Source organism: Amycolatopsis iheyensis (assembly GCF_024703995.1).
GTDB lineage: Bacteria > Actinomycetota > Actinomycetes > Mycobacteriales > Pseudonocardiaceae > Amycolatopsis > Amycolatopsis iheyensis.
Genome location: NZ_JAMXQV010000004.1, coordinates 1 through 53,823, shown reverse-complemented (window position 1 = coordinate 53,823; position 53,823 = coordinate 1). Strand labels below are relative to the sequence as shown.

63 protein-coding genes and 1 tRNA gene (1 of these 64 only partly in view) are annotated in these 53,823 nt (G+C 72.5%); 32 read left to right on the top strand and 32 right to left on the bottom strand.

All coding sequences use genetic code 11. From position 1 onward, the window contains the following. Positions 1 to 1,463 carry the 5' portion of a sensor histidine kinase gene (locus tag M8542_RS10080; RefSeq protein WP_257919793.1) on the bottom strand. 967 nt of this gene lie to the left of the window's left edge, so 1,463 of the gene's 2,430 nt are visible here — the first part of the coding sequence; it begins with the start codon at positions 1,461 to 1,463; the stop codon falls past the left edge of the window. A 453-nt stretch (positions 1,464 to 1,916) separates the two neighbouring features. Between M8542_RS10080 and M8542_RS10075 the strand changes: the two genes are divergently transcribed. The 5 genes from M8542_RS10075 (at position 1,917) to M8542_RS10050 (ending at position 5,786) form a co-directional block, all read left to right on the top strand. Next, complete coding sequence (locus M8542_RS10075) at positions 1,917 to 2,282, top strand: hypothetical protein (protein ID WP_257919792.1); 366 nt, start codon at positions 1,917 to 1,919, stop codon at positions 2,280 to 2,282. A gap of 136 nt (positions 2,283 to 2,418) precedes the next feature. Next, positions 2,419 to 3,819, top strand: a complete 1,401-nt coding sequence (locus tag M8542_RS10070) for a fatty acid desaturase (protein WP_276586259.1) — start codon at positions 2,419 to 2,421, stop codon at positions 3,817 to 3,819. Continuing rightward, the gene (locus tag M8542_RS10060) at positions 3,819 to 4,007 is read left to right on the top strand and encodes a ferredoxin (protein WP_257919791.1); all 189 of its coding nucleotides are present in this window, start codon (positions 3,819 to 3,821) and stop codon (positions 4,005 to 4,007) included. Before M8542_RS10070 ends, M8542_RS10060 begins: the two co-directional genes overlap by 1 nt. Next, positions 4,004 to 5,158 (top strand): NAD(P)/FAD-dependent oxidoreductase, encoded by a 1,155-nt coding sequence (locus M8542_RS10055; protein ID WP_257919790.1) that lies wholly within the window; start codon positions 4,004 to 4,006, stop codon positions 5,156 to 5,158. The genes M8542_RS10060 and M8542_RS10055 overlap by 4 nt, the downstream gene beginning before the upstream one ends. A 1-nt stretch (position 5,159) precedes the next feature. Further along, positions 5,160 to 5,786 (top strand): TetR/AcrR family transcriptional regulator, encoded by a 627-nt coding sequence (locus M8542_RS10050; protein WP_257919789.1) that lies wholly within the window; start codon positions 5,160 to 5,162, stop codon positions 5,784 to 5,786. A 141-nt stretch (positions 5,787 to 5,927) separates the two neighbouring features. Here M8542_RS10050 and M8542_RS10045 read toward each other — a convergent pair whose 3' ends face one another. From M8542_RS10045 to M8542_RS10030, 4 genes are all read right to left on the bottom strand, one after another. Beyond that, complete coding sequence (locus M8542_RS10045; protein WP_257919788.1) at positions 5,928 to 6,755, bottom strand: haloalkane dehalogenase; 828 nt, start codon at positions 6,753 to 6,755, stop codon at positions 5,928 to 5,930. A gap of 11 nt (positions 6,756 to 6,766) precedes the next feature. Next, entirely contained in the window at positions 6,767 to 7,204 is a 438-nt protein-coding gene (locus M8542_RS10040; RefSeq protein WP_257919787.1) for a MarR family winged helix-turn-helix transcriptional regulator, read from the bottom strand. Between the two features lie 98 nt (positions 7,205 to 7,302). Further along, positions 7,303 to 8,508, bottom strand: a complete 1,206-nt coding sequence (locus tag M8542_RS10035; protein ID WP_257920181.1) for a kynureninase — start codon at positions 8,506 to 8,508, stop codon at positions 7,303 to 7,305. Next, positions 8,505 to 8,876, bottom strand: coding sequence for a DUF5997 family protein (locus tag M8542_RS10030; protein ID WP_257920180.1), 372 nt, complete (start codon positions 8,874 to 8,876; stop codon positions 8,505 to 8,507). The genes M8542_RS10035 and M8542_RS10030 overlap by 4 nt, the downstream gene beginning before the upstream one ends. A 42-nt stretch (positions 8,877 to 8,918) precedes the next feature. Between M8542_RS10030 and M8542_RS10025 the strand changes: the two genes are divergently transcribed. After that, on the top strand, positions 8,919 to 9,611 hold the full coding sequence (locus tag M8542_RS10025; RefSeq protein WP_257919786.1) for a LysR substrate-binding domain-containing protein: 693 nt from the start codon (positions 8,919 to 8,921) through the stop codon (positions 9,609 to 9,611). 4 nt (positions 9,612 to 9,615) lie between these two features. Here M8542_RS10025 and M8542_RS10020 read toward each other — a convergent pair whose 3' ends face one another. Beyond that, positions 9,616 to 9,897: an early set domain-containing protein gene (locus tag M8542_RS10020; protein WP_257919785.1), complete on the bottom strand. Its 282-nt coding sequence runs from the start codon at positions 9,895 to 9,897 to the stop codon at positions 9,616 to 9,618. A gap of 208 nt (positions 9,898 to 10,105) precedes the next feature. Here M8542_RS10020 and M8542_RS10015 point away from each other — a divergent pair, with 208 nt between their 5' ends. Continuing rightward, positions 10,106 to 10,621, top strand: coding sequence for a hypothetical protein (locus M8542_RS10015; protein ID WP_257919784.1), 516 nt, complete (start codon positions 10,106 to 10,108; stop codon positions 10,619 to 10,621). 215 nt (positions 10,622 to 10,836) lie between these two features. Here M8542_RS10015 and M8542_RS10010 read toward each other — a convergent pair whose 3' ends face one another. Continuing rightward, positions 10,837 to 11,811: a hypothetical protein gene (locus M8542_RS10010; RefSeq protein WP_257919783.1), complete on the bottom strand. Its 975-nt coding sequence runs from the start codon at positions 11,809 to 11,811 to the stop codon at positions 10,837 to 10,839. Positions 11,812 to 11,989: 178 nt separating this feature from the next. Between M8542_RS10010 and M8542_RS10005 the strand changes: the two genes are divergently transcribed. From M8542_RS10005 to M8542_RS09995, 3 genes are read left to right on the top strand one after another with little or no spacing between them, the layout of a single operon-like run. After that, entirely contained in the window at positions 11,990 to 12,958 is a 969-nt protein-coding gene (locus M8542_RS10005; RefSeq protein ID WP_257919782.1) for a hypothetical protein, read from the top strand. A 32-nt stretch (positions 12,959 to 12,990) separates the two neighbouring features. Further along, positions 12,991 to 13,785 (top strand): metalloregulator ArsR/SmtB family transcription factor, encoded by a 795-nt coding sequence (locus M8542_RS10000; RefSeq protein ID WP_257919781.1) that lies wholly within the window; start codon positions 12,991 to 12,993, stop codon positions 13,783 to 13,785. A gap of 1 nt (position 13,786) precedes the next feature. Continuing rightward, positions 13,787 to 14,377 (top strand): dihydrofolate reductase family protein, encoded by a 591-nt coding sequence (locus M8542_RS09995; protein WP_257919780.1) that lies wholly within the window; start codon positions 13,787 to 13,789, stop codon positions 14,375 to 14,377. 14 nt (positions 14,378 to 14,391) lie between these two features. On the opposite strand, the gene M8542_RS09990 is transcribed toward M8542_RS09995, so the two are convergent. Continuing rightward, a tRNA-Ile gene (locus tag M8542_RS09990) sits at positions 14,392 to 14,465 on the bottom strand. Positions 14,466 to 14,650: 185 nt separating this feature from the next. Between M8542_RS09990 and M8542_RS09985 the strand changes: the two genes are divergently transcribed. Next, the gene (locus M8542_RS09985; RefSeq protein WP_257919779.1) at positions 14,651 to 14,929 is read left to right on the top strand and encodes a hypothetical protein; all 279 of its coding nucleotides are present in this window, start codon (positions 14,651 to 14,653) and stop codon (positions 14,927 to 14,929) included. Between the two features lie 41 nt (positions 14,930 to 14,970). Here M8542_RS09985 and M8542_RS09980 read toward each other — a convergent pair whose 3' ends face one another. The 3 genes from M8542_RS09980 to M8542_RS09970 all read right to left on the bottom strand — a co-directional run bounded on the left by M8542_RS09980 (position 14,971) and on the right by M8542_RS09970 (position 17,112). After that, positions 14,971 to 15,465 (bottom strand): hypothetical protein, encoded by a 495-nt coding sequence (locus M8542_RS09980; RefSeq protein WP_257919778.1) that lies wholly within the window; start codon positions 15,463 to 15,465, stop codon positions 14,971 to 14,973. Positions 15,466 to 15,550: 85 nt separating this feature from the next. After that, positions 15,551 to 16,072, bottom strand: coding sequence for a dihydrofolate reductase family protein (locus tag M8542_RS09975; RefSeq protein ID WP_257919777.1), 522 nt, complete (start codon positions 16,070 to 16,072; stop codon positions 15,551 to 15,553). A gap of 62 nt (positions 16,073 to 16,134) precedes the next feature. Further along, on the bottom strand, positions 16,135 to 17,112 hold the full coding sequence (locus tag M8542_RS09970; protein ID WP_257919776.1) for a bile acid:sodium symporter family protein: 978 nt from the start codon (positions 17,110 to 17,112) through the stop codon (positions 16,135 to 16,137). A gap of 97 nt (positions 17,113 to 17,209) precedes the next feature. On the opposite strand from M8542_RS09970, the gene M8542_RS09965 reads away from it, so the two are divergent. Next, on the top strand, positions 17,210 to 18,043 hold the full coding sequence (locus M8542_RS09965; RefSeq protein WP_257920179.1) for a LysR family transcriptional regulator: 834 nt from the start codon (positions 17,210 to 17,212) through the stop codon (positions 18,041 to 18,043). Here M8542_RS09965 and shbA read toward each other — a convergent pair. After that, complete coding sequence (shbA, locus tag M8542_RS09960) at positions 18,040 to 18,636, bottom strand: RNA polymerase sigma factor ShbA (protein ID WP_257920178.1); 597 nt, start codon at positions 18,634 to 18,636, stop codon at positions 18,040 to 18,042. The two genes, M8542_RS09965 and shbA, sit on opposite strands and share 4 nt — an antisense overlap. Before the next feature lie 146 nt (positions 18,637 to 18,782). After that, positions 18,783 to 19,271, bottom strand: coding sequence for an RNA polymerase sigma factor (locus tag M8542_RS50315; RefSeq protein ID WP_257919775.1), 489 nt, complete (start codon positions 19,269 to 19,271; stop codon positions 18,783 to 18,785). A gap of 170 nt (positions 19,272 to 19,441) precedes the next feature. Between M8542_RS50315 and M8542_RS09950 the strand changes: the two genes are divergently transcribed. Both M8542_RS09950 and M8542_RS09945 read left to right on the top strand, forming a co-directional pair. Next, complete coding sequence (locus M8542_RS09950) at positions 19,442 to 20,074, top strand: endonuclease (RefSeq protein ID WP_257919774.1); 633 nt, start codon at positions 19,442 to 19,444, stop codon at positions 20,072 to 20,074. A gap of 191 nt (positions 20,075 to 20,265) precedes the next feature. Further along, positions 20,266 to 20,529, top strand: a complete 264-nt coding sequence (locus M8542_RS09945; protein WP_257919773.1) for a WhiB family transcriptional regulator — start codon at positions 20,266 to 20,268, stop codon at positions 20,527 to 20,529. A gap of 346 nt (positions 20,530 to 20,875) precedes the next feature. Here the strand turns inward: M8542_RS09945 and M8542_RS09940 are convergent, their stop codons facing one another. From M8542_RS09940 to M8542_RS09930, 3 genes are read right to left on the bottom strand one after another with little or no spacing between them, the layout of a single operon-like run. Then, positions 20,876 to 21,841 (bottom strand): RNA polymerase subunit sigma-70, encoded by a 966-nt coding sequence (locus M8542_RS09940; protein ID WP_257919772.1) that lies wholly within the window; start codon positions 21,839 to 21,841, stop codon positions 20,876 to 20,878. 9 nt (positions 21,842 to 21,850) lie between these two features. Then, positions 21,851 to 23,416, bottom strand: coding sequence for an MDR family MFS transporter (locus M8542_RS09935; protein WP_257919771.1), 1,566 nt, complete (start codon positions 23,414 to 23,416; stop codon positions 21,851 to 21,853). A gap of 32 nt (positions 23,417 to 23,448) precedes the next feature. Continuing rightward, positions 23,449 to 24,066: a TetR/AcrR family transcriptional regulator gene (locus tag M8542_RS09930; RefSeq protein ID WP_257919770.1), complete on the bottom strand. Its 618-nt coding sequence runs from the start codon at positions 24,064 to 24,066 to the stop codon at positions 23,449 to 23,451. Positions 24,067 to 24,165: 99 nt separating this feature from the next. Between M8542_RS09930 and dprE2 the strand changes: the two genes are divergently transcribed. Both dprE2 and M8542_RS09920 read left to right on the top strand, forming a co-directional pair. Further along, a complete protein-coding gene (dprE2, locus tag M8542_RS09925) occupies positions 24,166 to 24,903 on the top strand; it encodes a decaprenylphospho-beta-D-erythro-pentofuranosid-2-ulose 2-reductase (RefSeq protein ID WP_257919769.1) in 738 nt (245 codons plus the stop codon). Positions 24,904 to 25,112: 209 nt separating this feature from the next. Then, on the top strand, positions 25,113 to 26,315 hold the full coding sequence (locus M8542_RS09920) for an LCP family protein (protein ID WP_257919768.1): 1,203 nt from the start codon (positions 25,113 to 25,115) through the stop codon (positions 26,313 to 26,315). Between the two features lie 4 nt (positions 26,316 to 26,319). Here the strand turns inward: M8542_RS09920 and M8542_RS09915 are convergent, their stop codons facing one another. The 12 genes from M8542_RS09915 to M8542_RS09860 all read right to left on the bottom strand — a co-directional run bounded on the left by M8542_RS09915 (position 26,320) and on the right by M8542_RS09860 (position 37,341). Further along, on the bottom strand, positions 26,320 to 27,510 hold the full coding sequence (locus M8542_RS09915; protein WP_257919767.1) for an acyl-CoA dehydrogenase family protein: 1,191 nt from the start codon (positions 27,508 to 27,510) through the stop codon (positions 26,320 to 26,322). 1 nt (position 27,511) lies between these two features. Then, positions 27,512 to 28,417, bottom strand: coding sequence for a 3-hydroxyacyl-CoA dehydrogenase NAD-binding domain-containing protein (locus M8542_RS09910; protein ID WP_257919766.1), 906 nt, complete (start codon positions 28,415 to 28,417; stop codon positions 27,512 to 27,514). Then, positions 28,414 to 29,160, bottom strand: coding sequence for an acetoacetate decarboxylase (locus tag M8542_RS09905; protein ID WP_257919765.1), 747 nt, complete (start codon positions 29,158 to 29,160; stop codon positions 28,414 to 28,416). Before M8542_RS09905 ends, M8542_RS09910 begins: the two co-directional genes overlap by 4 nt. Beyond that, the gene (locus M8542_RS09900) at positions 29,157 to 29,900 is read right to left on the bottom strand and encodes a crotonase/enoyl-CoA hydratase family protein (protein WP_257919764.1); all 744 of its coding nucleotides are present in this window, start codon (positions 29,898 to 29,900) and stop codon (positions 29,157 to 29,159) included. Before M8542_RS09900 ends, M8542_RS09905 begins: the two co-directional genes overlap by 4 nt. 48 nt (positions 29,901 to 29,948) lie before the next feature. Beyond that, entirely contained in the window at positions 29,949 to 31,097 is a 1,149-nt protein-coding gene (locus tag M8542_RS09895) for a CaiB/BaiF CoA transferase family protein (protein WP_257919763.1), read from the bottom strand. A 96-nt stretch (positions 31,098 to 31,193) separates the two neighbouring features. Then, positions 31,194 to 32,099 (bottom strand): LysR family transcriptional regulator, encoded by a 906-nt coding sequence (locus tag M8542_RS09890; protein WP_257919762.1) that lies wholly within the window; start codon positions 32,097 to 32,099, stop codon positions 31,194 to 31,196. Between the two features lie 244 nt (positions 32,100 to 32,343). After that, a complete protein-coding gene (locus M8542_RS09885; RefSeq protein WP_257919761.1) occupies positions 32,344 to 33,699 on the bottom strand; it encodes a sensor histidine kinase in 1,356 nt (451 codons plus the stop codon). Further along, positions 33,696 to 34,382 carry a response regulator transcription factor gene (locus M8542_RS09880; RefSeq protein ID WP_257919760.1) on the bottom strand — a complete coding sequence of 229 codons (687 nt, stop codon included), beginning with the start codon at positions 34,380 to 34,382 and terminating at the stop codon, positions 33,696 to 33,698. The genes M8542_RS09885 and M8542_RS09880 overlap by 4 nt, the downstream gene beginning before the upstream one ends. Positions 34,383 to 34,427: 45 nt before the next feature. Further along, positions 34,428 to 34,616 (bottom strand): hypothetical protein, encoded by a 189-nt coding sequence (locus M8542_RS09875; protein ID WP_257919759.1) that lies wholly within the window; start codon positions 34,614 to 34,616, stop codon positions 34,428 to 34,430. Continuing rightward, a complete protein-coding gene (locus M8542_RS09870) occupies positions 34,613 to 35,017 on the bottom strand; it encodes a hypothetical protein (RefSeq protein WP_257919758.1) in 405 nt (134 codons plus the stop codon). The genes M8542_RS09875 and M8542_RS09870 overlap by 4 nt, the downstream gene beginning before the upstream one ends. Positions 35,018 to 35,081: 64 nt before the next feature. Next, positions 35,082 to 36,803 carry a CocE/NonD family hydrolase gene (locus M8542_RS09865; RefSeq protein ID WP_257919757.1) on the bottom strand — a complete coding sequence of 574 codons (1,722 nt, stop codon included), beginning with the start codon at positions 36,801 to 36,803 and terminating at the stop codon, positions 35,082 to 35,084. Positions 36,804 to 36,813: 10 nt separating this feature from the next. Next, complete coding sequence (locus M8542_RS09860) at positions 36,814 to 37,341, bottom strand: TetR/AcrR family transcriptional regulator (RefSeq protein ID WP_257919756.1); 528 nt, start codon at positions 37,339 to 37,341, stop codon at positions 36,814 to 36,816. Positions 37,342 to 37,364: 23 nt separating this feature from the next. Here M8542_RS09860 and M8542_RS09855 point away from each other — a divergent pair, with 23 nt between their 5' ends. The 5 genes from M8542_RS09855 (at position 37,365) to M8542_RS09835 (ending at position 40,026) form a co-directional block, all read left to right on the top strand. Then, positions 37,365 to 37,805, top strand: coding sequence for an SRPBCC family protein (locus M8542_RS09855; protein ID WP_257919755.1), 441 nt, complete (start codon positions 37,365 to 37,367; stop codon positions 37,803 to 37,805). 67 nt (positions 37,806 to 37,872) lie between these two features. Beyond that, positions 37,873 to 38,448 carry a TetR/AcrR family transcriptional regulator gene (locus tag M8542_RS09850; protein ID WP_308210257.1) on the top strand — a complete coding sequence of 192 codons (576 nt, stop codon included), beginning with the start codon at positions 37,873 to 37,875 and terminating at the stop codon, positions 38,446 to 38,448. Between the two features lie 38 nt (positions 38,449 to 38,486). Further along, positions 38,487 to 38,858, top strand: a complete 372-nt coding sequence (locus M8542_RS09845; protein ID WP_257919753.1) for a winged helix-turn-helix transcriptional regulator — start codon at positions 38,487 to 38,489, stop codon at positions 38,856 to 38,858. Positions 38,859 to 38,927: 69 nt separating this feature from the next. Beyond that, a complete protein-coding gene (locus M8542_RS09840) occupies positions 38,928 to 39,635 on the top strand; it encodes a M50 family metallopeptidase (RefSeq protein WP_257919752.1) in 708 nt (235 codons plus the stop codon). Between the two features lie 37 nt (positions 39,636 to 39,672). Then, entirely contained in the window at positions 39,673 to 40,026 is a 354-nt protein-coding gene (locus M8542_RS09835) for a hypothetical protein (protein ID WP_257919751.1), read from the top strand. Here M8542_RS09835 and M8542_RS09830 read toward each other — a convergent pair. Both M8542_RS09830 and M8542_RS09825 read right to left on the bottom strand, forming a co-directional pair. Next, on the bottom strand, positions 39,989 to 40,663 hold the full coding sequence (locus M8542_RS09830; protein ID WP_257919750.1) for a response regulator: 675 nt from the start codon (positions 40,661 to 40,663) through the stop codon (positions 39,989 to 39,991). The two genes, M8542_RS09835 and M8542_RS09830, sit on opposite strands and share 38 nt — an antisense overlap. Further along, positions 40,638 to 41,873 carry a sensor histidine kinase gene (locus M8542_RS09825; RefSeq protein ID WP_257919749.1) on the bottom strand — a complete coding sequence of 412 codons (1,236 nt, stop codon included), beginning with the start codon at positions 41,871 to 41,873 and terminating at the stop codon, positions 40,638 to 40,640. The genes M8542_RS09830 and M8542_RS09825 overlap by 26 nt, the downstream gene beginning before the upstream one ends. A 169-nt stretch (positions 41,874 to 42,042) precedes the next feature. Between M8542_RS09825 and M8542_RS09820 the strand changes: the two genes are divergently transcribed. Further along, positions 42,043 to 43,485, top strand: a complete 1,443-nt coding sequence (locus M8542_RS09820; protein ID WP_257919748.1) for an ArnT family glycosyltransferase — start codon at positions 42,043 to 42,045, stop codon at positions 43,483 to 43,485. 11 nt (positions 43,486 to 43,496) lie between these two features. After that, positions 43,497 to 44,144, top strand: coding sequence for a GOLPH3/VPS74 family protein (locus M8542_RS09815; protein WP_257919747.1), 648 nt, complete (start codon positions 43,497 to 43,499; stop codon positions 44,142 to 44,144). Between the two features lie 144 nt (positions 44,145 to 44,288). Here the strand turns inward: M8542_RS09815 and M8542_RS09810 are convergent, their stop codons facing one another. Then, positions 44,289 to 44,885, bottom strand: coding sequence for a TetR/AcrR family transcriptional regulator (locus tag M8542_RS09810; RefSeq protein WP_257919746.1), 597 nt, complete (start codon positions 44,883 to 44,885; stop codon positions 44,289 to 44,291). Between the two features lie 91 nt (positions 44,886 to 44,976). Between M8542_RS09810 and M8542_RS09805 the strand changes: the two genes are divergently transcribed. The 5 genes from M8542_RS09805 (at position 44,977) to M8542_RS09785 (ending at position 49,696) form a co-directional block, all read left to right on the top strand. After that, entirely contained in the window at positions 44,977 to 45,474 is a 498-nt protein-coding gene (locus M8542_RS09805) for a PH domain-containing protein (RefSeq protein WP_257919745.1), read from the top strand. Continuing rightward, the gene (locus tag M8542_RS09800) at positions 45,471 to 46,931 is read left to right on the top strand and encodes a PH domain-containing protein (RefSeq protein ID WP_257919744.1); all 1,461 of its coding nucleotides are present in this window, start codon (positions 45,471 to 45,473) and stop codon (positions 46,929 to 46,931) included. Before M8542_RS09805 ends, M8542_RS09800 begins: the two co-directional genes overlap by 4 nt. 178 nt (positions 46,932 to 47,109) lie before the next feature. Beyond that, the gene (locus M8542_RS09795) at positions 47,110 to 47,874 is read left to right on the top strand and encodes an isocitrate lyase/PEP mutase family protein (RefSeq protein WP_257919743.1); all 765 of its coding nucleotides are present in this window, start codon (positions 47,110 to 47,112) and stop codon (positions 47,872 to 47,874) included. Between the two features lie 31 nt (positions 47,875 to 47,905). Further along, positions 47,906 to 48,919, top strand: coding sequence for an aminotransferase class V-fold PLP-dependent enzyme (locus M8542_RS09790; protein WP_257919742.1), 1,014 nt, complete (start codon positions 47,906 to 47,908; stop codon positions 48,917 to 48,919). A 180-nt stretch (positions 48,920 to 49,099) separates the two neighbouring features. Next, the gene (locus tag M8542_RS09785; RefSeq protein ID WP_257920177.1) at positions 49,100 to 49,696 is read left to right on the top strand and encodes a hypothetical protein; all 597 of its coding nucleotides are present in this window, start codon (positions 49,100 to 49,102) and stop codon (positions 49,694 to 49,696) included. Positions 49,697 to 49,804: 108 nt separating this feature from the next. Here the strand turns inward: M8542_RS09785 and M8542_RS09780 are convergent, their stop codons facing one another. Next, positions 49,805 to 50,740 (bottom strand): ferritin-like domain-containing protein, encoded by a 936-nt coding sequence (locus M8542_RS09780; protein WP_257919741.1) that lies wholly within the window; start codon positions 50,738 to 50,740, stop codon positions 49,805 to 49,807. Positions 50,741 to 50,848: 108 nt separating this feature from the next. On the opposite strand from M8542_RS09780, the gene rimP reads away from it, so the two are divergent. The 4 genes from rimP to M8542_RS09760 form a co-directional block, all read left to right on the top strand. After that, complete coding sequence (rimP, locus tag M8542_RS09775; protein WP_257919740.1) at positions 50,849 to 51,391, top strand: ribosome maturation factor RimP; 543 nt, start codon at positions 50,849 to 50,851, stop codon at positions 51,389 to 51,391. Continuing rightward, positions 51,388 to 52,434 (top strand): transcription termination factor NusA, encoded by a 1,047-nt coding sequence (nusA, locus tag M8542_RS09770; protein WP_257919739.1) that lies wholly within the window; start codon positions 51,388 to 51,390, stop codon positions 52,432 to 52,434. Before rimP ends, nusA begins: the two co-directional genes overlap by 4 nt. Before the next feature lie 77 nt (positions 52,435 to 52,511). After that, the gene (locus M8542_RS09765) at positions 52,512 to 52,829 is read left to right on the top strand and encodes a YlxR family protein (RefSeq protein WP_257919738.1); all 318 of its coding nucleotides are present in this window, start codon (positions 52,512 to 52,514) and stop codon (positions 52,827 to 52,829) included. 77 nt (positions 52,830 to 52,906) lie between these two features. After that, a partial coding sequence (locus M8542_RS09760; protein WP_257920176.1) for a translation initiation factor IF-2 N-terminal domain-containing protein occupies positions 52,907 to 53,823 on the top strand: 917 nt, incomplete at its 3' end.

Sequence of the window (53,823 nt, the reverse complement as noted above, 5' to 3'; positions counted from 1 at the left end):
AGGATGATCAGGTTCTCGGTGGTGCGGCGGGCGCGGGCGGCGAGGTGGTCGAGCTGGAACAGCGAAGCCAGCTGGGTCGAGTTGTCCTCGCGGGCTTCCATCTCGTCGAGGATCTGCAGCTGCTGGTGCACCAGGACCTGGTTGCGGTGCGCGATGCCGAGGAACACGTTGTGCACGCCGCTGCGGGCCTTGGCCTCGCTCGCCGCGGCGTTGACGGCGGTCAGCTGCGCGGTGTTGAAGGCCTCGGCCACCTGGCCGATCTCGTCGCGGCCGTGGTCGAGCTGCGGCAGCTCTTCCTTCAGGTCCACCGGTTCGCCGTTCTTCAGCCGCTCCACGATGTCCGGCAGCCGGTTGCGGGCGAGGTCGAGGGAGTCGTTGCGCAGCCGGGCCAGGCGCGTCATCAGCGCGCGGTCGACGAGCGAGCGGGAGACCCGGACCGCGACGATGATCGCCGCCAGGGACGCCAGCAGCGCCAGGATGCTGCCGATGATCACGTTGCGCAGCTGGGCGTCACCGGAGTCGATGGCCGCCGCGGAAACCTTGTCCGCCTGGGTGATCGCGAGGTCGTTGAGGCCCTGGGAGACCAGGTTGGTCGCGTTCTGCCAGTCCGTTCCGGACACCGGCACGGTGTTCTGCTCGCTCGGCGACCACGGTCCGTGCTTGACGATCGCCTCTTCGGCGGTGCCCAGCTGCCGCCAGGCGGTGCTGGTGGTCAGCGTCTGGTACTTGTCGCGGACGCCCGGGTCGAGGAACGGCGCGATGTTCGCCAGCTGCGTCCGGTAGGACCCGGACAGCTGCGCGAACTCGGCGAAGTCGTCGGGCGCGAACGTGCCGGCCGAGAACGCCGTGGACACCAGCGACGTTTCGCGCGACATCGCGTCACCGGCGCGGAAGACCGAGGTGGCGGTGATGCCACCGGTCGCCGCTTCGGCGTCGGGCACGACGCGCGCCTGGGTGTCGAACAGGTTGGACGCGGTGTCCATCACGCCGTTGTAGTAGCCGTTGACCTGCGCGCGGTCGATGCTGCGGAAGCTGATCTGCGAGCGCAGCACGGGCAGCTGGTCGAACTGGGCCTTCAGCGCGTTGACCTTGGTCGCGATCTCGTCGGGCGCGTTGGAGATCGTCGCGGCGAAGGCGTCCTTCAGCGCGCCGAGCTTTTCGTCGGTGGCCTTCTGCTGCTCCTGCAGCCGGGCCGGGCCGAGCGCCGGGTCGTCCAGGTACTGCAACGCGGTCTGGCGTTCCTTCTGGAACTCACCGAGCGCGCCGGCGGCGGGGATCGACACCTCGCGCACCGACGCCGCGACCAGCCGGACGTAAACGCCGTTGAAGAGGAAGTAGGAGGAGACCGCGATCCACAGCACCAGCAGGGTCACGCTGGGAATGAGAACGGTCCTGGTCAGCCTTTTGCGGATCGACTTGTCGTACGGCTTGTCCGACTCGTCCTTGGCGTCTTTGGTCAGCACGGCGGTTCACGAACTCCTGAGTGACGATCGGCGAAAACGGGGACCCGGACGAGCAGGATCGATCAGGGTCCGTTTTTTACCACGAACCACGGGGGCGCGGTCGTGCTGGCCCGGCTGCCGGACGACTGTCCGCCGGGTGGCGAACGGTGTTTACCGAGTGCGTTCGGGTGATTACCGGCATTTCCTCTGGTAACGGGCCCGGGCGCATTTCCGGACGCTTGCACACTGGGCTGAACGGGTGAAAGTGAATTCGTCCGCTCCGGCGAGCCGCCCGGGTCGTGCTAAGGGAAAGAACGGGCAGGGCGATTGCCCTGGTGTCCCGTCCCGTCGAGGGCCGCAGCGAAGATGATCTTCGCCACAACTCGCTGCTCGGGCGTGTCGAGGGCGCGGAATTCCTTGTGCCGCCGGGAAAATCGGGAGTTCGAGGGCCGCCGGGCCGGTATCGTGCGGTCCATGTGCCGGTACGGCGAGATCACCTACAAGGTCCACTACGTGTGCGTGCCGTGCCGTCGCAGTGGCAAGCACGCCCGGGACGGCGCCGAGCACCGGTGTCCCGAGTGCCGTGTGCCGATGGTCTTCGCCGGTCACGACTTCGCCGCGCCGCCGCGTCGCGACCGGTCGGGCTGGGCTGCGGTCGCCGCGGTGCTGGCGGCGGGGTTGAAGTACGACGGCTTCGAGTCGTGCGGCTGCGGCCGCGAACCGGAGTTCCGCCCGCGGACCGCGGCGCAGGTGCGAGCGAGGCGGCGGGTCGCCCGCCGTGAAGGTGTGCCGGAGGCGACGGCGCTCGCGGCGCGCGACCCGCACGACCTCGTCGGCTGAGGTAACGCGAGCGGCTCCGAATCATCTTGCGCGCTCTGATCAGCATGTCGTGCCAACTTTACATTGAACTGGCTATTGTCAATCGCGCTGTACGTCGTCTACCCTTCTGTCAACCCAGCCAACGGAGGAGGGTGTGATGAGCGAAGTCACCGGGACCGTGCCCGCCGGTTCGACCGAGCTGTGGCACGACCGCAAGCGCTACCTGTGGCTGATCGGCCTGGTGGTGCCGTCCCTGGCGTTCCTCGCCATCGGGCTGCACGCGGCCACCGGGTGGGGCGTCTGGTTCTGGATCGGCCCGATCGTCATCCTCGTGGTCGTCCCGCTCATCGACCTGCTCGCCGGCCTGGACCGGAGCAACCCGCCTGACGACGTCCTCGAACGGCTCGAAAACGACCGCTACTACCGCTGGATCACCTTCGCCTTCCTGCCCATCCAGTACGTCGGGTTCGTGGCGGCGTTCTGGCTCGTCGCGCGGGGCGACCTCACCGTCGTGGACAAGGTCGGGCTGGCGATCTCCATCGGCTGCATCGGCGGGATCGGCATCAACACCGCGCACGAGCTGGGGCACAAGAAGGAGAGCCACGAGCGCTGGCTGTCGAAGATCGCGCTGGCGCAAAGCTTCTACGGGCACTTCTACATCGAGCACAACCGCGGCCACCACGTCCGCGTCGCCACGCCGGAGGACCCGGCGAGCAGCCGCGTCGGCGAGAGCTTCTACCGCTTCTGGCCGCGCACGGTCTTCGGTTCGCTGAAGTCGGCGTGGCGCCTGGAGCGCAAGCGTTACGCCCGCCGCGACAAGCACCCCTACCGGCTCGGCAACGACGTCCTCAACGCCTGGCTGATGTCGGCGGTGCTCTGGGCGGCGATGATCGCGTGGCTCGGCGTGGAAATCCTGCCGTACCTGGTGATCCAGGCCGTCATCGGGTTCTCGCTGCTGGAGGTCGTCAACTACATGGAGCACTACGGCATGCTGCGGCAGCGGGTCGGCGCGGCAGGCAAGCGCCGGTACGAGCGCGTGGATCCCAGCCACAGCTGGAACTCCAACAACATCGCCACCAACGTCCTGCTCTACCACCTGCAGCGGCACAGCGACCACCACGCCAACCCGACGCGGCGCTACCAGACGCTGCGCGACTTCGCCGAGTCGCCGGTGCTGCCCACCGGGTACGCCGGGATGATCGTGCTCGCGCTGGTCCCGCCGGTGTGGCGCCGGGTGATGGACCCGCGGGTGCTCGCCCACTTCGACGGCGACCTCTCGCGCGCCAACCTGCAGCCGTCTAAACGCGAGAAGATCCTTGCGCGGCAAGGAACCCGGGTCACCGCCGCGGTGGCGGAGCACGCCGACACCCACGGCGACGCGGCCGAGGGCGGCATGTGCCCCGGTTGTGGGTACGTCTACGACGAGACGCTCGGCGACCCGCGGGAAGGCTTCCCGGCCGGCACGCCGTGGTCGGCGATCCCGGACGCCTGGTGCTGCCCCGACTGCGGGGTCCGCGAGAAGGTCGACTTCGTCGCGCCGGGCCGGGTGGGTGCGTGATGCGGATCGAAGCGGACCGCGGGAAGTGCGACGGCCTCGGCATGTGCGAGGCGATGGCGCCCGACTTCTTCGAGGTGGGCGAAGACGGCACCGTCGTGGTGCTCGACGAGCGGCCCGGCGAGGAGCACCGCCAGGACGTCGCCGCGGCCGTCGACTCCTGTCCCGTGCTGGCGTTGAAGCTGTCATGACGCTCGTGGTCGTCGGCGCGTCACTGGCGGGACTGCGTGCCGTGGAAGCCGCCCGCCGCACCGGGTACCGGGGCCGGATCGTGCTCGTCGGCGCCGAAGCCCGCCTGCCCTACGACCGGCCGCCGCTGTCGAAGGCGTTCCTCGACCCCGGCGGCCCGGGCGAGGTGCCGCCGTTCCACGCGGAAACCGTGCTGCGGGACGAACTCGGTGTCGAGCTGATGCTCGGCGCCCCGGCCGAACACCTCGACACCGACGTGCGCGAGGTGACCGTCGCGGGGGCGGCGATGCGGTACGACGCCCTCGTGATCGCCACCGGCGCCACGGCCCGGCGCCTGCCGGGCGCCCGCACGCTGCGGACGGCCGAAGACGCCGTCGCGGTGCGTGCCGCGCTGGACGCCGGCGCGCGGACGGTCGTGGTCGGCGCCGGGTTCATCGGCTCGGAAGTCGCTTCGGCGGCACGGAAACGGGGCCTGCCGGTGACGATCGTGGAGGCGTCGGCCACGCCGCTGCACCGCGCGGTCGGCGCGGCGGCCGGGGCGGAGCTCACCGCGCTGCACCACGCGGCCGGTACCGAGCTGCGGCTCGGCGCCGAAGTCACCGGCGTGTCCGCCGAAGGCGTGGCACTGGCGGGTGGCGAAGTCCTGCCGGCGGACCTCGTGGTGGCCGGCATCGGCGCGGTCCCGGCCACCGGCTGGCTCGAGGGCAGCGGGCTGACGCTGCACGAGCGCGACGGCGGGATCGTCTGCGACGAGACGTTGTCGGCCGGGCCACCGGGCGTCTACGCGGCGGGCGACGTCGCGTACGTGCCGAACCCGCTCTTCGACGGCATGAGCATGCGGCTCGAGCACTGGACGAACGCGGCCGAGCAGGGCGGCGCCGCCGCGCGGCACGCGCTCGACCCGGCATCGGCCCGCCCGCTCGGCGCCGTGCCGTACTTCTGGTCCGACTGGTACGGCCACCGGATCCAGTTCGTCGGCACCCCGGAGGCGGACGAGGTGGTGCGCACCGGCGGCGCGACGCTCTACCGGCGCGGCGACCGGGTGGTCGGCGCGCTGACGATCGACCGGCCGCGGGAGATCATGAAGCACCGCAGGCGGATCGCCGCGCGGGCGCCGTGGTCCGAAGCGCTGGCCGTCGCGGGCGCGGCCTAGAATGCCGACCATGAGCGCGGCACTTCCGGCGACGTCCGAGGGTGGCCAGCACCGGCGGCCGATCATCACCGCGGCGATCGAGCTGACCGCGCGATCGGGCTGGTCGGCGGTCACGATGGCCCGGCTGGCCGAGCTGGTCGGGGTCAGCCGCCAGACGGTGTACAACGAGATCGGCTCCAAGAACGCGCTGGCCGAGGCGATGGTCGCGCACGAGCTCGACCGGTTCCTGTCGGTGGTCGGCGCGGCGTTCGACCGCCACGAGGACGACCTGGTGGAGGCGATGTACGAGGCGGTCCGCTCGGTCCTCGAACTGGCCGACGACAACACGCTGCTGCGCGCCATCGCCTCGGCGACGCACGGCACGGCGCCGGAGCTCCTCCCACTGCTGACGACGCAGGCGGGCACGCTGCTCACGCAGGCGAAGACGATGCTGGTGGCGCGCGTCGAGGCGTACCGCCCGGCGCTCACCGAAGCGCAGATCGCGGTGGTGATCGACCTGGTCGTCCGCACGGTCCTCAGCCACGTGATGCAGCCCTCGGACACCCCGGCCCGCACGGCGGACGCCCTGGCGTGGGTCGCGGCGCGGGTGCTCGGGGTGGACGTGGCGCCGCCGTTGCGGCACGCCTGAGGTTCAGCGCAGCCCGGTCCGGTCCAGGCCGCGATCTCCGGCAGCTGCGTTGGCGGGTCGAGGGCGCGACGCCGACGGCTGCGGCCAGGGCTTGGGTGTCGGGGAACCGGGCGCGGCAGTCATCGATTTCGGCGGGCAGGGTCAGCGCAGCCCGGTGCGGTCCAGCCACGCCGCGATCTCGGCGGCGATCTCCTTCGGCCGGTCCTCCTGTGCGTGGTGCCCGGCTTCGCCGCAGGCCACGATCTCGAGCGACGCGACGTTGTCCGCGCACCACCGCGCCATCTCCTTGCCGATGAGCAGCGTCGGCGAGCCTTCGAACGTCATCAGCAGCTTCGGGATCCCCGTGCTCGTCTTCAGCCACGCGTCGTAGGCCTCGATGCGCGGGAGCAGCCCCGCCGGCTCGCCGCCGACCGGCAGCTGGCGGGCCCACGCCAGCAACGGGCGGCGGCTCTCCGGGGTCGGGAACGGCGCCAGGTACGGCTCGAGGTCCGCCACCGGGGTGCGCACCCCGCCCGTGAATGCCTGCCGCACGGCCAGGTTGTGCTCCAGCACCATCTCCTCGCCGACGCCTGGCGTGCGGATCTTCCGCGTGCGCTCGGCCGCCTGCGGGGTCAGGTCCTCCCACGCCAGCGGCTTCACGATCGTCTCGAAGAACGCCAGCCCGCGGACGCGGCCGTGGTGGCGGGCGGCCCAGTCGAACGCGAGTGCGCCACCCCAGTCGTGGCCGACCAGGACCACGTCGTCCAGGCCGAGCGCGTCGAACCACGCGTCGAGGTAGCGCGCGTGGTCGGCGAAGGAGTAGTCGATGGCCGGCTTCGCGGACCGGCCCATGCCGATGAGGTCGGGGGCGAGCAGCCGGCCGGCGCCGACGTGGGGGAGGACGTGGCGCCAGCCGTGCGACGAGCCGGGGTTGCCGTGCAGGAAGACGATCGGGGTGCCGGTGCCGGATTCTTCGTGGTGGAGGTCCATGGCTTGTCCCTTCAGGGTTCGAGTGGGGTGTCGAGGAGGACGGTGAGCTCGCGCGCCAGTGCCGCCGTGCGTTCGCCGCCGCGGCCGCCGAGGGGCGCCAGGAGCCGGTCGAGCAGCCCGGCCACGGTCGCGATCGCCGGCTCGACGACCTCGCGCCCTTTTCCGGTGAGCCTCAGCCGGATGGTGCGGGTGTCGGCGGGGTCGCGGGTGCGCTCGACGAGCCCGTCGGCGTCGAGGGCGCGCGCGAGCTTGGAGACGTAGAGCGCTTCCAGCCCGGTGTGGTCGGCCAGCTCCCGCTGGCTCGGGTTCGCCCCGGCGCGTTCCAGTCCGGACAGCGAGGACAGGAAGACGTACTGGGCGTGCGTCAGCCCCATCGGCGCGAGTGCGCGATCGACCGCCACTCGCCACTTCATGGAGAGTCGCCAGACCAGGTGCCCGGGAGTGCTCATGCCAGATACAGTACATGGCTACTAAGTACATGGCTACTATCCGGGACGAAGCGAACGACTCCTGCAGGTCGTCCGGCGACCTGCAGGAGTCATTCACTTCACGCGGCGAGCTCCCGGATCCGGGCCATGGCCGCCCGCACCTCGGTGAACCCGGTGGTGAGCGGGCTCAACCCGATGCGGATGCCGTCGGGACGGCGGAAGTCGATCAGCACGCCGTGCTCGATCAGCACGCGGGAAAGCCGCTCGGCGTCCGGGTGCCGCACGGTGACGTGCCCGCCGCGGCGGGCGTCTTCGCGCGGCGAAGCCACCGTGAAGCCGAGCGGGACCAGCCAGGCGTCCGCGAGGTCGAGCACCCACCGGCCCAGCGCGACGGCCTTCGCGCGCACCCGCTCGATCCCGGCTTCGGCCAGCAGCGCGACGCCCTCCTGGACGCCCACCATGCCGAGCACCGGCGGCGTGCCCGAGAGCGCGCGGCGGATGCCGGGCGCCGGGACGTACCGCGCGGCCATGCCGAACGTGTCCGCCGCGCCCATCCAGCCGGTGATCGGCTGGGCGAACTCCTCGTGGTGGCGAGCGTTGACGTAGAGGAACGCGGGCGCGCCCGGCCCGGCGTTGAGGAACTTGTAGGTGCAGCCGACGGCGAAGTCGGCACCCGCCGCGTCCAGCTCGACCGGGATCGAACCCGCGCTGTGGCAGAGGTCCCACACGGTGAGCGCGCCGCGGTCGTGCACCAGCCGCGTGATGCCGGCCAGGTCGGCGATCGCCGCCGAGCGGTAGTCCACATGGGACAGCACGACCGCCGCGGTGCGCGGCCCGGTGACCGCCGCGACGTCCTCGGCGCGGACGTCGTCGGCGTCGATCCAGCGGACCGTGTGGCCGGCTTCGGCGGCGACGCTTTCGGCGAGGAACCGGTCGGTGGGGAAGTTGCCGGTGTCGATGACGAGCTCGTCGCGGCCCGGCCGGAGCGCGACGGCCGCCCGCAGCGTCTTGTACAGGCACACCGACGTCGAGTCGGCGACGATCGTCTGGCCGGGGGCGGCGCCGAGCGCGACGCGGCCGAGCTCGTCCCCGATCCGTCCGGGCAGCTCGAGCCAGCCCTCGTCCCACGACCGGATCAGCCGCGCGCCCCACTCGTGGGTGACGAGCTCCTGCAGCCGCTGTCCGGTGGAGAGCAGGGGACGGCCCAGCGAGTTGCCGTCGAGGTAGGCGACGACACCGGGATCGGTGATCGGGACGAACCGGTCGGCGAAGGCGGCGAGCTCGTCTTCGGCGTCGAGGCGCGCGGCCTCTTCGAGCGTGGTCAGCGGTCCTTCTCCTTGACCCGGAGGGTTTCCTTGCGCACCTCGGCCTGGGTGGCGCGTTCGCGCACCAGCCAGTCGGGGTTCGCCGCCTTCAGCGCGTCGATCTCGTCGGTGGTGAGCGGGTCGGTGATGCCGCCGCGGGCGAGGCCGCCGATCGAGACGCCCAGCTTCGCCGCGACGACCTGCCGCGGGTGCGGGCCGGTGCGGCGCAGCTCGCGCAGCCACTCGGGCGGGTCGGTCTGCAGCGCGTTCAGCTCGTCGCGCGAGACGACGCCGTCCTGGAACCGGGCGGGCGTGGCTTCGAGGTACACGCCCAGCTTCTTCGCCGCCGTCGCCGGCTTCATCGTCTGGGCGGTCTTGTGCGACGTCATGCCGTCCAGGGTAGCCAGCGTCACGCCCGGTAACCTGACCCGGTGACCTCTTTCCGGCTCGCGTACGTCCCCGGGGCGACGCCCGCCAAGTGGGTGCGGACCTGGGGCGAGCGGGAGCCCGAGGTCCCGCTGACCCTCGTGGCCGTGCCCGCGGCGGAAGCCACGACGCTGATCCGCGAGCGCGGCGCGGACGTGGCACTGCTGCGCTCGCCGATCGACCGCGAAGGCCTGCACGCGATCCCGCTCTACACCGAGACGACGGTGGTGGTGATCCCGAAGGACCACCTGATCGCGGCGGCGGACGAAGTGTCCACGGTGGACTTGGCCGACGAGGTCGTGCTGAACCCCCTCGACGACACGATCGAGTGGGAGACCCGCCCGGGCCGCCCGGCGGTATCCCGCCCCGAGACGACGGCGGACGCGGTGGAGCTGGTGGCGGCGGGCGTCGGCGTACTGGTGGTCCCGCAGTCGCTGGCCCGCCTGCACCACCGCCGCGACCTGACCTACCGCCCGGTGACGGACGCACCGCAGTCGACGGTGGCGTTGTCCTGGCTGGAGGACGAGACGACGGACCTGGTGGAGCAGTTCATCGGGATCGTGCGCGGCCGCACGGTCAACAGCACGCGCGGCCGTCCGCAGCCTGTGGTGGAGAAGAAGAAGCGTCCTGAGCGCAAGCCGGTTGCGCAGCCCGCTCGCCGGGGCGCCGGCGGGCCGAAGCGGCGGCGCCGGGGCTGAGCGCTCAGTTCGTCGTGCAGACGCAGTTGCCGTCGACGCGGTCGGCCAGGTCGGGGTCGTCGAACCAGTAACCGTCCTCGCCGAGGTAGCGGAACTGGAGCACCGTGCCCGGATCCACCTCCACCGAGGCCGAGCGGCGGCCGTTGGACCGCGGGGTCAGGTGGTGGCGGCCGGGCGTCCAGTCGTTGAACGACCCGACGACGCTGACCCGTCCCGGGGGCGCGCCGACGGGGAGGCTGAAGGTGACGCGCTGGGTGCCCGCACGGTTCTTGCTGATCTTGATCACTCGGTGTCGGCCTTTCGGAGAAGGAAAAACGAGGGGGCGCGCTCGGCACTGAGCGCCGACATGATGACACAGTTGTCACGGTTCGGTCACCCGCAGTGCCCGAAGGAAGGACGACGCCGCTCAACGGTTCGCCACCGACCGGGTGGTCCTGCCGCGAACCATGATCATCTTGCTGCTTGCCGAGGTTTCCGGTGCGAGACTGGCTGCCGTGACCGTCGCCGCTGATCGTCAAGTCAAGGACCCGTGTGCCTGGCTCAGCGCCGTCACCCACGAGCTCGCCGCCGCGCACCCCGCCGACACGCGAGCAGTGCTCTTGACGGTCTGGGACGGGCTGGTCGCCGCCCGGCTGGCCGGACTCCACGCCGCCGAAGCCTCGCCCCGCTGGCGAGCCCGGCAGCGCCACGCCGAGGCAGTCGAATTCGACCTGGCCGTGCTGTTGTCCCGCAACTGCACCGTCGCCACCGGCCTGGCCATCCCGGCCCGGCTCCCGGGCGCCGCCGTCGCCTGGCCGACCGAACGCGCGGACGCGGCGGTGGCCGCGATCATCGCGTTCTGCGCGACGGCGGAGGAGGTCCTCCGCCGGGCGGGCGAGCTGACGCCGGTGTGGGAGGACAGCCTCCTCGGCCCGGTGGCGCTGACCAGCTGGCTGGCCGACTGCTGGACGGGCCGGTACAGCGGCCGCCCGCTGATGCTCCCGGTGCCGCCGCCTCCTTGGTGGCACTGAAGCCGCGTCAGTGCCCGGCAAGACCGCCGTCCGTCAGGGACCGCTGGGCCCGGCTACCCCGCACCGGGCGCAAGGAGGCCGGCGTGACGCTCCCCGAAACCACCCGCACCGCCGTCCGCGCGGTGCTGCTCGCCGAGCTTGCTGCAGCCGAACGGCGCGCGCGGGCCGCCGGCTGGCCGGCCGGGCTGCCGCTCCGGGTGCTCGAAGCGCGGTGCTCAGCGGTCCAGGACGGCCAGGACCGTCGCCACGATCTCCTCGAGCCGGGACTCGTCGGCGAGGGCCGTGGCCAGCCAGTCGTCCAGGGTTGATCCGTGGTGCGGCGAGCCGGTGCCGAACACGCAGCGGACCACCGCCGTGACCGCCGCCGCCGGGTCGTGGCCGCGGTCCAGACGGGCTTCGATCGCCGTCAGGGCTTGCTCGGCCAGTCTGGTGAGGCGGTCGTCGTCGGCCTCTTCCGGCGCGACCAGCTGCAGCGCCGTCAGCTCGGCCGGGCCGTCCGCGGGCATCGGCGCGACCGGCGCCCGCTTGTGCCCGAGCGGGCGTTCGACGTGCTCGGCGTACCACTTCGGCCGCGTCCGCATCGCGGCGAGCACCTGCCGGACCTCGCGGTCGAGCGTGTCGCGGCCGGCCGGCTCCCCGGTGACCTCCGCGCGCCGCTCGGCCCAGCCCGCCAACGGCCACAGCTCGCCGCCCGCGGTCGCCGGCACGCCCGCCCAGATCAGCACCTGCAGCGCGAGCTCGCCGAGCCACGGGTCGCCGCCGAGGGCCTCGGCCAGCCAGCCCGGGAGCCGGGGCCGTTGCAGGGCCCCGATTTCGCCGCGCCGCCGCCGGTGCGCGTCGACCGTCGCCGGGCTCAGCCGGGTCGCCAGCCAGCCGTCGAAGTTCTCGATCGGGCCGGTCGCCCGCCGCAGCGCGTGGTCCACGACGGCCTCGACGTCGTCGTGGAACCGGTCCAGGCAGTCCGGTCGCAACGATTCGAGCCCGCGCGCGCAGTCCGGGTGGTGACGCCGGCGCTCCAGCGGCTTGGTGATCCGCGCGAACACCAGGGGCCAGGCCACGGTGTAGACCGCGCCGCGCAACCGGGCGAGGTCGCCGGGCGGGGCGTGCGCGGCCGAGCCGGCGAGCCGGCCCGCGCGGGCCAGCTGCCGGACGTCGGAAGGCGCGAACGACGGGTACGTGCTGCCGGACAACGTTCCTCCCCGGAGTCGTCGACGGGGAAATGGTCGGTCAGCCGCCGAGTCGGCAACGGCCCGTCGCGGGCCGAATCGCGGCGGAACTGGCCAACGACTGGCCACCCGGGGAATCACCTGATCGGCTCAGCCGCTGCCGCCGATCGCGCGGAAGCCCGCGTGCCACAATCGAATTCCCATGGCACACGAGGACGGGCTGGTCCGGGAGCTCACCACCCTGCGGCGGGGCTGGGGGCTGGAAGCCGAACGGCTGCGCGGCCGGCTCGGGCCGCTCGTCGCGGCCTGGTGCGAAATCCACCGGACGACGAGCGAGCGCGAAGCCCGGCGCGTCCTGCGCGAAGCGATTTCCGCCGCCATCGCGGACTTCCCGGCCGACGACAGGCTGGCGGTGAACGTCGCGCTGGGCATCGCCCCCGGCTCGCAGCACGCCCTGCTCAGCGACCGCGTCGGGATCCTGGCGCAGCGGCTGCGGGTCTCCGACCGCACGGCGCGGCGGCGCATCGACCGCGCGTTCGCCCGGCTCGCCGCCGAGATCGAGGCCGGCGCGCGGCCCGGCGAAGGCGTCCCGGACCCCGACGAGGGCTGGTTCGTCAAGCGGCTCAAGGTCCTCGTGCGCCTCGACACCGAAGAGCCGGAGCTGATCGAGGAACGCCTGATCGTCGCGACCCGCGACGGCCTGAGCCGGATCTCCGCGCAGTTCACCGTGCCCCGCGTCGAGGACGGCTCGGATGGCGAGCGGGACGTCACCGCCGACGCCCAGCACGGCGTCCGGATCACCGGGGAGAGCCGCGAGGGCCAACGGCACTTCCGCTGGCTGCTCGACTTGCCGCGGCCGCTCGCGCGCGGCGACACCCACACGTATTCCCTGGTGTTCCGGATCCGCGACGGCCGCCCGATCCGGCCGTCGTACGCGTTCGTGCCGCTGGTGATGTGCGAGTCGGTCACCGTGCGGGTCCGCTTCGACCCCGAGCGGCCGCCGCGGGCGGTGTGGCGGCTGGACCGGGTGCCGTATTCGGTGCTGTCCGATCCGGCCCAGCCGGGGGAGACGCTGCCGCTCGACGGCGCCTACGAGGTGGCGCAGGACTTCACCGCCCCACAGCTGGGGTACGTCTACGGGGTGCGCTGGCTGGGCCAAGATATTCCTTGACCTGAATATTCTCGGTAGTGAATACTTCCGGCATGGACCGGATCGCCGCAGCTCTCGGGGACGCCGCTCGCTGGCGCATCGTGGCTCTGCTCGCCGAGCGGCCGCGCTCGGTCGGCGAGCTGGCGGAGCTGACCGGGTTGCGTCAGCCGCAAACCACGAAGCACCTCCAGAACCTCGCGCGCGCCGGGCTCGTCACCGTCTTCCCGCTCGGTCAGCGTCGGGTGTACGCCCTCGAAGCCGGGCCGCTGGCCGCGTTCGCGGACCGGCTGCGGGAGCTGGCCGCGGAAACCGAGGCGCACGAAGGAGAACGGGACGTCGTCGCGCGGTACCAGGCGGCCATCGAGGCGGAGACGGCGGTCGCGGACCGGGACCGGTGGGCGGACGGGCGCGTGTTCGCGTTCGAACGCCTGCTGCCCGCGGCGCCGGACGTCGTCTGGCGGCACTGGGCCGAGCCCGGTCTGCTGGCCTCCTGGTGGGCGCCGCCTTCGCTGACGATCACGGACTGCGTGCTCGAGCCGCGGCCGGGCGGGCGAGCCGTGCTCGCCTACCGCGACGCCGACGGCGAACACCGCGCCGAAGGCCGGGTCCGCGTCGCCGACGAGCCCGGGCGGCTCGTGTTCGACCTCGCGGTGCGGGGGCGGGCGTCCTTCACCGGCCACTACGACTTGGGGCTCACCGAAAACCCGGCCGGCACCCGGCTGCGGCTGGGCCTGCGGATCACCGCGACGACGGTCGAGGCCGTCCCCGCCATCGCCGGCATCGAAGCCGGCTGGGACCAGGTGCTCGACCAGCTCACCGAAGTGCTCGCCACCGAAAGGACCGACTGACATGGCCGACCGCAGAGTCACCGCGAACCTCAGCCTGACGCTCGACGGGCGCTACAGCGGCCCGGGCGGGCCCGCCGACATGGGGGCGATCCTCCCGTACGCGACCACCGAAGTCGCGCGGGGCCACCTGACGCGCATCTGGGAAGACGCGACGACGGCCGTCCTCGGCCGCCGCAACGCCGAAGGCTTCCTGGGCTTCTGGCCCACGGTCGCCGCCGACGAGAACGCCGACCCGCGTGACCGCGGGTACGCGAAGTGGCTGGTGGACACGGAAAAGGTGGTGTTCTCGACGACCCTGACCGACGCGCCGTGGGAGCGCACCCGGGTCGTGAACGCCCCGGCCGCCGACGTCATCACCGAGCTGAAGGCGACGGGCTCGGGTGACATCCTGGTCAACAGCAGCGCGAGCGTCATCAAGGCGTTGCTGGAAGCGGACCTGCTGGACCGGCTGTACCTGATGATCTGCCCGGAGATCGCCGGCGGCGGCGCCCGCCTGTTCGAAGACGGCCTGCCGGCGTCGAAGTGGCGTCTCGCGCACCACGAGACGGGCGAGCTCGGCGAGACGGCCGTGGTGTACGACCGGCTGCGGTGAGGTCGGAGATCGGGTGGGGCGGGCGGGGCTCGAACCCGCGGCCAAGGGATTATGAGTCCCCTGCTCTAACCAACTGAGCTACCGCCCCCTGGCCTCGGCGCGCAGGCGGCACGAGGTTTGCATCCGCAAAGAAGACTCAGTTCGCTTCAAGTTATCACAGCGGCCATCCGGGCAGATCCGGTAGGCCAAACAGGTTGAAACACCCACCGACCGGGGCACGCTCGTCTACCTTGCAAGGGCGTCACCGCTGAACGAGACGGCGGGAGGTGGGCGATGGCCGCGACACCGGGGGTCTCGCTGACCGGGGACCGGGCGATCCGGCTGGCGCTGCTGGACGCACTCACCGCCGGGGCGGGCCTGGGCTACCTGGCGCACCAGTACCGGGAGGCGCTCGTGGCGAACTCCACGGCCATCGGCCTCGGTCTGCTGTGCGCACTGGCATTGGCCGGCCTGATCCGCGTGATGGCCCGCGCCCTGCGGCGCGCGAACTCCCGGGTCGAGACGATCTTCGCGGAAGAACTGCGGAAGAAGCCTTCGCCTCGCCGGCGGTGACGGAAGTCGTTGCCAGGCAAGGCGAAGGCCGCGGAATCCGCTCAGGTGCCGCCGCCGGTCGGCGTTGTGGTCGGGTCGGGCGTGGTGGCCGGCGGCGGAGTCGTCGTGGTCGGCGGCTTGAGTGTCGTGGTCGGCGGCGGCGGAGTTGTCGGCGTGGTCACCGTGGTCGGCGGCGCCGACGGCGAACCGTAAGCGGCGTAGCTGAACCAGATCTGGCCGAACGTCTTCGGCGCGGTCTGCGTGAACATCGCCCGCACCTGGAACGTCGTCGCGGTGTAGGAGCCGAACACCGTGTTGAGCGTGAACGCGTTGAACGGGCTCGGCGTGTTCGGCGACACGACGACCGCCTCCGGCACCTTGCCGAGACCGTGCGTGACCGTGCAGATCCCGTTGCCGTCGGTGAAGCAGCTCGCTTGCGCCGCCTGGACGATCGGCGCCGGTGCCGGCCCGACCGCCGCCGACGTGCTCGCGAAGACCACCGCGCCCGCGGCGACCACCACCGCGCCGCCCAGTGCGGCGAGTACCCGGGTTCCCATGGCGTTCCTCCCCTTCGAAGTCGCCCCCGGAGTCGCTCCGCCGCCGCCCGGTGTTACCCCGCCGCCGGTCTGTGCACAGTGGACCTCACGCCACCCGGTACCAGCAGTTCCCGATCGGCCCGCTGCTGCTCAGCTCCAGCGGCTCCAGCCGCACCCGCGTTCCACCCGGGTGCGAGAACAGCCGGACGCCGTCGCCCAGCAGCACGGGCGCCACGTGTACCAGCACCTCGTCCAGCAAGCCCGCCTCGAGACACCGCCGCGCGGTCGTCGCGCCGAGCACCGCCACGTATCCGTCGCCCGCCGCCGCGGACGCCGCCTTCACGGCGTCGCCGAGGTCTTCCACCAGCGTGAACCCCGGCGTGGGCGTCGCGGAGCGGGTCACCACGAAGATCGGGCCCGACCAGCGGCCGCCGTACACCTGGCCCTCCGCCGTCGTCGCCGGGGCGTAGGTGTGGTGGCCCATCACCACCGCGCCGATCTCGCCGAGCACCCGCTCGACCACCGGGTTCGGTCCGGCGTGCAGGCCGGAGAGCCACGTCATGTCGTCGGCCGGGCCGGCGACGAAACCGTCGAGGGACATCGTGATGTGGTACAGGACCTTGGCCACGGGAGCCGCCTTTCGGTAGAGGGTCACCACTACCGACGGGCCCGGCCCGGGAAACTCATCGGTCAGGCCGGAACGAGCTCCTCGACCGGGGCGGAAGCCGCGTACCGGCGGGCGAGCGTCGCGCACACGATCAGCTGGATCTGGTGGAACAGCATCAGCGGCAGCACGATCAGCCCCACCCGCGCGGGCCCGAACAGCACGGTCGCCATCGGGAGGCCACTGGCCAGGCTCTTCTTCGACCCGCAGAACACGATCGTGATCGCGTCCGCGCGGGCGAAGCCGAGCAGCCGCGCGCCCCAGCCGGTCGCGGTCAGCACCGCCGCCAGCAGGACGCAGCACACCGCCACGAGCACCGCCAGGTGGCCGACGTCGAGCCGGTGCCAGATGCCCTCGGTCATGCCCGCGCTGAACGCCGTGTACACCACCAGCAGGATGGAGCCGCGGTCGAACACCTTGAGCGGCGCCGAGTTCCGGGTGAGCCAGCCGCCGATCCAGCGCCGCGCCAGCTGACCCGCGACGAACGGCGCCAGCAGCTGCAGCACGATCCCGAGCACCGCCGAGCCGTCGACGCCCGCGCCGTCGCCGGAAAGCAGCAGCGCCACCAGCAGCGGCGTCAGCACGATCCCGGCGAGGTTGGACAGCGACGCGCTGCAGATCGCGGCCGCGACGTTGCCGCGGGCGATCGAAGTGAACGCGATCGACGACTGCACGGTCGAGGGCAGCACGGCGAGGAACAGCACCCCGGCCGCGAGCTCGGCGGGCAGCACCGACGACGGCAGCAGGGACAGGGCCAGGCCGAGCAGCGGGAACAGGACGAACGTCGCGGCGAGCACGACCGAGTGCAGCTTCCAGTGCCGCAGCCCGTCGAGCGCCTCCGCCGTGGACAACCGCGCGCCGTAGAGGAAGAACAGCAGGCCGACGGCGATCGTCGTGGCCGTGCTGAACCCACTGGCGACAGCGCCCGAAGCGGGCAGGAGCGTGGCGACGCCGACGGTGGCGAGAATCGCGAGAACGAACGGGTCGAGCCGAAACCGGGACATGGATCTCCTTCCGCGGCAATTCTCGGCGCTCGGACGCTCATTGTGAACCCCGATGACCGGACTGACTGTCATCGCGGATCGCGATAAGCTCACCACCGTGCTCGACCCGCGCCTGTGCCGTTCGTTCCTCGCCGTCGCCGAGACGCGCAGCTTCACCGCGGCCGCGCGGCGCCTGGGCGTCGGCCAGCCGACCGTCAGCCAGCACGTCCGGCGCCTCGAAGCCGACGCCGGCGGGCTGCTCTTCGCGCGCGACACCCACACCGTCGAGCTCACCGCGCGCGGGCAGGCGATGCTGGGGTTCGCGCAGACGATCATGGACACCGAGGAACGCGCGGAGCGGCACTTCCGCGGCGCCGAACTGCGCGGCCGCGTGCGCTTCGGCGTCTCCGAGGACTTCGCGCTCGGCGAGCTGCCGGAGATCCTGCACCGGCTGCGCCGCAGCCACCCGCTGGTGGACGTCGAGCTGACCGTCGAGCTGTCCGACGTCCTGGCGCAGCGGCTGCGGGCCGGGCAGCTGGACCTGGTGCTGGGCAAGCGCCGCCCGGGCACGCACCACGGCCGGCTCCTGTGGCGCGAGCCGCTGGTCTGGATCGGCTCGGCGGCGACGGTGCTCGAACCGGGCCAGCCGGTGCCGCTGGTGCAGTACCCGATGCCGTCGATCACCCGGCAGCTCGCGGTGGAGTGCCTGGAACGCGCCGGGCTCGAGTGGCGGGCGGCGTGCCAGACGTCGAGCCTCACCGGGCTGCGGGCCGCCGCGGCCGCCGGCCTCGGCGTCACCCTGCACGCGCGCAGCCTGGTCCCGGACGACCTCGTCGAGCTCGGCGGCCTGCCCGAGCCCGGCGAAATCGAGTTCATGCTGCTGGCACGGGAGTCGATGGAGGGACCGGCCGCGGCGCTGGCGGAGTTCGTGCTGGACCGCGTGCGGCGCTAGTCCTCTTCGCCCGTCAGAAGTCTTCGAAGCCGCGCCAGCGCGCGGTGCTGGGCGACGCGCACGGCGCCGGGCGTCGAGCCCACCGCCGCGGCCGTCTCCTCCGCCGACAACCCGACCACCACCCGCAGCACGACGATCTCGCGCTGCTTGGCCGGCAGCACCTCCAGCAGCCGGGCCAGCCGTTCGTTGAGCTCGAACCGCAGGGCGCGCTGCTCCGGCCCGTCGGCCTCGGAGACGCCGTCGGGGATCTCGGGCACGGGGTCGGTGCGGTTGCGGGCCGCCGCGCGGTGGGCGTCGGCCACCTTGTGCTGGGCGATGCCGTAGACGAACGCCAGGAACGGACGGCCCTGGTCGCGGTAGGACGGCAGCGCCGTGAGCACGGCGAGGCACACTTCCTGCGCGACGTCGTCGGCGGAGGCGAACGACCGCTCGTGCCGGCCCACCCGCGCCCGGCAGTAGCGCACGACCAGCGGCCGGATGGTGGCGAGCAGGCGCCCGGTCGCCGCGTCGTCGCCCGCGATCGCGTCGGCGACCGGCTCGTCGTGGCGCCGCCAGTGCGCGGGGAACGCCTCGGGTGGCTTGGCCGAGGCGATCTCCCGGACGAGGGCCCGGCTGCGCACCCGCAGCAGCGTGCCCTCGACGTCGAGGCCGACGCGCAGTGAGTCGTGCAGTGCGGCGTTCGACTCCCGCAGCAGCTCGGTCATCGCCCGATCGCCGTACTCGGTTGCCGGCATTCTGCTCACCTTTCCCTGTCCCGCTGGTCGCCGGGCGAAGCGGCCCGGTGGCGCCGGAGGCGTTCCCGCACGTGGCGCAGGTTGGAGCGGACGGTCGCGGGCGCGACCCGCAGCGCCCGCGCGATCTGGGTCGGCGTGAACCCGTCGAGGGACCACGTCAGGACCATGCGTTGCTGGTCGGGGAGGGCGGCGAGCAGGTCGATGAGGTCCGCGTGTGGCTCGACCAGCACGGCCAGCGCCTCGTCGTCGTGGGGGTCACCCGCCAGAGACCAGTCGGCGCGCGCGTCGCCGCCGTGGCCGAGCAGCCGGCCGGCGACGCGGCGGACCCACGCCCGCGGGTCCTCGGCGGTCGGCCACGCCTCCAGCAGGTGCAGCATCGCCTCGGCGGCGACGTCGCGGGCCGTCTCGACCTCGAACCCGGCCTTGCAGAGGAACGCCACGAGCGGCGGGAAGTCGGCCCGGAAGAAGGCGTCGAAATCCTCGCCAGCGCACACGGTCCCCTCACCACCCCTCGCCTCCACTGGAACAAGTGCGGTGAGCGGGCTCCCACGTGTAACGATTCGATCAAGACTGCTCGGTAGGAGTAATGGCTTGCGCCGAAGTGGTGACCACCGGTGACGAAACGCGGGTGAATGACCGCGGGCCTGCCGGGTACCCGCGCTCGATGACCCATCGAGACAAGATCCAGTGCCTGCTCGCGGAGGCCGGCCCGACGTACGCGGCCGAGGCCGGGATCAAGCTCGCCGACACCCCGGCGCCGCTGTACCGGCTGCTGGTCCTGTCGGTGCTGCTCTCGACCCGGATCAAGGCGGCGATCGCAGTCGACGCGGCCCGCGAGCTCAAGGCCGCGGGACTGGGAACGGCGGTGGCGATGAAGAACGCGACCTGGCAGCAGCGCGTCGACGCCCTCGGCCGCGCGCACTACAAGCGCTACGACGAACAGACGGCGACGGCGCTCGGCGAGGGCGCGCAGGTGGTCCTCGACTCCTACGGCGGCGACCTGAGACGGCTGCGCGAGGCCGCGAACGGCGAATTCCGGACACTGGCGGCCGGGCTGCGGAAGGTGCCCCGGCTCGGTCCGGTGGGGGTGGACATCTTCGCCAGGGAGGTGCAGGCGGTGTGGCCGGAGTTTCGGCCGCACCTGGACGGGAAAGCCTTGCGGGGGGCCGAAAAGCTCGGCCTGCCGACCGAACCGGGCAGACTCGCGAAGCTCGTCGGCGGCGACCGGCTGGCTGCCCTCGCGGCGGCACTGGTGCGGGTCACGCTGGAGCGCGATCTCGCCGATCGAGTGACGTGATCGACATCGAGATCCCAGGAAGAAAGGCGTACTCTCATGTGTTGCAGTCTTGGTTGCCCGGAGGGTGAGCCGGGGACCGAAGCCAAAACCCCCTTGACTCAGGCGGATGCGCTCGCGCGTCCGCGTCCGTCAAGTCGGTTGACGCGCCACGACAATGGGAAACAGAAGCACTAGGGAGGTGAACGAAGGAAATGGAAGCCACGATGACGGGCTGGGCGGAACTCGCGGCCTGCAAGGACGAGGACCCGGAACTGTTCTTCCCGATCTCCGAAGTCGGCCCCGGCGCCCGGCAGACGGCGCAGGCCAAGGCCGTGTGCGCCCGCTGCCCGGTGCGCGCCGAATGCCTCGGCTACGCGCTCGACAACGGCCTGGACCACGGCGTCTTCGGCGGCGCCACCGCGGTCGAACGCCGCGGGCTGGTGCGCACGGCCCCGCAGCGGCACCGAGCGGCCTGATCGCCGCCCGGTGACCTCTTCCCGGCGGCCAAGAAGACGAACACCGAATCCGGAAGAATGAGTTCCGGGAACGCGTGTGCCCGGGCAGGTGATTCGCCATGAATCACCTGCCCGGGTTTTTTCACGCCTTTCGCAGGGGAGTCGCGCCCACGCATTGAGTGCGCCGAGCCCGAAGCGCCCCAATGTGGCCTTCGGTGCGTCAGACGCAACGAAGGGCCCCTTGGGTGCGTTGAGTAAGCACTGCGGCGCGGAGCGCCTCCGTTGAGGGTGGCGGTGGGGGCATCGGTGGAGCAACCAAGGCCACATTGGGGCGCACGCACCAGGCTCGGACCCATGGTGACCGTGCTCAATCGCCCGCCCAGAATTCCGGCAGCCCCCACACCCCGGCCGGCGCCGATTCGAACGCCGCCATCGCCGTGATCAGCCCCTGCTCCACCGTCAGCAGCGACACCCCGAACCACCGATACCGCTCCTCACCCGGCCGCCGCAGCCAGGTGGCCACCGCCGGCTGGCGGTTGGCGCGGGTCGGGAGCATCCGGAACCGGCCGACGCAGTGCGGGGACGCCGGGTCCATCGACAGCGACAGCGCCGCGATGATCGCGTCGCGGTTGCCGAACCACAGCGTGTACGGCGGCATGATCGCCTGCGCGTCCTCGTGCAGCAACCGGGCCACCGCCGCCGGGTCGCCGTGTTCGTAGGCCTCGATGAACCGCTTGAGCAGTGCGGCTTCCTCGGCCGTCGGGTCGCCGGCCGTCCACTCGGCACGGCGTGCGGGCAGCCGCTCACGCAACGTCGCCCGGGCCCGCTGCAACGCGCTGTTCGCCGACGCCACGCTCGTTTCCAGCGCCGCCGCCGTGTCCTTCGCCGACCAGCCGAGGACGTCGCGCAGGACCAGCGTCGCGCGCTGCCGCGGGGGCAGGTGCTGGAGGGCGGCCAGGTAGGCCAGCTCGATCGTCTCCCGCTCGATCACCACCGCCGCGATGTCGTCCACGCCGAGGAACTCGTCCGGGCACGGCTCGAGCCACGGCAGGTTGGCCGCCTCGATCGGGCCCGCCGGCTCGCCGGACGGCCCGAGCTGGTCGGGCAGCACCCGGCGCGGGCGGCGGGCCAGGACGTCGAGGCAGGCGTTCGTCGCGATCCGGTACAGCCAGGTGCGCACGCTCGCCCGGCCCTCGAACCCGTCTCGGGCCTTCCACGCCCGCAGGAACGTCTCCTGCGCGAGGTCTTCGGCGTCGCCGAGCGAGCCGAGCATCCGGTAGCAGTGCACCTGGATCTCCCGGCGGTGCCGCTCGACGAGCGCTTCGAAGTCCATCCGCGCAAGCTAGCGCACCGCGGGCTCCTCGTCCGCGAGCCGCTCCAGGCCGCTCTGCGTCTTCAGCGGCAGGTGCTTCAGGAACGCCACCGCGACGACCACCAGCAGCGCGATCGGCGCCGCGATCAGGAACAGGTCACTGGTCGCCGTGCCGTAGGCCTCCCGGATCACCGCGGCCACCGGCGCCGGCAGGGTCGCCAGGTCCGGCACCTTGCCCGAACCACCGTCACCGGCGGGCAGCGGGCCGAGCCCTTCGGTGATCAACGCCGTCACGCGGTTCGCCAGCACCGCGCCGAGCGCGCTCACCCCGATCGACCCGCCGAGGCTGCGGAAGAACGACAGCGCCGACGTCGCCGCGCCCAGGTCGTGCGCCGGGACGTCGTTCTGCGCCACCAGCACCAGGTTCTGCATCAGCATGCCGACACCGACGCCGAGCACCAGCATGAACGTCCCGAGCACGACCACGCTCGTGTGCGCGTCGATCGTGCCGAGCAGCCCGAGCCCGGCGGCCATCAGCAGCGCGCCGAGCAGCAGGTGGCTCTTCCAGCGGCCGGTCCGGCTGATCAGCTGCCCGGACACCGTCGAGGAGACCATCAGGCCGAGGATCATCGGCAGGCTCATCAGCCCGGCGACCGTCGGCGACTTGCCCAGGGCCAGCTGGAAGTACTGCGACAGGAACACCGTGCCGCCGAACATCGCGACGCCGACGAGGAAGCTGGCCACCGTCGTCAGGGTCACCGTGCGGTTGCGGAACAGGCCCAGCGGCAGGATCGGCTCCCGCACCCGGGATTCGACGAACACCGCCAGCGCCAGCACGACCAGCCCGGCGGTCACCAGGACAGCGGTCTGCCACGAGCCCCACGCGAACTCCTGCCCGGCCAGCGAAGACCAGATCAGCAGCGTCGACACCCCGGCCATGATCAGGAACGCGCCGAGGTAGTCGACCTTGACGTCGCGTTTGACCGTCGGCAGGTCCAGTGTCCGTTGCAGCAGCAGGATCGCGGTCACCGCGAACGGCACGCCGAGGAAGAAGCACCAGCGCCAGCCGAGCCACGACGTGTCGACCAGGACGCCGCCGATGAGCGGGCCGGCGACGGTGCCGACGGCGAACACGCCGCCGAAGATGCCGGAGAACTTGCCGAGCTCGCGCGGGGAAACGATCGCGGCCATGATCACCTGGGCGAGCGCGGTCAGCCCGCCGCCGCCGATGCCCTGGGCGACCCGGCTCGCGATCAGCACGTCGATGTTGCCCGCGAACCCGGCCACGAGCGAGCCGACCACGAACAGCGCCAGGGAGATCTGGATCAGCAGCTTCTTGTTGTAGAGGTCGGAAAGCTTGCCCCACAACGGGACGGTCGCGGTCATCGCCAGCAGTTCGGTGGTGACGACCCAGGTGTAGGACGCCTGCGAGCCGCCCAGCTCGCTGACGATCCGGGGCAGCGCGTTGGCGACGACGGTCGAGGCGAGGATGGCCACGAAGATGCCCATCATCAGCCCCGACATCGCTTCCAGGACCTGGCGGCGGCTCATCGGGCCGGGGGTGGTCACTTCCGGTGGATCGGCGGTCGTGGACATGGTTTCCCCCTTGCGTTCGGGCGCGGACCGGCTCAGCGGGTCCGCTTCGGGTCGGGCAGGCCCGCGGCGATGCTCGCCACGGCGTCGTCGAACAGGTCGGCGACGGCGCCTTCGCCGTCGCGCTCGTGCCAGCGCATCATCGCCGCGTTGAGCGCGCCGCTGACCACGTTCAGCAGCAGCGACGGGAACAGGTCGGCCGGTGCGCAGCCGGTGCGCCGGGCGATCGCCGTCGTGAGCGGCTCGATCTGCTCGGCGTTCATCGCCAGCGAGCGGTGGACGAGGGTCGGGTGCCGCTTCATCGCGGTCACCCGGTCGAGCCACTCGCGCGGGTTCTCGGCGATGAACGCGAGGTCGTCGCGGATGGCGGTGGTCAGCGCGGCCAGCGCGGACAGCTCGGCGGGCAGCGCGAGGAAGCGTTCGATGGTGCGTTCGGTGCGCTGGAGGTGGTCGGGGACGGCGATCACCACAGCGTCCTCTTTGGACGCGAAGTAGTTGAAGAACGTGCGGACGGAAACGTCGGCTGCGGTCGCGATGTCCTCCACGGTGACCGCGTCGAGCCCGCGTTCGGCGACGAGCCGGACGGCGGCGGTGGCGAGCGCGCGGTGCGTCTCGTACTTCTTGCGCTCGCGCAGGCCGGTGGGTGGGGACACGCCTACCAAGGTAGCCAGAACTTGCACGTCATGCAAAGTTGCATGTCGTGCAGATCACCTGCCCGATCCCGGCTCGGCACGGGCTGGGAGACTGCTGCGGTGAGCGGAACGGTGCTGGTGCTCGGCGGACGCAGTGAAATCGGCCTGGCCGTGGCGAAACGCCTGGTCGAGGACGGCCGGCGGGTCGTGCTGGCCGCGCGGCCGGGCGCGGACCTGACCGCGCCGGTCGCCGAGCTGCGCGAAGCCGGCGCCCTGGTCGAAACGGCCGAGTTCGACGCCGACGACCTCGCCGCGCACGGCCCGTTCCTGGAGCAGGTGGCGGCCGAGCACGGCCCCCTCGACGCCGTGGTGCTGGCGTTCGGCATCCTCGGCGACCAGGCGCGCGCGGAGACGGACGCGGCCCACGCCGCGGCGATCGTCCACACCGACTACGTCGCCCAGGTCGGCGTGCTGACCCACGCGGCGAACCTGCTGCGCGCGCAGGGCCGCGGCAGCCTGGTCGTGTTCTCGTCCGTGGCCGGGGTGCGCGTGCGCCGCGCGAACTACGTGTACGGCTCGGCGAAGGCCGGTCTCGACGGCTTCGCGAGCGGCCTCGCGGACGCCCTGCACGGCTCGGGTGTGCACCTGCTGCTGGTCCGCCCGGGCTTCGTGATCGGGCGGATGACCGAGGGGATGGCCCCGGCGCCGTTCTCGAGCACGCCGGACCAGGTGGCGGACGCGACGGTCGCGGCCCTGCGCCGCGGGCGCGGGGTCGTTTGGGTGCCCGGGGTGCTCCGTCCGGTCTTCTTCGCGATGCGGCTGCTGCCGCGCGCGATCTGGCGCAGGATGCCCCGCTGACGCGATAGTTCCGGCCACTGTGGCCGCGCCCACAGCACGTCCCCGTGCGCGGTTCGACACTTTCCGTCGCGGAAGTCGGCCGATCGGCCGGAATCCGCTCGGCCGATCGGGCAGCGTCACAGGTTTTCGACAACTTTCTCAGCTGATTCCCAGCTAACGCGGTGATCCTCGAAGGAGGGGTTCACCAGAGGGAAGCAAGGGGAAGTGTCGTGCTGTTGTCGTCCCGGGGGCGCCGCGTCGGCGGTCGCGTAGCGGTGGGTGTCGTGTCGACGCTCGTGCTCGCCGCCACCGGTTTCGCGTGGACGCAGCTGAGCAAGCTCGACAACGGCATCGTCACCGCCGACGTCATCCCGCCCTCGGCACAGGTCGACGAGGAAGACGCGCCGCCCGGTGAACCGCTCAAGGTCGCCCAGAACATCCTGCTCGTCGGGATCGACGCGCGCACCGACGCGTACGGCAACCCGTTGCCGCAGAACGTGCTCGACGCGTTGCACGCCGGCAGCGGCGAAGACGGCGGCGACACCACGGACACGATGATCGTCGTGCACATCCCGGCCGGCGGCGCGGCGGCGACCGCGATCTCGATCCCGCGTGACTCCTATGTGGACATCGCCGGCGGCTACGGCAAGCACAAGATCAACTCCGCGTACAGCCGCGGCAAGAACGCCTCGATGTCCGGATTGCGCGCCGAGGGGCTGTCCGGCCCGCAGCTGGAGGTGGCGGCGAACGCGGCCGGCGCCAAGACCGCGATCCAGACCGTCGAGAAGTTCACCGGCCTCACGATCAACCACTACGCGGCGATCAACCTCGCCGGGTTCGACGCGCTTTCGCAGGCCGTCGGCGGCGTCGAGGTCTGCCTCAAGGCGCCGGTGCACGACACCTACTCCGGCGCGGACTTCGCGGCCGGCCCGCAAACGCTTTCCGGGGCGCAGGCGCTGGCGTTCGTCCGGCAGCGCCACGGCCTGCAGAACGGGGACCTCGACCGGATCGCGCGGCAGCAGGCGTTCTTGTCCGGAATGGCCAAGAAGGTACTGAGCGCGGGCACGTTCACCGACGTCTCGAAGCTGAACTCGCTGGTCAGCGCGGTGCAGGGCGCGGTCGTGCTCGACAAGGGCTGGGATGTGCTGAGCTTCGCGCAGCAGCTGCGCGGGATGACGTCGGGTGCGATCGGGTTCGCCACGATCCCGGTGCAGAGCCTGTCGCTGCCGACGCCGTCCGACGGCGACGCGGTGAAGGTCGACCCGGCGCAGGTCCAGCAGTTCGTGCGCACGGCGATCAGCACGCCCGCGGTCCAGGCCTCGGGTGACGACACCACGGGCGGCGTGAAGCCGGTGGCGCAGACGGCCACGCCGCCGTCGTCGTCGAACGCGAAGCAGCCGGCGACCTCGACGGCCGCCGGCTGCGTCAACTGACTCCTCACACGAACGCGGACTGCCCGGTGATCGCCTTACCGACGATCAGCGTGTTCATCTCGCGCGTGCCTTCGAACGAGTAGATCGCCTCGGCGTCGGCGAAGAACCGCGCGACGTCGTACTCGAGCACGATCCCGTTGCCACCGAAGATCTCCCGGCTCCAGGCGACGACCTCGCGCATCCGCGAGGTGACGAACGCCTTCGCCAGCGACGACTGCTCGTCCTTGAAGATCCCCGCGTCCTGCAGCCGGGCGAGCTGCACGAGCATGCCCCACGACGCGGTGATGTTGCCGAGGCTCTTCACGAGCAGGTCCTGCACCAGCTGGAACCGCGCGATCGGCCGGCCGAACTGCGTGCGCTCCTGCGCGTAGGCGAGCGCGGCCTCGTACGCGCCGATCATCACGCCCAGCGCCTGCCAGGCGACACCGCCGCGGGTGGCGCGCAGGATCTCGGCGACGTCGCGGAAGGAGTCGATGCCCTGCAGGCGGTTCGCCTCCGGCACGCGGACGTCGGTCAGGGTGATCTCGGCGTTCTCGACGATCCGGAACGCGGTCTTGCCCTGGATCTTCGCCGGCACGAAGCCCGGCGTGCCCTTCTCGACGACGAACCCCTTGACGTGGTTGTCATCGAGGTCGCGGGCCCACACGACGACGTAGTCGGCGAAGGTCGCGTTGCCGATCCACTTCTTGGCGCCGTTGAGGATCCAGGTGTCGCCGTCCTTCTTGGCCGTGGTCCGCATGCCACCTGCGACGTCCGAGCCACCCAGGGGCTCGGTCATCGCGAACGCGCCGATCTTGTCCATGGCGGCCATTTCGGGGAGCCAGCGGTCGCGCTGCTCCTGGCTCCCTCCACTGTAGATGGAGTACATCGCGAGTCCGTTGTGGACACCGAAGAACGTCGCCACGGACGCGTCGGTGCGGCTCATCTCCATCGCCATCATGCCGGTGAGCAGGTGGCTGACCGCGGGCTTGTGCTCGCCGTAGCCTTCGTACGGCAGCCCGGCGAGGCCGCTTTCGCGGAACATCCCGATGAGTTCCTTCGGGAAGGTGCCGGCTTCCCAGTTTTCGTTGACCAGCGGCTTGACGTCGTTCGTCATGAACTCGCGCGCCTTGACCAGCAGCTTGCGCTCGTCGTCGGGCAGCAGCGCCTCGAAGTCGTAGAAGTCGGCGGTCAGCTTGTCCTTGAGCGGTTCCATCTCAGTTCTCCTCCACTGCGTGCAAAACGGCGAGCTGCTTGCGGTCGCGCGTCTCGGCGAGTTCCGAGTACGTGGAGGAGCCGTAAGCCTGTTCGACGGCTTCGATCAGCCGTTCCTGCTCTTCGGGGCTCTGGGACGGGTTTCCGAGCCCGGCCCACATCTTCTTCATCGACTTGCCGATGTGCTCGGCCATGTGCCGGTAGCCGCCCGGGCCGCCACCGAGGTGCGAGCCGAGGAACGGCCCGACGGTCGCCCAGCGGATCCCGAGCGAGTTCGTGATCACGGCGTCCAGTTCGGACGGTGTCACCACGCCCTGCTCGACGAGGTAGATCGCCTCGCGGCTGAGCGCGTTCTGCAGCCGGTTGCCGACGAACCCGGGGATCTCCTTGCGCTCCACGACCGGCGTCCGGCCGAGGGAGGTGTAGAACTCGACGGCCCTCGCCACTGACTCTTCGCTGGTGTGCTCGCCGGGGACGACCTCGACCAGCGGGATCAGGTGCGGCGGGTTGAACGGGTGTCCGATGAGGACCCGGCTCCCGTCGATCCCGCCGGTGAAGGCGGTCGAGGGGATGGCGCTGGACGAACTCAGCAGCAGCGCGTGCTCCGGAGCCTCCTCGACGAGCTGCTTGAACAGCGCCTTCTTGAACTCGACGTTCTCCGGCCCGTTCTCCTGAACCACATCCGCGGCTTTCACTGATTCAGTGACGCTTTCGGCGATGCTCACCCGGCTCGCCAGCTCGGCGGCGGTGGTGCCCAGGTGCGGCGCGAACGTCTTCAGCGCTTCGGCGACGGCGTCGGCGAGGTCGGGGCGGGGGTCGGTGACCCGGACGGTCAGGCCGTGGTGGGCGAACAGCGCCGTCCAGGACAGGCCGATGGTGCCCGCGCCGATGACTGCGGCGTTCTTCATGATCGGGCTCCTTTCAGGTAGTCGAAGACCGGCTTGACCGGGGCGAGCGTCAGGTCGGTGAGGATGTGGCTGGCGGACACGACCTCCAGCACCGGCAGGTCGGCCAGCGGCGCCAGGACGTGCTGGAACAGCTGCAGCCGCGCGGGGCCGGTGTGGGCCTGCTTGACCACGACGTCGGTGATCTCGGTGCGGACCAGCTCCTGGACGCGCGGGGTGCCGTCGTAGCCGGGGATCGTCTTGAGCATGAACGTCGGGACGGTGATCTGGCGTTCGGCCTCGCGGGTGTCCAGCTCGTGGTGCTTGTAGCCCATCGTCGCGGTCGCGACCCGGAGCGTCCCGTAGTCCAGCGTGCCGACGAGCACGCCGTTGTCGACATAGAGGTTCGGCGACCCGACGGTCTTCGGGTACGCGCTGACCTCGCGCCCGGACGCGGTCGCCGGGAAGTTGTCGAGGTACATGGCGTGCAGGTACTCGCCGCGTTCGCCGTCGAAGCTGACCTCGATGGCCTGACCGGACTCGGTGTACGGGCCGTAGCCGGAGACGTCGCCCATCTTCATGACCTCGAAGCGCACCAACGGTTCTTCGACCTTCAGCGGCTCCGGCACGACGGCGCGCAGGGCGTCGGCGTCGGTGCGGTAGACGATGTTCAGGTACTCGCGGTTCGTGAACCTCGGGACCACCGGCGCGAACGCCGGGGCGGTCAGGGGAGTGGTCACGTGCTGCCGGACTTCGTCGATCTTCATTCGCCTGTCCACTTCGGAGCGCGGCGCTCGGCGAAGGCGGTCATGCCCTCGCGGACGTCTTGGGACTGCATCAGCTTCTTGATTTCTTCGCGCTGTGTTGTCGCGGGATTCGCGGCACGCACGATCTTCTTGACGGCGGCGAGGGCCAGGGGTGCGTTCTCCGCCAGCTTCTCGGCCAGCTGCAGCGCGACGGCGGCGGCGTCGCCCGCCGGGGTCACGCGGTTGACCAGGCCCAGCTCGCCGGCGCGGCGGCCGGTGACGGGCTCGCCGGTGAGGAGGAACTCCATCGCGAGGTGGTGCGGGATCCGCTTCGGCAGCCGGATGACGCCACCACCGGCGGCGATGAGCCCACGCTTCACTTCGGGGAGCCCGAACTTCGCGTCTTCGGCGGCCACGATGAGGTCGCAGCCCAGCGCCAGCTCGAACCCACCGCCCATGGCGAACCCTTCGACGGCGGCGATCAACGGCTTCGACAGCTCGGCTTCGGTGAGGCCGCCGAACCCGCGGCCCGGGATCTCCGGGGACTCGCCCTTGAGCGCGGCCTTGAGGTCCATGCCGGCGCTGAAGGTGTTCTCGGCGCCGGTCAGGACGCCCGCCCGGAGCGCCGGATCGGCTTCCAGCTCGTCGAGGGCGGCGGCCAGCTGCGTCGCGACGGCGGCGTTGACCGCGTTGCGGGCCTGCGGCCGGTCGATCGTGATCAGCAGGGTGCCGCCGATCCGCTCGGTGCGTACTTCACTCATGACTCCCACTTCCCAAAGCGGCACTTTCGTAGGGAAAGTGCCGGTGGTTCAGACCAGTTCGGCGAGGACTTCGGCGGTGTCCTGGCCGGCCAGCGGGGCCAGGCGGCGGATCGAGCCGGGCGTCGCGGAGAACTTCACCGGGATGCCGACCGTGCGGATGGCGCCCTCGCTCGGGTGCTCGACGGTGTCGAGCAGGTGGCCTTCGCGGACGTACGGGTCCTCGTGCGCGCGGTCCAGCTCGAGCACCGGCGCCATCGGGATGCTGTGCTTCGCGCAGACCTCGGCCCACTCGTCGGTGGTCAGCGCCGGGGCGCAGGCGGCGATCTGCTCGGTCAGCCACTCGTTGTCGACGCGGTCGATCGCGTCGCCGTTCACGCGCGGGTCCTCGGCGAGGTCGGGGCGCTCGGCCGCGGCGAAGAAGTCGCGGAAGTTCTTCGGGTTGTAGGGGATGACGCAGGCGAGACCGTCCTTGGTGCGGACCGCGGCGTGGCCCTTCGTCATCGACAGCGCGAACCCGGTGGGGCCCTCGGCCGGTTCGTAGGTGTGCCCGGCGAGGTGTTCGACCAGGTTGAACGCGAGCAGCGTGTCGGTCATCGGGATCTCGATCTGCTGGCCTTCGCCGGTCTTGTCGCGGTGGACCAGCGCGGCGAGCACGCTGTAGGCGATGGTCAGCGACGACACCTTGTCGCCGATGATCGTCGGCAGGTAGACCGGCTCGCCGAGCGCGCGGTTCGCGACGTCGACCAGGCCGGAGGAGGCCTGCACGGTCTCGTCGTAGGCGGCGTTGCCGGCCTGGGCGGAGTCGCCGCGGAAGCCCTGGGCGTGGGCGTAGACCAGGCGCGGGTTGCGCTGGGCGACGTCGGCGTAGTTCAGGCCGAGGCGGCTCAGCGCGCCGGGGCGCATGTTGGTGATCAGCACGTCGGCGGTGTCGATCAGCTTGAGCGCCTGCTCGCGCTCGGTCTCGTCCTTGAGGTTGAGGGCCACGCTGCGCTTGTTGCGGTTGACGTTGAGGTTCAGCGGCGTCATGCCCGGCGTGGTGCGGTAGCTGCCCACCCGCACGGTGTCGGCGGGGGACTCGATCTTGATCACGTCGGCGCCCAGGTCGCCGAGGATCTGGGCCGCGTACGGGCCCATCACCACGGTGGAGAGGTCGATCACGCGCACGCCGTCCAGCGGTCCGGTGCTGTTCGTCATCATTCCGTCCTTTCGCGGTCTTCGTTCTACTTACGAACGTAGGCGCGGGTGCCGCGAAAGGGAATGATCATGATGCGAACAATGGTGTGACCACGGCGGTCATACCATTAATGGCGCGGCGAAGATCTCTTTCGCGGCGTCGACGAGGTCGCGAAGGTCGCCATCGGTGCGGTCGCGGCGCCAGAGCAGGCCGGTGTCCAGCTGGGGACGGAAATCGGTGAAGGGCAGCACGATGACGTTGTCGAGCCGGTAGCCGTGCATCGGGCTCTTGTCGTCGAGCATGGAAATGGAAAAGGCCTCGCCGCTGGAAATGATTTCCGACGTCCCGCCGTAACCGGTGTTGGTGAGTCGAATGCGTTTCTTCACGCCCAGTTCGGACAGCTGGTGGTCGAGCTGGTCGAAATAGGCGGGTGTGATTTCCCCGGGCGAGCCGACGTACGGGAACTCCTTGAGCTCGGCCAGGCTGACCGAGTCCCGCCCGGCGAAGAGATCGGCGGGGACGACCGCGCCGAGCCGTTCCGACATCACCGGCAGCTGGTCGAGCGCCGGGTCCGTGACGGGCAGCCGGGCCAGGGTGAGGGCGAGCTTGCCCTCGTGCACCCCCTGGACGAGGTCGGCGGTGGTGCCGGGCCAGCGCTTGAGCTCATAGGTGTCCCGCACCCGCCCGGCGAGCGCGTTGACGCGTTCCCGCAGGTCAGGGTGCACGCCGGCGGGCATGCCGAGGAAGACGGTGCTGCGCTGCGGCCGCGTCGCCTCCTTGAGCTTCCACGGGATGGCGCCGACCTGCTCGAGGACGTCCCGCGCGAGCGGCAGCAACGCGGTCCCGGCGGCGGTGAGCGTGACGTGGTGGGTGCTGCGGTCGAACAGCTGCTGCCCGAGCTCGTGCTCGAGGTCCTTGATCCGCTGGCTGAGCGGAGAAGCGGCCATGTGCAGCTTCCGCGCGGCCGCGGAGAAGTTCAGTTCCTCGGCGACCGCGACGAAGTACCGCAGGTGCAACATCTCCATCCCCCGACCCTACGACCCCACCGTGTCGTCCCCCCAATCACACGTGATGCCCGCTCAATCACACGTGATGCCCCTCCAATCACAGGTGATGCCTCTCCGGACACGGGTGATGCCCGGTTCGACCCACCGGCCCCACCGGCGTGACCAGGCATCACGTGTGGTTGAAGAGGCATCACGCGTGATTGGAGGGGCATCAGCCGTGATTGGAGGGGCATCACTCGTGATTGGGGGGACGACACGGTGGTCAGGGGTGGGTGAGGGGGAATGTCATCGTGAACGCCGCGCCGCCTTCCGGGGCCGGGCCGGCCGTCAGTGTCCCGCCCATGCGGGTGACCAGGCCGTGGACCAGCGCCAGTCCGATGCCCGAGCCGACCGGGCGGCGGTCGCGGTAACGCGCGTTCAGCACCCCGCGTTCGAACGCCACCGCGTAGTCCTCCGGCGCCAGGCCCGGGCCGCCGTCCCGCACCGACAACGAAGCCTCGGACGCGGTGAGCGTGAGGGAGAAGACCATCGGCGCACCGGAAGGGGTCACCCGGAGGGCGTTTTCGGCGAGCCCGTCCACCACCTGACGCAGCCGCCGGGCGTCCGCTGACACGAAAACCGGCGCGGGAGGACCGGAGACCGACAGCCGCACGTCCTGCCGGGCGCACCGCAGCTGCCAGACCTCCGCGCAGTCACGCACCAACGCGGCCAGATCCACCGAGGCGACGTCGAGCTGGAACTCGTCGGCCCCCAGCCGCGCCAGCTCCAGCAAGTCGGTGACCAGGCGCTCGAGCCGCAACGCCTCGCGCTGGATGGTCTCCCCGGCCCGGACGGCGTCCGGCCCCGTGGCGACGCCGTCCGCGATCGCCTCGGCGAACCCGGTGACGGCGGTCAGCGGCGTGCGCAGCTCGTGCGACACCGACAGCAGGAAGTCCCGCTGCCGCGCCTCACTCACCGCCAGCGCGTCGGCCAGGGAGTTCAGCGACCCGGCCACTTCCGCCACTTCCCGCGGTCCTTCCACCGGCACCCGGACGTCCCGGCGGCCCGCCCGCAGCGAGCCCGCGGCCAGCGCGGCCCGGCGCAGGGGCCGGCCGAGCAGCCGGCCCGAAAAGAACCCGGCCAGCGCCGCGACCAGCAGCCCGATGCCCAGCGCCAGCGCGATGTTGCGCACCAACGCGCGCTGCGTCGCTTCGGCGTTGCGCGCGGGCAGGACCAGCGCGAACGCCGCGCCGCGCGTGCCGACCACCCGCGTCTCGACGAGGTACTGCGCGCCCGCGACCGTCACCCGCGTGGAATGCCGCGCGGCGAGCCCGGCCTTGTTCGCCGCCTGCACCGCGACGCCGTCCCCGGCGGCCTGCCCGCCCGCGCGGCGGACCACCACCGAAATGCCCTGCCCGCGCACGACGTCGGCGACCTTGCCGACCCCCAGCCGGTTCCCGATGCCGGTTTCGTCCAGTTGGGACGCGACGACGTCGGCCTGCGCGGCCAGCGACGACTGCAGCACGTTGTCCGCCGTGGTCCGGATCAGCCGGGCCCCGACGAACCCGGCTACGAGCACCGCCACCCCCGCGACGGCCAGGCACACCAGCGTGATCCGCCCGGCGAGCGTCCCCCTCATGCCGGATCCGCCGCGTAGCCGATGCCCCGCACCGTCCGGATCGGACTCGACGCGCCGAGCTTCGCCCGCAGCTGCGCCACGTGGACGTCGACCGTGCGCGTGCCCGCCGCCGCGGCGTACCCCCAGACGGCACTCAGCAGCTGGTCGCGCGAAAGCACCTGCCCCGGGTGCCGGAGCAGGTGCGTGAGCAGGTCGAACTCGGTCGAGGTCAGGAACACCTCGGCGGCCCCGGCCCAGGCGCGGCGGCTCGTGAGGTCCACCCGCGCCTCGCCGACCGCGAACGTCGAGGGAGCCGGGGCCGCCCCCGAAGCGCGGCGCAGCACCGTCCGGACCCGCGCGGCCAGCTCCCGCGGGCTGAACGGTTTCGTGAGGTAGTCGTCCGCGCCGATCTCCAGGCCCAGCAGCCGGTCCAGCTCGTCGTCGCGGGCGGTGACGAACAGCACCGGCGTCCAGTCCCCGGCCGCGCGCAACGCCTTGCAGATCTCGATGCCGTCCATTCCGGACAGTCCGATGTCGAGCACGACCGCCACCGGCTTGAGCCGCCGCACGGCGTCGAGCGCCTTGCCACCGTCCGGTTCGACGTGCACCCCGAAGCCGTCACGCTTCAGGTACAGCGCCGCCAGCTCGGCGATCGCGGCCTCGTCCTCGACCACGAGGACGAGACCGCGTCCCGGTGACCCCATGCCCGCTCCCGTCTCCGCCGTCTTCAGAGGGGAGACGCTAGCCGGTCAGGGCGAGCCATCGCTGTTCATGTCGGATTCGATGCCGTTGAGCGTCGACTCGACCCCGCTCAGCTCGGACGACGCCGGGGAGGTCCCCGAGTCCGGCGACCCCATCAGGTTGTCGCGGCAGCCCGAACAGCCGAGCGCGACGAGCGCGGCGGCCCCGACCGCCGCCGCGACCCTCGCGGCCCTCACTTGGCCGGCTTGCAGTGGGCGGCCGCGAAGGCGTCGAGCTTCTGCTTCGCGGTGTTCAGCTCGCCGACCTTGCCCTGGCGCTTGGTGGCGCGGTCGTCGAGCTTCTTGGCGCGGTCCTCGTGCCCCGCGGTGCGCTGGTCCTGGGCGCGCGCCTTCAGATTCGCGACCGAGCCGGCCACCTCCGGGCCGCCGTTGATCCGCTTCTGCAGGTTGTCGGCCTTCTTCTGCAGCTTCGGCACCCAGTCGCCGCAGACCTGCTGCGACTCCTCCGGGCTGAGCGTGATCGGCGCGACCGGCGCCGGCGACGTGGTCTGCGCCGAGGCCAGCGGCGCCGCCACCAGCAGGCAGGCCGCACTCGCGCCGCCCGCCAGCGCCAGCCGCGTCCAGGTGGTTCCTCGCATCGTGTCTCCTCGTGTCCGGGTTACGAGGAGAACTCTGTCGCGGCGGTGTTCGGAGGGCGTCCGCCTAGTGTTCGGGCTTTGTAAGGCCGAGAGTGAGCGACGTCCGCGCGAGGTCGAACGTCAGCGTGTCGCCCAGCGGCGGCAGCGCCGGGTCGAACAGCTGCCCGTCGGTGCCGCCGAGCAACAGCCCGAGCCGGTGCCCGGCCGGGACGACGTGGTCGAGCGCGGTCAGGTCGAACGTCATCGCGTACGCCCGACCCGGGACCAGCGGTTCGCCGTGGCGCAGCGAGGCGTGGTGCCCGAGGTCGGCCGAGCCGTACGCGACGATCTCGTGGTCGACGTGCACCAGGTCGGTGGCCGTGTCGAGGAAGCACGCCGAGTCGCCGGGACGGCTCGAGCCCCAGCACGAGTGCGTGGTCAGGGTCCTGATCCCGCTACCGTAGTTCGCGGTGGCGCGGACCTCGGTCGGGCCGTAGTCGACGAGCGCGACACCGAGCCGGGCCGCGGCCTGGTCCGACGACGCGGTGATCGTCACCGACGGCGATCCGGCCAGCCGCACCGCCGAGGTCAGCGGCGCGCCCAGGAACCGCGCGGCCGCCGAACCGGTGGCCCACTGCTCACGGCCGATCGCCGGGTCGTCGACGACGGTCGCCGTGCCTGAACCGCGGCGGCCCAGCGTGCCGTCGGCCGAGGGCCGGAACGTCGCCGACGTCGTGGCGGGCGGCCACTGCCGGACGTCGGCCCACCGGTCCGGCGTCGTCTCGAGGTGCACCGCGGGCTCGTTCTCGACGCCGTTGCGCACCCCCTTCAGCCACCGGTCGAACCAGCGGCCCAGCTTCGCCACCCATTCCGCGCGCTGCAGGTCGAACGGGTCGACGTGCCCCGCCTGGCTCAGCCACGCCTGACGCGGAACGCCCGCGCGGCCGAGCGCGGCCCACCAGTCGGCGAACTGGTTCGGCGCGACGACGGCGTCCCCGAACCCCTGCGCGATCAGCACGCTCGCGCGCACCGGTCGCGGCACGTAGTTCACGCTCCGCCAGTAGGCGTTGTAGTCGCCGCTCGTGCCGGCGCGCGCCTTGATGTCCGCTTCGAACGGCTTGCACAGCTCCGCCGCGCGCTCGTTGTAGGTGAACGCCGAGCCGGTGTTCTCCGGCGTGGCCAGCGGCGCGCCGTTCGCGACGAGCTGGGCGTAGTTGTTCGCGACACCTTCGATCGGCACCACGGTCTTCAGGCCGTCGATGCCGGAGGCGGCCATGCCGATCGCGGTGGCGCCGTCCTGGGACTTGCCGATCGCGCCGACGGCCCCGGTGGCCCAGTCCGCGCGCACCGGCCGGCCGCCGTCGGGTGCGTCGAAGGCCTTCGCCCGGCCGTTGAGCCAGTTCACGACCGCGGTGCCGGAGCCGACGTCGTCGAAGCAGCCCGAGGACCGGTTCGTCCCGCCGACGTCGGCGAGCACGACGGCGTACCCGCGTGGCACGAAGTAGTTGTCGAGGAAGAGCGGGAACTGCTCGGGTGTGCCGTCGGGTGCGTAGGTCTTCTTCTGCGACTCGTTGCCGCGGCCGCAGCACGCGTAGTACGGGCTGACGTCGAGGATCACCGGGACGCGCCCCCGCGCGCCGGGCCGGATGACGTCGGCGGCGACGCGGTCGGTCTTGCCGTCGTGGTCGTGGTCGGTGCCGGTTTCGACCCACGCCGTCTCCCGGATCGGCTCGCTTGTGGCGGACGCCGCCGGCGTGAACGTGGTCGTGAGGACGAGTGCGGCCAAGAACCCCAGTGTCAGACGCATGGCGTCAGTATCACTCGTAGCGCGCCATGAACTGCGCCATCGCGGCGTTGACGGCGTCGAGGTCGCCGGTCGTGACGAGGTCGAGCAGCAGCCCGCGGGCGACGGCGAGGCCGAGCCGGGCCTCGGCGGGCCGATCCGCCGCCGGGACGCCGTAGGCGGCGAGCAGCTCCTCGACCGGACCGAGCCAGTCGTCGATCACCCCATCCAGGAGTTCGGTGGTGCCCGGGGTGCCGCCGAGGGCCTGGCCGTAGAGCTGGAAGAAGAGCTTTTCGTTGGCACGCAGGTCTTCGCCGGTCAGCCGGCGCCAGAACTCGCGGCCGTCGGCGACGTCGGCCAGCGCCGCCCGCTGCCGCGCCTCGACCTCGCGCGCGACCGCCGTGAGCAGGCCTTCCTTCGAGCCGAAGTGGTAGATCAGCATGCGGTGGCTGGTGCCGAGGTCGGTGGCCAGCGCCCGCAGGCTCTTGCCGGCGCCGCCGTGGTGCGCGATGTGCGTGATCGCGGCGTCGAGCAGCTTCTCCCGCGGGCTTGCGTCGATCATGTACCAGATGGTACACGTACCAAATGGTACAAGAGATTTCGGTGCGCGGCCGGACGTCCGCGTCCGCCGACGCCGTGTACGCCCTGCTGAGAGACGGCGCGAGCTGGCCGGACTGGTCGCCGCTCGGCTCGTTCGAGCTGATCAGCGAGGGGGAGGGCGAGCCGGAGGGGCTGGGCGCGGTCCGGCTGTTCCGGACGGGGCGCACCCACTCGTACGAGAAGATCGTCGCCCTGGAGCCCGGCCGCCGGTTCGGCTACGCGCTCGAACACGGCCTGCCACTGCGGGACTACGTCGCCTACGTCGACCTCTCGCCGCGCGACGGCGGCACGGAGATCCACTGGCATTCGACGTTCACCGCGAAGATCCCCGGCACCGGCTGGGCCTACCGGTGGTTCCTGGGCGTGTTCGTCAAGCGGGTGGTGGCCGGGCTGGTCGCCGCGACGGACGCGCGCGTGGCCCCATAAAGTAAGGCGCATGTCAGCCCCACGACGAGGATCGACCGGACGCACCCAGGAGGAACGCAGCGCGGCGATGCGCGTCCGGCTGCTCGACGCGACGATCGACTGCCTCGTCGAATACGGCTACGCGGGCACGACGACCACCCGCGTGGCCGACCGCGCCGGCGTCACGCGCGGTGCGCAGGTGCACCACTTCCCGACGAAGGCCGACCTCGTGACTTCGGCGGTCCGGCACCTGGCGGCCAAGCGCACGGAGTTCGCGATGGCCGAGCTCGACCGGCTCCGCGCGTCGAGCGACCCGGTCGGCGACGCGTTGCAGCTGATGTGGGAGATGCACCAGGGGCCGGTGTTCTCGGCGACGGTGGAGCTGTGGGTCGCCTCGCGCACGGACGCGGACCTGCGCCGGCAGATGGCGGCGGTCGAGCCGATCGCGACGTCCAGCCTGGTCGAGTTCGGCAAGGCGCTGCTGCCGGAACACGCGGGGCACCACGAGTTCCTGCACGCGGTGTACACGGCGATGGACGTGGTGCGCGGGATCCTGATCGCGAGCTGGGCGACGCGGGACCAGGAAGAGCTGGAGGCGCGCTGGGACCGCGGCCGCCGGCACCTGCGCATCCTGTTCGGCACGTTGCTGGCCGCCACTGCCTGAACGGCGTGTTACTCTCTTCCGGAAAGTGAGGAGACGCCGTGCTGTCGAACCCGTACGACCGCAACTGCCCGACCCGCCAGCTCCTCGACCGCATCGGCGACCAGTGGACGGTGCTGATCGTGGGCGCGCTGTCGGCCGGCCCGCTGCGGTTCACGGAGATCGCGCGCCGCGTCGACGGCATCTCGCAGAAGGTGCTGACGCAGACCTTGCGCAGCCTGGTCCGCGACGGCATCCTCACGCGCACGGCGTACGCGACGATCCCGCCGAAGGTCGAGTACGAGCTGACCTCGTTGGGCCGCAACCTGTCGGAGCCGCTGGACGTGCTGGACCAGTGGGCCCGCCGGCACATGACGGCGGTCCAGGAAGCCCGCGACGCCTACGACGCGGAGCACACGCCCGCTTCGGCCTGACTGGACAGCTCGTGGACAGTTAGCCCGCGCTCGGCCGGCGCCGCGGTTTCGGGCGGGACACTCGGGTTCGTGCTCAACGAGACGCTGCCCGCGCCGGGGCCGGCGCTGGTCGGGATCACCGCGTTCGTGGCCGCCGCGGCAGTGGTGCACTCGTTCTTCGTGCGGACCGACGGCCGGCGAAGTGTGGTGTACCGGGCCAACTTCCTCGGCACGCTCTTCCACGAAGGCGGCCACGCCCTGGTCAGCATCCTGACCGGCGGCGGTGTGCTCCGCGTCGCGATCACCGGCCCGGAGTCCGGCGGGACGTGGCAGTGGAGCCCGACCCCGTCCGCGCGGGTGCTGGCCGTCGCGGCGGGGTACGCGATGCCGCCGCTGGCCGGGCTCGGGGCGGCGGCGCTCCTGAACCGCGGCCTCACACCCGCGGTGCTCACCCTGACCCTGGCCGCGATGGTGTTCCTCCTGCTGTTCACCCGCGACGTGCTCACCTTCGCCGTGGTCGTCGTGGTGGGCGCGGTCGTGTTCTGCGCGTTGCGCTGGGCGCCGGGCTGGCTGAAGAACGGCATCGCCTACGCGGAAGCGTGGCTGCTGCTGACCAGCGAGATCGGCGGCCTGCACGCGCTCGTCGTCAATCGGCTCAGGGGCGGGTTCCGGGAGCAGGAGGACGATGCCGCGATGCTCGCCGAGCGCACCGGGATCCCTTCGCTCGTCTGGATCGCCGCGTGGGCGGTCCTCATCGGCTGGGCGGTGTGGCGCGCCTTCCCGCTGCTGTGGCCGTAGCTGCCCTATCGTCAGCGCGCTGCGGCAGGCTTTGCGCGTGACCACGGACCTGGCGGAGCTGCTCGCCGACGAGCGGGACGGGCTGATCTGCGCCTTGACGCGGTACGGCGAGCCGCAGCGGACAGTGGCGCGCGAAGCCGACGTGGACCAGGCGACGGTCAGCCGGCTGGTCGCGAAGCGCCGGCACGCCGCCGCGATCGGTTCCCGGGAGGACGGCTTGCGCCGCCTCCGCGGGGCCGCCGACCGGCTGGCGGCCTGCACCCGCCGCCGGGACGAGCTGATCGGTGAACTGGTCCGGCTCGGGGCGTCGCAGCGCGCTGTGGCGGCGTGCGCGCGCGTGCACCAGTCGACGGTCAGCCGGCTGGTCGCGAGGCGCCGCTGCCCGGCGTGAGCCCCGCCTCGTGCGCCAGCAACCCGGCCTGCGTCCGGTTGGTGCACTCCAGCTTCACCAGCATCCGCGACACGTAACTCTTCACCGTCGCCTCCGCCAGGTGCAGCCGCGCGGCGATGTCCGCATTGGACAGTCCCTCGCCCAGGCAGGCCAGCACATCCCGCTCCCGGTCCGTCAGCCCCGCGGTCCGCCGACGGGCGTCCTCGCCGCGCTCGCGTCCGTCCGAAGACAACGCCACCAGCCGCCGGGCCGCCGACGGGGACAGCACCGTGTGCCCGTCCGCCGCCACGCGGACCAGGCCGATCAGGTCCTCCGGGGGCGTCGACTTCACCAGGAAGCCCGCCGCGCCCGCGCGCAACGCCCGGATCACGTACGTGTCCGCGTCGAACGTCGTCAGGGCCACCACCGCCGGTGGGTCCGGCAGCTCCGCGATCCGGGCGATCGCCGTCAGGCCGTCGACCCCCGGCATCCGCAGGTCCATCAGCACCACGCGCGGCCGGTGCCGCAGCACCGCCTCGACCGCCTCGGCGCCGTCGCCGGCCTGGGCCACCACCTCGATGTCGCCCGCCGAACCCAGGATCGTGCGCAGGTGCGCGCAGACCATCGGCTCGTCATCGACCACGAGCACCGGGATCACGCTGCGTGCCTTCCGCCGTCGGTACGTAGGCGGGCAGTATCGCACCGACCCGGAACCCGCCGCCGGGCGCCGGCCCCGCGTCGAACCGGCCGCCGACGAGCTCGACGCGCTGCCGCAGCGCCGCCAGCCCGGTCCCGGAGCCGCTGCCCGCCAGCGCCGGGTCCGGCGGGCCCGACGCCGCCGTGCTGGCCACCGACACGTCCAGACCGTCCTGGTGGTAGCGCAGCGAGACCGTCGCCGACGCGCCCGGCGCGTGCTTGCGCACGTTCGTCAGCGCCTCCTGCACCAGCCGGTACGCGGTGCGCGCGACGGTCGGCGACACCCGCGCCGGGTCGCCGTCCACCGCCAGCTCGGTCGCCACGCCGACCGACCGCGACTCCTCGACCAGCCGCGCCGGGTCCCCCGGCTGCTCCGGGCTGAGCGTCCGCGCGCCGACTTCGGCGCCGTTGCGCAGCACGCCGACCAGGTCACGCAGCTCGTCGAGGGCCTGCGCGCCCTCACGCCGGATGTCCTCGGCCGCGGTCCGCACCGCCGTGTCGGCCGACGTCACGCCGAGCGCCCCGGCGTGCAGCACCATCAGGCTGAGCCGGTGCGTGACGACGTCGTGCATCTCGCCCGCCAGCCGCCGCCGCTCCTCGGCGCGGGCCCGCTCGGCCAGCAGGTGCTGCTCGCGCTCGGCGCGCTCCGCCCGGTCGCGCAGGGACTGCAGCAGCTGGCGGCGCGCTTCGAAGTACAGCGAAAGCAGCGCCGGCAACGTGGTGCTGAGCACGGCGAACGGCGTGGTGCTCCAGCTCGGCACCCACGGCCGTGCGGCGATCAGGGTGAGGATCCCGGCCACCCACAGCACCGTCCGCCGGTCCAGCACCCGGGCCAGCTGCGACAGCACGACCGGGGTGATGGTCGGCACCGTCATCAGGGCGAGCGGGTGCACCGGCACCAGCAGCCCGGGCGCGAGCAGGTCGGACGCCAGCATCGCCACCGCGCCCGCGATCACGAAGCCGGCCACCGGCAGCGGGAACCGGAACAGCAGCACCAGCGAGAAGTCGGCGACGACCTGCAGCACCAGCCCGGCCGCCGGCCCGAGCCCGCCGGTCGTGACGTCGCCCAGCGCGTAGAAGAGGGAGTTGAGCCCGGCGAACGCGAGCGCGGCGAAGAACAGCCAGAAGGCGTCGGAGCGGCTCGGCCACAGCGGCCGCCGGGCGGTGGTCACGCGGCCACGGTAGCCGCTGGGCACCCCCGCCGCCCCGGATGCGCAACCAAAGTTGCGGCCCGCGCCCGGCGGCGCAACTTTCGTCGTCGTGATCACCTCCCATGCCCGGTTACGGCGAGGGGCGCCGGACCGGTGGACTGGACCGCACCACGGCGAGGGAGGCAAACCGATGGTGACTGTCCACACGCGACAGACGACGTTCGCCGCGGGCCCGGTGCTCGCGGTCGCGGGGCTCGCCGGGCTCGCGCTGCTCCTGACCAGCGGGCGCTACGCCGGCGGGTTCGACGAGCTCTACTTCCTGGTGGCCGGTCGAGATCACCTGAGCTGGGGGTATTTCGACCAGCCACCGCTCATCCCGGCGCTGGCGGCGGCGATGGACTGGCTCGCGCCGGGCTCGCTGGTCGTGCTGCGGCTGCCGATGACGCTGGCCGCGGCCGCCGGCGTGGTCGTCACGGCGCTGATCGCGCGTGAGCTCGGTGGCGGCCGCGGCGCCCAGGCGATGGCGGCCGCGTGCTACGCGACGTCGAGCATCGTCATCGTCAGCCACTGGATCGGGACCTACGTGCTCGACCCGTTCCTGTGGACGGTCGTGGGCTGGCTGCTGGTCCGCTGGACCCGCACCCGCCGCGACGGCCTGCTCGTCTGGGCCGGCGTCGTGACGGCGGTGTCGCTGGAGACGAAGTTCCTCATCCCGGCGCTGTGGGCGGCGGTGCTGCTCGCCGCGCTGGTGTTCGGGCCGCGCGAGCTGCTCCGGCGGCCGAAGCTGTGGCTGGGCGCGGCGATCGCGGTCGCCGCCACGGTGCCGACGTTGCTCTGGCAGGCCACGCACGGCTGGCCCTACACCCACATGAGTGAAGTCGTCGCCGCGGAGTTCCCGGGTTACGGCGCGTGGGTGCGCGACGGGCTGCTCGGCGCCGGGATCGGTGTCGGCGTCCTGGCGTTGCTCTACGGCGTCTGGCGGCTGCTGCGGTCCCCGGACCTGCGGCCGTACCGGTACCTCGGGGCCGGCCTGGTCCTGGTGGCGCTCGCGGTGGTGCTGACGCAGGGGCGCAGCTACTACCTGATGGGCTGCTACGCGATCCCCTTCGCGGCGGCGGCCACCGAGCTGACCCGGCGCAACCTCGTGCGGTGGTGGAAAGCCGTGGCGTGGCCGGCGTTCGTGCTCTCGGCGGTGGTGACGCTCGTCGCGCTGCCGGTGTGGCCGGCTTCGGCGCGGACGTCGTTCGGGCCGTTCTCGCTCGGCAGCACGTTCGCCCAGGGTGAGCTGCCGCAGCAGGAGCTGGCGAAGGTGATCGGGCAGACGTACGCGTCGCTGCCGCCGCAGGTTCGCGCGCGGACCGCGGTGTACGCCGAGATCTACCCGTTCGCGGCGGTGGGCGAGTTCTACGGGGCGCCGTACGGCATCCAGCGCGTCTACAGTGGACACCGGGCGTACTGGTACTTCGGCCCACCGCCGGAGTCGGCCGACGCGGTGCTGTTCGCGGGGTTCGACCCGGGGCTGCTGCGGCCGTACTTCGCGCACGAGACGCAGCTGGTCGACGGATTGCTGTGGGAGTACGACGGCCGCACGAAGCCCTGGCCGGAGATCTGGCCCGCGCTGAAGCGGCAGTGAAGGAGATGAGGATGCTGTCCCTGCCCGCCCGGGCCTACCTGCTGGCGTGCGACACCCGGCGCGACCGGCTGCCGGACCGGGAGCGCGTGGCGCTGCTGGTGCGCGCGGCCGCGCTGACCGACCTGGTGCTGCGTGGCCTGCTCACCGACGACGACGGCCGCCCGACGGTCACCGGCGCCGGTGGCACCGGCCACCTGGTGCTCGACGACATCCTGGCGGAGGTGACGGCGGACCCGCACCGCAAGTGGCGCGCCTGGGTCCGCCGCGGCGCCCGCGGGACGTTGCAGTCCCTGGAGGCCCAGCTCGACGCGGCGGGCACGATCTCGCTGCGGACGTCGAAGGTGCTGGGGCTGTTCCCGCGCCGCCACCCCCGCGTCGAGGACCGCGCGGCGGTGGCGAACCTGCGCGACGAGCTGCTGACGGCCTTGCGGGGTGAGGGCCAGGTGACCCCGGAGGTGGCGGCCCTGACGTCGCTGGCCGCGGCGGTGGAGCTGAAGACGGTGCTCCCGCGCGGCGAGCGGCGGCAGCACAAGGCGCGGATCGAGGAGCTGGAGGAGCGCGCGGGCGCGGCGGTCCCGGCGCTGCGCAAGGTGATCCGGGAGCTGAACGCGGCCCGCGCGGCCTCGATCGCGGCCAGCTCCGGCGGCGGGGGCGGCTGAGTTTCGTACACGCGCGGCCGCCGTGTCGTCCGGTCCGGTGCGGGCCGACCGGCCGAGTCCGGGTGGCGGTGGCGACGAGGGGGCGTCACCGCCGCCCGGTGGAGGGGCTTTCCCCGGCGCGAGCGGGGAAGCGGGGAAAGCCCCTCACGCGCTGAACAGCCGGTCGAGGTAGTAGTCCACAGTGGACACCGCCTCGGCCGGGGTCCGGTGGCCCATCAGGATCTCCGAGCCCTGGGAGTCCGCGATCGCCCACAGCACCGAGGCCTCCGCCGCCGGGTCCGCCCACGCCGGGACGTCGCCCGCCGACTGGGCCTGGCGGACCTGGTCGGCGAAGAACGCCAGCAGTTCCGGCATGCCCTCGCCGAACACCTTCGCCATCGCCGGGTCCGCGACCGCGCGGATGAAGTACGCGACGCCGATCAGGTAGTCGCCCTCGCTCTCGGGGTCGCGCGGCAGGATCTCGACCAGGCACGCGCGCAGGATCGACCGCGGCGTCGGCGGCCCGGAAGCGAGGACCTTCGCCCTGATCCGCTCGGAGCGCAGCTTGTGCCGGTGCTCCAAGGCGAACAGCAGCATCTCGTCCTTCGTCTTGAAGTAGTGCTGCACCGACCCCATCGACATCCCCGCCTCGGCGGCGACGTGCCGCAGGCTGACGCCTTCCAGTCCGGCCCGCGTCGTCAGCCGCTGCAGCGCTTCGGCGATCTGGACGCGACGCTGGTCGTGGTCCACCTGTCTCGGCACGCTCACCCCGTTCCCATGCACTCGCATTGCGAAAATCGGACATCACTGGTTACGATGCGATCGCATTGTAACCAGTCTCGGGGGGTGTCCGGTGACCACCGGAAAAGTACGGCTGCGGCCGCCACGCCACACGCTCGACCGCCGCGCGATCACCTGGTGGCGGGCGCAGTGGGCACTCGTCTTCGCGCCGCCGGTCTTCGTGCTCGTGCTGCTCGGCCTGCTGATCCCGCCGGCCGCGGTCTGGCTGCTGAGCCCCGCCGCGGTCGTCGCGGTGCTCGGGGTGGCCTGGTGCGTCGTGCTGCCGGTGTGGTGGTTCGGGCTGCACCGCTGGGAGGTCACCGACACGGCCGTCTACGTGCGCTCGGGGTTCGTGTGGCAGGAGTGGCGCGTGGCGCCGCTCTCGCGCGTGCAGACCGTCGACACGCTGCGCGGGCCGCTGCAACAGCGCTTCGGGCTCGCCACCGTCACGGTGACCACCGCTTCGGCCCGCGGCGCCGTCAAGCTGCGCGGGCTCGACGCCCAGGTCGCGGCCGATGTCGCCGAGCGGCTGACCGAACGCACGCAGGCCACGCCCGGGGACGCGACGTGAGCCGCCGGCTCGACCGGCGCACCCTCGCCGTCACCGCGGTCCTGCTGGCCGGCGCGTCGGTCTCGGCCGGCGTCCCGATCGTCGCCGGCGCGGGGCCGGTGGCGCTGGCCTGGGTTCTCGCGGGCGCCGTCCTGCTCGTCGGCGGCGGTGTCCTGGGCGACTACGTCCGCTGGCGCCACACGGAGTTCCGGTGCACACCCGAGCGCCTGGAGGTCGAGTTCCGGTTCGTCGTCCACACGCGCAAGTCCCTGCCCCGCGAGCGGATCCGCACCGTCGACCTGACGGCCAACCCGCTGCACCGCGCGTTCGGCGTCGCGACGCTGACCATCGGCACCGGGCAGCGGGAGAAGATCACGCTGTCCCCGCTGGCCCGGGCCGACGCCGAAGCCCTGCGCGCCGACCTGCTGCACCGGGTCACGACGGCGACGGCCGCCGACGGTCCACTCGCGACGCTGGACCCCCGGTGGATCCGTTACGCCCCGGTGTCTTTCGTCGCCCCCGCGCTCGGCCTGGCCGCGTTCGGCGCGCTGTTCAAGGTCGCGGACTGGTTCGGTGCCGGTGGTGACCTGCTGCGCCGGCTCCTCGGCCTCTTCGGCGAGCTGCCGCTGGTGGTGAGCATCCCGCTCCTGCTGGTCCTCGCGCTCGGGCTCGGTGTGGTCGGGGCCGCGGGCCTGTTCGTCGAGATGTGGTGGAACTACCGGCTGGACCGCGAACCCGGCGGCACGCTGCGCGTCCGCCGCGGCCTGTTCACGACCCGGTCGACCACGCTGGAGGAGCGCCGGGTACGCGGCGTCGAGCTCGTGGAGCCGCTCGGCGCGCGGCTGGCCGGCGCCGCACGGGTGGACGTCGTCGCGACCGGGATGAAGGACCCCGACGACGACAAGACCGAGGCCAAGACGCTCCTGCCGGCGGCGCCGCGCGCGGTGGCGCGGGAGGTCGCGGCGAAGGTACTGGGCGAGCGCGTCGAGGACGTCGGTCTGGTGCCGCACCCGCGGGCCGCCCGGGGCCGGCGGCTGCGCTGGGCCCTGCTGGCCGCGGGGGTGCCGGTGCTCGTCCTGCTCGGGCTCGGGGTGTGGCTCACCGACGTCCTGCTGGTGCTCGGCGCGGCGCTCGCCGTGGTCGCCCTGCCGGTGGCCGGGGTGCTCGCACTGGACGCCTACCGCAGCCTCGGGCACGGCCGCGCCGGCGCGCACCTGGTGACCCGCAGCGGCACGCTCCGGCGCGCCACGGTGGCGCTGACGCGGGACGGGGTGATCGGCTGGACGGTGAAGCAGTCGGTGTTCCAGCGCCACCGCGGGCTGGCGACGTTCACCGCGACCACGGCGGCCGGGGCGGGCGCCTACTCGATCCGCGACGCGGCCGCGGACGAGGGCCTCGAGTTCGCCGCGGCCGCCGTTCCGGGGTTGCTGGCGCCGTTCACCGAGGTTTCGACGCTCGTCGAAACCTCGGCGGCTTAGGTCGGTTCGGCAGCGGCCGAACCCCACGTGTCCCGGTCGGGGGCCCTGAACGACGATCGGCCTCGCTACCGAACGCGGCGGCCAAAACCCTCGCGTGCCCCGGCGTGACGAGGACCGGCCTCGCTGCCGAACGCGGACTTCGGCAGCCGCCGAAGCGTCGCGCGCCTAACTTCGGGGCATGGACGAATTCCGTGCGCTGCACGTCCCCGGTGCCCCGCTGCTGCTGCCGAACGCGTGGGAGTTCGGCGTCGGCGCCTTCCTCGCCGCGCGGGGCTTCCGCGCCCTGGGCACGACCAGCCTCGGCGTGTCCGCGGCGGCGGGGGAGCCCGACGGTGCGCCCTCGACGCGCGCCGAGACCGTCGCGCTGGCCCGCCGCCTGACCCGGCTGGACGCGCTGGTGAGCGTCGACCTCGCCGACGGCTTCAGCGCGGACCCGGCCGCCGTCGCCGACCTCGCGGCGGAGCTGGCCGAAGCCGGTGTCGTCGGCGTCAACCTCGAGGACGGCCGCGCCGACGGCTCGCTCGCCCCGGTCGAGGTCCAGGCCGCGCTGGTCGCGGCGGTGAAGGAGCGCGTGCCGGGCCTGTTCGTCAACGCCCGGACGGACACGCACTGGGCTGGCGACCGGTCGGTGGCCGAAGCGGAGGAGCGCGCGCGGGCCTATGTGGCGGCCGGCGCGGACGGTGTCTTCGTGCCGGGGCTGGCCGACCCGGCGGACGTCGAGCGGATCGTCGCCGTCGGGGTCCCGGTCAACCTGCTGTTCCTGCCGGGCAAGGTGACGGTGGCCGGGCTGGCCGGGCTGGGCGTCGCGCGGGTCAGCCTCGGTTCGCTGCCGTACCGGATGGCCCTGGCCGCCGCCGCGGGGACGGCCGAGGCGGTGCGCGACGGCCGTGAGCTGCCGCTGAGCCCGCCGAGCTACGCCGACGTCACCGCGCTGCTGCCCTAAACCGGTTGCCCCGGTCTGCTTGGCTCGGGGCATGCGCGCCTTCGGAACCGACTTCGCCGTCCCGCCCGGCTACCTGAACACGCCCAGCGTGGGCATCCCGCCCGCGCCGGTCGCCGCCGCGGTCGCCGAGTCCGTCGAGCGCTGGCGCACCGGCGCGACGCGGCCGGGGGAGTTCGACCCGTACGTCGCGCGGTCGCGGGCCGGGTTCGCCCGGCTGCTCGGGGTCGAGCCGGGGCGCGTCGCGATCGGCGCTTCGGCCTCGCAGCTGGTCGCCAACGTCGCCGCCGGGCTGCCGGCCGGCACCCGCGTGCTCGCCGCGGAAGGGGACTTCACCAGCGTGACGTTCCCGTTCGCGGCGAACCCGGGCGTCACCGTCACCGAAGTGCCGCTGGAGCTGCTGCCGGAGCGCGTCGAGGGGCACGACGTCGTCGCGGTGAGCGTCGTGCAGTCCGCCGACGGCCGGATCGCCGACCTCCCGGCGCTGCGCGCCGCCGCCGAAGCGGCCGGGGCGGCGGTGCTGCTCGACGCCACCCAGGCGGTCGGCTGGCTGCCGCTGGACGTCGCCTGGGCGGACTGGGTGGTCGCCGCGGGCTACAAGTGGCTGCTGTCCCCGCGCGGCTGCGCCTGGCTGTACGTGCGGCCGGACGCCGGCGCGCGGACGCGGCCGGTCGCGGCGAACTGGTACGCGGGTGAGGACCCGTGGACGACCGTGTACGGCCTGCCGCTGCGCCTGGCCGGCGACGCGCGCGCGTTCGACCTCTCGCCGGTGTGGCTCGCCCAGGTCGGCGCGGCCGCGGCCCTGGAGTACCTCGGCGGGCTCGACCTCGCCCAGGTCCGGGCGCACAACACCGGCCTGGCCGACCTGCTGCTGGAGAAGCTCGGGCAGCCGCCGCGGGGCACCGCGATCGTCTCGCTCGACGCCGACCCGGCGCGGGTCGCGGCGGCCGGGATCGTCTCCAGCGTCCGCGGCGGCCGGGTGCGGGTCGGGTTCCACCTCTACAACACCGCTGACGACGTCGAACGCGTCTTACGCGCATTCGAGTGAACGCTCCCGCGGCGGTGAACTCACACCCGGGGGCCTGGGGGCGAAGCCCCCGGCGGGGGTCTGGGGGCAGCGCCCCCGGGAAAAGCACTACCGTATGGCCTCGTGGTTGGTGCGCATTTCACCCCAGGCCCGTCCGACACGGCCCCGCTGGGCGCGGTGCCCCCGCAGCCCCGCCCGCCCGTGCCGGGTCCACCGGCGCGCGACACCCGGTCCCTGCTGCTCAGGGGCGCCGGGCTGGTCGCGATCGCGGTGGTGTCCGGGCTGCTCTGGTTCCTGATCCGGCACGACTCGACGCCCGACGAGCCGGTCGCGCAGCCGCCGGCCCAGAACACCGGCGCGTACCAGTTCACCATGGTCTCGGGCCCGGCGAAGACGACCGACTGCGCCGAGAAGTCCTACGGCAAGACGCACGACTTCTTCCAGGACAACCCGTGCCAGTCGCTGGTCCGCGCGCTGTACACGGCCGAGTCCGGCGGGGCGAAGGCGCTGGTGTCGGTGGCGCTGGTGGGGATGCCGGACTCGACGAAGGCGAAGACGCTCAAGACGCTGACCGAGAAGGACGGCACCGGCAACGTGACGGACCTGGTGAAGGACAAGACCTTCGCCGGCACCGGCACCCCGAGCGTGAGCGGCGAGAACGCGGCGTACGCCTCGAAGGTCGACGGCACGAACACGACGATCGTGCTGGCCGACTTCTACGACAAGCACAAGGACAAGGCGCTGCTGGACAAGATCGCGGAAGACGCCCTCCGCCTGTCCGCCGACCTCCACTCCTGACGCCGGCCCCGAGCGCCCCAATGTGGCCTTCGGTGCGTCAGACGCACCGAAGGCCACATTGGGTGCGTCAGACGCAACCAAGGCCACATTGGGGCGCTTGAGGCCGGGTCAGCTTGACTGGCCGGGCATGGCGATCGCCGCCGGCTTCTCGCCCGCCTCCGAACGCCACGGTGTGCCGCGGCGGGCCGCCGCCACCAGGGCGTGCAGGGCCGTCGTGCGCAGGCCCGCGTCGTCGGTGTGGTTCACCACCGCCAGCCACGCCGACGCGCAGTCGGCTTCGGCCGTCGCGACCACCAGCGACGCCGACTTCGCGTCCGTCACCGGCTGCTTCGGCACGTACGCCGCTTCGGGCGCCACCGGGGTCGCCCCGGATGCCGACAGCGTCGTCTGCAGGAAGTCGCGGCGCAGGGCGTGCTCCGCGACGCCGCTCTTCTCGCCCTCGGAGAAGTCGGCCGGCAGGAACGCGCTGACCAGCCCGTACACCCAGACGGCGGCGTGCTCGGCGGCCAGCGCCGTCTGCAGCGGGTCGACGGCCTCCGCGGGCACGGACCCGCCGGGCGCGGCCCCCACCTTCGGGGCGTCTTCGCCGGGGCCCAGCGCCGGCGCGGTGCGCTGCAGGGCCGCGCAGCCCGCGGCCACCGCCGCGACCAGCCCGGCGCGGTAGCGGGGCAGCCCGGGGACGAGGTCCTCGGCCTGCTTGCGCGCGGTCGCCAGCCGCTCCTTGAGGTCGCTCAGCGCCGCCGGCGCCGGCGGGGTGGCCGACGGCGACGGCGCCGGCCGGTTCAGCCGGTCCACTTCGGACTTCAGCGCGGCCGCGTGCGCCGCGCGGGCGTCGGCGAGCTGGCCGGCGGCGTCGGCGTCCTCGCCCTTGGCCAGCGCCCGGGCGGCGGCGGCGTCGGCTTCCGCGGCCGCCAGCAGGGGCCGCAGCGGGTCGGGGCTCTCGTCGTAGCCGGGCCCGCACGCGGCCAGCGGGACGGCCAGCGCGGCCACTGCGCCCATGCGGAGGGCGGCACGACGGGTCAGGTCGGTCGGTCTTCCGGTCACGTCGGCCCATCCTGCCAGGCCCCGGGGCGGCCCCGCCGCTCGCGCGGGCCGAGAGGGCGACCGGATAAGCTGGTCCACCACCACCCGCGCAACCTAGGAGAGCCCCACGTGCCAGGAGAACTCGCCAGCCGGCTTCAGCCGATAGTGGCCGAAGCCGTCACCGCCGCGGGTTTCGACCTCGACTCGTTCGAGGTGCAGCAGGCCGGCCGGCGTCAGCTGGTCAAGGTCGTCGTCGACGCGGACGACGGGGTCGGGCTGGACGAGGTCGCCGAGATCAGCCGCAAGGTCTCGGCGGCGCTCGACGAGAACGAGCACGTGCTCGCGAGCGCCTATACCCTGGAGGTCACCTCGCCGGGCCTCGACCGGCCGCTCACCCAGGCCCGCCACTGGCGCCGCGCGCGGTTCCGCCTGGTGAAGGTCTCGCCGGTCGAAGGCGCGCCGTACGTGGGCCGGGTGGGGCACGCGGGCGAGGACGCCGCCCGTGTCCTCGCGGGCGGGAAGCTCCTCGACGTCCGCTACGCCGAAGTGGCGAAGGCGGTCGTCGAGATCGAGTTCAAGCAGCCGCCCGCCGAGGACCTGAAACTGCTCGAAGACGACGCGTCCGGCATGATCGCTGCCGGTCAGGCCGAGACGGAGAAGGGGTCGAAGTGAACGTCGACATCGCCGCGCTGCGGGCGATCGAACGGGACAAGGACATCCCCTTCGAAACGGTGATCGAGGCCATCGAGACGGCCCTCCTCACCGCGTACAAGCACACCGAGGGCCACCAGCCGCACGCCCGCATCGACATCGACCGCAAGACGGGCCTGGTGCGCGTCCTCGCGCACACGCTGACCCACGACGGCCAGGTCGACGAGGAGTGGGACGACACCCCCGAGGGGTTCGGCCGGATCGCCGCCACCACCGCGCGCCAGGTCATCCTGCAGCGGCTGCGCGACGCCGAGCACGAGAAGACCTTCGGCGAGTTCTCCACCAAGGAGGGCGAGATCGTCGCCGGCGTGATCCAGCGCGACGCCCGCGCCAACGCGCGTGGCATGGTCGTGGTCCAGGTGGGTGACACCGAGGGCGTGCTCCCGTCCGCCGAGCAGGTGGCGGGGGAGTCCTACGAGCACGGGAGCCGGCTGAAGGCGTACGTGGTCACCGTGTCCCGCGGCAACCGCGGCCCGCAGATCACGCTCTCGCGCTCGCACCCGAACCTGGTGCGCAAGCTGTTCGCGCTGGAGGTGCCGGAGATCGCCGACGGCACGGTCGAAATCGCCGCCGTCGCGCGCGAGCCCGGGCACCGCACGAAGATCGCGGTCAAGTCCACCGTGGCGGGCGTGAACGCCAAGGGCGCCTGCATCGGCCCGGTCGGCGCGCGCGTGCGCAACGTGATGAGCGAGCTGGCCGGCGAGAAGATCGACATCATCGACTACTCGGAGGACCCGGCCCGGTTCGTGGGGAATGCCCTGTCGCCGGCGAAGGTTGTATCGGTTCGAGTAGTGGACGAGCGGGCGAAGACCGCCCGCGTCGTGGTGCCGGACTTCCAGCTGTCGCTGGCGATCGGCAAGGAGGGCCAGAACGCCCGCCTCGCCGCCCGCCTGACCGGCTGGCGGATCGACATCCGCAGCGATGCCGCACCGGCCGACGACGAGGGTGATCAAGACCACGCCAGTCCGACGCGGCCCGCCGCGACAACCGGTTCGGCTGAGTGAAGGTCGAAGCGCTAGACTCAGGAGTGGTTCAACGCCCGCGGCGGGTAGCCGAGCACCAGCCCCACCGGATTTCCCCGGTGCGGACTTGTGTCGGCTGCAAGCGGCGGGCATTGATCGGTGAGCTGCTGCGCGTGGTCGCGGTGGCCGGGCGGGTGGTCGTCGACGAACGTCGGAGGCTGCCGGGCCGGGGGGCTTGGCTGCACCCCGACCCGGACTGCCTGGTCAAGGCCGAACGGCGGCGGGCCTTCCCGAGAGCCCTGCGGGCTCCGGGGGCGCTCGACGCCCGCGAGGTCCGCGAGCACGTCGAGCGCACCGCCCCGCACCACGACCCCGGGACGTCCCCGGGGTCGCGAGGAACCAAGGAAGCAGGTCGACCCGTCATGAGTCAGCCGTGAAGCTGAAGCCATGAGCGTCAGACAATAAGGACGAGGTCAGCGGTGTGCCGCCTGGCCTCCCCTAGATGAGGAGAGTTGTGCCAGGCAAGGCCCGCGTACACGAGCTCGCGAAGGAGCTCGGCATCACCAGCAAGGACGTTCTCGCGAAGTTGAAGGAACAGGGCGAGTTCGTCAAGTCCGCGTCGTCCACGGTCGAGGCGCCCGTCGCCCGCCGTCTCCGCGACGCGTATGCGCCCAAGGGCGCGAAGAAGCCCACCCCCGGCCCGTCGGCGCGCCCCGGCCCGCCGGCCGCCAAGCCCGCCGCCCCGAAGCCCCCCGCGCCCGCTCCGCAGGCGCCCGCGGCCAAGGCGGCCCCGGCTCCGGCCGCACCCCAGCAGCAGGCGCCCGCGCCGGCGAAGCCGGCCACCCCGGGGCAGCGTCCCGGCCCCCGGCCCGGCCCGCGTCAGCAGCCCGCCGCGCCCGCACCCCAGGAGCAGGCCCCGGCGGCGAAAGCCGACGCTCCGGCCGCTCCGAAGCAGGACAGTCCGGCCGCGCCCGCCCAGGGCACCGGCTCGGTCGTCCCGCCGAAGCCGCAGGGCCCCAAGCCCGGCGGTCCCAAGCCCGGTCCGCGCGCGCCGCGGGTCGGCAACAACCCCTTCGGCGTGGGCTCCGGCTCCCCGGCTCCGCGTCCCCCGGCCCGTCCCGGTGGCGGTCAGGGCGGCGACAGCCGTCCGCCGCGTCCCGGCGGCGGTCAGGGCACCGGTGACCGGCCGGCCCCGCGTCCCGGCGGTGGCGCCGGTGGCAACCGGCCGAGCCCGGGCAACATGCCCCCGCGCCCGAACCCCGGCATGATGCCGGGCCGCACGCAGCGTCCCGCCGGTCCCGGTGGCGGCGCGCGCGGTGGTCCCGGTGGCGGCGCCCGTGGTGGCCCCGGTGGCGGCGGTCGTCCCGGTGGTGGCGGCGGCTTCCGCGGCGGTCCCGGTGGCGGTGGCGGCGGCGGTGGCTTCCGCGGCGG

What these genes read in the sequence shown, in the direction of transcription:
- M8542_RS10075 (WP_257919792.1), top strand. Translation starts at nt 1,917, where the DNA reads ATGTGCCGGTACGGCGAGATCACCTACAAGGTCCACTACGTGTGCGTG.
- M8542_RS10070 (WP_276586259.1), top strand. Translation starts at nt 2,419, where the DNA reads ATGAGCGAAGTCACCGGGACCGTGCCCGCCGGTTCGACCGAGCTGTGG.
- M8542_RS10060 (WP_257919791.1), top strand. Translation starts at nt 3,819, where the DNA reads ATGCGGATCGAAGCGGACCGCGGGAAGTGCGACGGCCTCGGCATGTGC.
- M8542_RS10055 (WP_257919790.1), top strand. Translation starts at nt 4,004, where the DNA reads ATGACGCTCGTGGTCGTCGGCGCGTCACTGGCGGGACTGCGTGCCGTG.
- M8542_RS10050 (WP_257919789.1), top strand. Translation starts at nt 5,160, where the DNA reads ATGCCGACCATGAGCGCGGCACTTCCGGCGACGTCCGAGGGTGGCCAG.
- M8542_RS10045 (WP_257919788.1), bottom strand. Translation starts at nt 6,755, where the DNA reads ATGGACCTCCACCACGAAGAATCCGGCACCGGCACCCCGATCGTCTTC.
- M8542_RS10040 (WP_257919787.1), bottom strand. Translation starts at nt 7,204, where the DNA reads ATGAGCACTCCCGGGCACCTGGTCTGGCGACTCTCCATGAAGTGGCGA.
- M8542_RS10030 (WP_257920180.1), bottom strand. Translation starts at nt 8,876, where the DNA reads ATGACGTCGCACAAGACCGCCCAGACGATGAAGCCGGCGACGGCGGCG.
- M8542_RS10005 (WP_257919782.1), top strand. Translation starts at nt 11,990, where the DNA reads ATGGCACACGAGGACGGGCTGGTCCGGGAGCTCACCACCCTGCGGCGG.
- M8542_RS10000 (WP_257919781.1), top strand. Translation starts at nt 12,991, where the DNA reads ATGGACCGGATCGCCGCAGCTCTCGGGGACGCCGCTCGCTGGCGCATC.
- M8542_RS09995 (WP_257919780.1), top strand. Translation starts at nt 13,787, where the DNA reads ATGGCCGACCGCAGAGTCACCGCGAACCTCAGCCTGACGCTCGACGGG.
- M8542_RS09985 (WP_257919779.1), top strand. Translation starts at nt 14,651, where the DNA reads ATGGCCGCGACACCGGGGGTCTCGCTGACCGGGGACCGGGCGATCCGG.
- M8542_RS09980 (WP_257919778.1), bottom strand. Translation starts at nt 15,465, where the DNA reads ATGGGAACCCGGGTACTCGCCGCACTGGGCGGCGCGGTGGTGGTCGCC.
- M8542_RS09970 (WP_257919776.1), bottom strand. Translation starts at nt 17,112, where the DNA reads ATGTCCCGGTTTCGGCTCGACCCGTTCGTTCTCGCGATTCTCGCCACC.
- M8542_RS09950 (WP_257919774.1), top strand. Translation starts at nt 19,442, where the DNA reads ATGACCCATCGAGACAAGATCCAGTGCCTGCTCGCGGAGGCCGGCCCG.
- M8542_RS09945 (WP_257919773.1), top strand. Translation starts at nt 20,266, where the DNA reads ATGGAAGCCACGATGACGGGCTGGGCGGAACTCGCGGCCTGCAAGGAC.
- M8542_RS09940 (WP_257919772.1), bottom strand. Translation starts at nt 21,841, where the DNA reads ATGGACTTCGAAGCGCTCGTCGAGCGGCACCGCCGGGAGATCCAGGTG.
- M8542_RS09935 (WP_257919771.1), bottom strand. Translation starts at nt 23,416, where the DNA reads ATGTCCACGACCGCCGATCCACCGGAAGTGACCACCCCCGGCCCGATG.
- M8542_RS09915 (WP_257919767.1), bottom strand. Translation starts at nt 27,510, where the DNA reads ATGGAACCGCTCAAGGACAAGCTGACCGCCGACTTCTACGACTTCGAG.
- M8542_RS09910 (WP_257919766.1), bottom strand. Translation starts at nt 28,417, where the DNA reads ATGAAGAACGCCGCAGTCATCGGCGCGGGCACCATCGGCCTGTCCTGG.
- M8542_RS09905 (WP_257919765.1), bottom strand. Translation starts at nt 29,160, where the DNA reads ATGAAGATCGACGAAGTCCGGCAGCACGTGACCACTCCCCTGACCGCC.
- M8542_RS09900 (WP_257919764.1), bottom strand. Translation starts at nt 29,900, where the DNA reads ATGAGTGAAGTACGCACCGAGCGGATCGGCGGCACCCTGCTGATCACG.
- M8542_RS09895 (WP_257919763.1), bottom strand. Translation starts at nt 31,097, where the DNA reads ATGATGACGAACAGCACCGGACCGCTGGACGGCGTGCGCGTGATCGAC.
- M8542_RS09890 (WP_257919762.1), bottom strand. Translation starts at nt 32,099, where the DNA reads ATGGAGATGTTGCACCTGCGGTACTTCGTCGCGGTCGCCGAGGAACTG.
- M8542_RS09885 (WP_257919761.1), bottom strand. Translation starts at nt 33,699, where the DNA reads ATGAGGGGGACGCTCGCCGGGCGGATCACGCTGGTGTGCCTGGCCGTC.
- M8542_RS09880 (WP_257919760.1), bottom strand. Translation starts at nt 34,382, where the DNA reads ATGGGGTCACCGGGACGCGGTCTCGTCCTCGTGGTCGAGGACGAGGCC.
- M8542_RS09870 (WP_257919758.1), bottom strand. Translation starts at nt 35,017, where the DNA reads ATGCGAGGAACCACCTGGACGCGGCTGGCGCTGGCGGGCGGCGCGAGT.
- M8542_RS09865 (WP_257919757.1), bottom strand. Translation starts at nt 36,803, where the DNA reads ATGCGTCTGACACTGGGGTTCTTGGCCGCACTCGTCCTCACGACCACG.
- M8542_RS09860 (WP_257919756.1), bottom strand. Translation starts at nt 37,341, where the DNA reads ATGATCGACGCAAGCCCGCGGGAGAAGCTGCTCGACGCCGCGATCACG.
- M8542_RS09855 (WP_257919755.1), top strand. Translation starts at nt 37,365, where the DNA reads ATGGTACAAGAGATTTCGGTGCGCGGCCGGACGTCCGCGTCCGCCGAC.
- M8542_RS09850 (WP_308210257.1), top strand. Translation starts at nt 37,873, where the DNA reads ATGCGCGTCCGGCTGCTCGACGCGACGATCGACTGCCTCGTCGAATAC.
- M8542_RS09820 (WP_257919748.1), top strand. Translation starts at nt 42,043, where the DNA reads ATGGTGACTGTCCACACGCGACAGACGACGTTCGCCGCGGGCCCGGTG.
- M8542_RS09815 (WP_257919747.1), top strand. Translation starts at nt 43,497, where the DNA reads ATGCTGTCCCTGCCCGCCCGGGCCTACCTGCTGGCGTGCGACACCCGG.
- M8542_RS09795 (WP_257919743.1), top strand. Translation starts at nt 47,110, where the DNA reads ATGGACGAATTCCGTGCGCTGCACGTCCCCGGTGCCCCGCTGCTGCTG.
- M8542_RS09790 (WP_257919742.1), top strand. Translation starts at nt 47,906, where the DNA reads ATGCGCGCCTTCGGAACCGACTTCGCCGTCCCGCCCGGCTACCTGAAC.